Origin of the sequence: Mycobacterium sp. 4D054 (genome assembly GCF_052245755.1) — a bacterium.
GTDB lineage: Bacteria > Actinomycetota > Actinomycetes > Mycobacteriales > Mycobacteriaceae > Mycobacterium.
In genome coordinates this window covers 1-54,909 of record NZ_JBQQCF010000004.1, presented here as the reverse complement: position 1 = coordinate 54,909, position 54,909 = coordinate 1, and the positions used below count along the sequence as shown (strand labels likewise).

The window sequence follows — 54,909 nt, the reverse complement described above, 5'->3', positions numbered from 1 at the left end:
GGTCCCGCCGTCCAACAGCGCGCGGTCGCGGTCTTCGCGCTGACGCACGCCGTCGATCTCGGTGTCGAACTTGGCGATCTGTGCGTCCAGGTCGGCCAGCGCGATCTGCAACGCGGCGAGGCGGTCGTTGGCCGCACGGTGCGCGGCCTGCGCCTCCTCCACCGCCTTCTGCTCGGGCAGGTTCTTGGCGCGGTGCCCGAGCCGGCCCAGCTCGGCGTCGAGCTCGGCCAGCTCGGCGAGCAACTGCTGTTGTGCCACTGAGGCTTTCACGTCAACATCCCTCGACATTCCATGGATCGGTACGCACGTCGGACACCGTGACAGGCAGCGACGAGCCGAAGTGGGTGCGCAGCAGGGCCGCGGCTTGATGGCACCACGGGAACTCGGTGGCCCAGTGGGCGGCGTCGATCAGCGCGACGTCCGAGGCGCGGCGGTGTTCGTCGGCCGGGTGGTGGCGCAGATCGGCGGTGACGTAGGCCTGCACCCCCGCGGCCGCCACCTCGGCCAGCAGCGAGTCTCCCGCCCCGCCGCAGACCGCGACGCGGGACACGACCGCGTCGGGATCACCGGAGGCGCGCACCCCCCAGGATGTGCTCGGCAGCGCGGCGCGGACCCGGGACACGAACGCCGACAAGGGTTCCGGTTCCGCAAGGATCCCGATACGCCCTAACCCGACGTCGCCGGGCGGGTTCTGCAACGCCACGATGTCGTACGCCGGTTCCTCGTAGGGATGTGCGGCGCGCAACCCGGCGAGCACCGCGCCCCGTCGGGCGGCCGGGGCCACCATCTCGACGCGGTCCTCGGCGACGTGCTCGACGGTGCCGACCGTCCCGATCGCCGGTACGGCGCCGTCGCCCGGCAGGAACTGGCCCGTGCCCGCCACACTCCAGCTGCACTGCGAGTAGTCGCCGATCTGCCCGGCGCCTGCGGCGAACATCGCCGAACGCACCGCCTCGGCGTTCTCGACCGGCACGAACACCACCCACTTATCGAGCGCAGGCCCGGACGGCACCGGCGACAGGACGTCGCAAACCTCGAGACCCAAGGTGTCGGCCAGGGCGTCCGACACCCCGGGCGACGCGCTGTCGGCGTTGGTGTGCGCGGTGAACAGCGAGCGGCGGGTGCGGATCAGCGAGTGGACCAGCGCGCCCTTCGTCGTGTCCACCGCCACCGAATCCACTCCCCGCAGCAGCAGCGGATGGTGGGCCAGCAGCAGGCCGCCCTCGGGCACCTGCGCCACCACCGCGGCGGTGGCGTCCACGGCCACGGTGACCGATTCCACCGGCTCGGCCGGGTCTCCGCAAACAAGCCCGACGGAATCCCAGCTCTGCGCCAGACGGGCAGGATAGGCCGCTTCGAGCACGTCGATGACGTCGACCAACCGGACACTTGCCACATCACGACACTAGTGCGCGCGAAGCCACTCCGAACCGAGCGGCACCCCCGGCGCGGGCTCAGGGACAATGGACGCGTGACTGACATGCTGGACAGCACCCGCCGCGTCGCCCCCGTCGGGCGCGGCGACCTGGTGATCTTCGACCTCGACGGCACCCTGACCGATTCCGCCGAGGGCATCGTCGCCAGCTTCCGTCACGCCCTGCACTCCGTCGGCGCCACCGTCCCCGACGGTGACCTGGTCAGCCGGATCGTGGGGCCGCCCATGCACGTCACACTGAGTCAGATGGGCCTCGGTGAGCGCGCCGACGCCGCGATCGCCGCGTATCGCGCTGACTACGTCAGCCGCGGCTGGTCGATGAATCGGCCGTTCGAGGGCATCCCGGCGTTGCTGTCGGATCTGGGTACCGCAGGCGTGCGGATGGCGGTGGCGACGTCGAAGGCCGAACCGACGGCTCAGCGGATCCTCGCCCACTTCGGCCTCGACGTCTGCTTCGAGGTCATCGCCGGCGCCAGCCCCGACGGCACCCGGGCCGTCAAGTCCGACGTCGTCGCGCGCGCCCTGGAGCAACTGGCGCCGGTCCCGGACCGGGTGGTGATGATCGGCGACCGCTTCCACGACGTCGAGGGCGCCGCGGTCCACGGCATCGGCACCATCGTGGTCGGCTGGGGCTACGGCCACCGTGACTTCACCGACGGCGACGGTGGCGCGCTGGCGCACGTCACCGATGTGGACGACCTGCGTGAGGTGCTCGGTGTCTGAGGTGCTGCACGTGACGTTCATCTGCTCGGGCAACATCTGCCGCAGCCCGATGGCCGAGAAGATGTTCGCCCGCCAGCTCGATCAACGCGGGCTGGCCGGTGTCGTCCGGGTCAGCAGCGCGGGCACCGGCCACTGGCACGAGGGGGAGCCGGCCGACCGTCGCGCCGGGCATGTGCTCCGCGCGCACGGCTACCCGTCGGCGCACCGCGCCGCCCAGGTCACCGACGACCACCTCTCGGCCGACCTCATCGTGGCGCTCGGCCGCAATCATCTGCGGATGCTGCAGCACATGGGGGTGCCGGCCGAACGGCTGCGCCTGCTGCGCTCCTTCGACTCGAGGTCGGGGGCGCATGTCCTCGACGTCGAGGATCCGTACTACGGCACCCAGGACGACTTCGAGGACGTCTTGACGGTGATCGACGCGGCGCTGCCGGGCCTGCACCGCTGGGTGGACGAGCAGCTGGCCGGACGGGAACGGGTGGGCTGACGATGCGACGGTGGGCCTTTCTGCTCCGACCACAATGGCTGGCGCTGTTCGTGGTCGTCCTGGCGTTCGCCTACCTGTGCTTCACCGTGCTTGCGCCGTGGCAGCTGGGCAAGAACACCAAGACCTCCCGGGAGAACGACCAGATCTCCCGCTCCCTGACCGCCGAGCCGGTTCCGGTGACCAGCGCGCTGCCGCAGCAGGATTCGGCGGCCCCGGACGAACAGTGGCAGCAGGTCACCGCGACGGGCCGGTACCTGCCCGAATCCGAGGTGCTGGCGCGGCTGCGGCTGATCGACGGCGACCCCGCGTTCGAGGTGCTGGTGCCGTTCGCCGTGGACGGCGGGCCGACCGTGCTGGTCGACCGCGGATACGTGCGCCCGATCGAGGGATCGAAGGTGCCGGAGTTCGATGCGCCGCCGACGGGGACGGTGACGATCACCGCGCGGCTGCGTGACTCCGAGGGCGTGGCCAGGGACAAGACGCCGTTCGAGGCCGACGGCGTGAGGCAGGTGTACTCGATCAACATCGAGCAGATCTCGGCTCTGACCGGTGTGCCGCTGGCCGGTTCGTATCTGCAGCTGGTGGACAACCAGCCCGGCGGGCTCGGGGTGATCCCGCTGCCGCACCTCGACGCGGGACCGTTCCTGTCCTACGGCATCCAGTGGATCGCGTTCGGCATCATCGCCCCGATCGGCGTCGGGTATTTCGTGTACTCGGAGATCCAGGTGCGCCGCCGCGAGAAGGCGCAGGCCGACGCCGAATCCGAGCTCACGGATGACGAGGCCGCACCGGTCACCACCGAGCAGAAACTCGCCGACCGCTACGGCAAGCGACGCTGACCGCCGCTGCCGCGGCGACCAGCTGAACCGCGCGGGACAACCGGACCGCCCGCGACAGATCGTCGACGGCCGGGACGCGCCCGTCCCCCAGCGTGGGCCGGATCTCCAGCTCGTGCGCGTACTGCGTCGGCCCACCGAGCCGTACCCCGAGCGCGCCGGCGAACGCCGCCTCGGCCACCCCGGCGTTCGGACTCGGATGTCGGCCTGCGTCGCGTCGCCAAGCCCGCCACGCCCCGACCGGTGAACCTCCGACCGCGGGCGCGCACAACACCACCAGCAGCCCCGTCACCCGCGCCGGGACCAGGTTCACCAGGTCGTCGAATCGTGCTGCAGCCCAACCGAACCGGGCATACCGCGACGATCTGCTGCCGATCATCGCGTCGAGCGTGTTGGTGGCGCGGTACACCAGCACCCCGGGGGTCCCGCCCAGCGCCGCCCACACCAGCGGGCCGATCTGCGCGTCGGAGGTGTTCTCCGCGATCGACTCCAGCGCGGCCCGGGTGAGCCCCGCCGCGTCGAGCACCAAAGGGTCGCGCCCGCACAGCGACGGCAACAACCGCCGCGCGCCGTCGATGTCGCCGGCGCCGAGCAACTCCGCCATGCGCTCACCGGTGCGGCTCAGCGTGGTCCCGCCCGCGGCGGTGAACGTCGCCGCCGCCACGCACACGGCCTCGGTCCACCGGCTGCGCCGCCGGGCGGCCCGCTCCAGCACGAGCCCCGCGGCGCCGACCGCCCCGAGCAGCGCCGCGGTGTGCGCCACCCCGGCGCGGCGGTCGTCGGCATAGGTGCGCCGCTCCAAAGCCGCTGCCCCGCTGCCGAACAACGCCACCGGATGCCCGCGGCGCGGATCACCGAAGCACAGGTCCGACACCACACCGACAGCCATGCCCAAGCCACGCGCGAACATCCGCGCAGCGTCTCACAGCCGGAAACAGGCAGTCCCCCCGAGGTCGGGGTGACACACTGTGCCGATGGCTGATGTGATCTTGACCGCAAAGACCATCATCACGATGGACGACGCCGTTGCGCGGGCGGAGGCGGTCGCGGTGTCCGGCGACAGGATCGTGGCGGTGGGCAGCATCGAGGACTGCCGCGCCGCGCTGCCGGGCGCCGAGGTGGTCGACACCGGGGCCGCCGCGTTGGCCCCGGGATTTGTTGAGCCGCATGGCCATCCATTGATCAGCGGGGTCGCCACCCAGGCGCCGGCCAGGTCGATCGCCCCGTGGGACTGCCCGACCTGGGCCGACGTCCAGGCGGTGTTCGCCGACGCGCTTGCCACCAGCGAGCCCGGCACCCCGCTGTGGTTCGCCGGCTACGACGCGCTGCTGCACGGCCACCCGGCACCCAAAGCCGACGAACTCGACCGGATCTTCGGGGACCGCGTCACCGTCGTCACCGACAACTCCGGGCACGGCGCGTACTTCAACTCGGCGCTGATCCGCAACAACGGCTGGGACGCCAAGCCGCCCGCCGACCCGGTCGCCTCCCACTTCGGACGCAACCCGGACGGATCGCTGAACGGCCAGGGCTTCGAGTTGCCGGTGGTCACCGCCGTCACCATGCCGCTGATGGCACAGATGGGCGACCCGCTGGTCTCGGCCGCGCACTATTACGCGCTGATGGCGCGGGGCGGCTACACCTCGACCTCGGACATGACCTACGACCCGAAGTTCGCCGCCGGCTACGAGGCGCTGGCCGCCGCACCGTCGTGTCCGCTGCGGGTCAGCATGTGGGAGATGTCGGTCACCGACACCTATTCCGAGCCAACCACTTTCGCGGCGGGTGAGGAATGGCTCACCAAGGCAGGTGTCAAACTGTGGACCGACGGCTCGCCGTGGGTGGGCAACATCGCAATCTCGTTCCCGTACCTCGACACCGAGGCAACCCGCACCGCAGGCATCGATCCGGCCACCGCGGGCGGCGCGGATTCGATGAACTACAGCCGCCAACAGCTCGACGCGATCCTGGACCGCGCCGCGCCCGCGGGTTGGCAGATGGCCTTCCACGCCAACGGCGATCTGGCCCTGGACTTGGCGCTGGACGCCTATGAGGACGCGCTGACCCGACACCGCCTGGTCGGCACCGACCACCGCTGGCGACTAGAGCACTGCGGTGCGGGAACCCGGACACATTTCAACCGGGCCGCCCGGCTCGGGGTACACGTGTCGCTGGCGCCGTTCCAGTACTACTACTGGGGCGAACTGCTCGACGGGGCGATGTTCGCCCCGGAGCATGGGGCGCGTTGGGCGGCGTTCGGCGACGCCGTCGCCTCCGGCGCCTGTGTGTCGCTGCACAACGACGGTTCGGTGTCGCCGCCCGAGCCACTGACCAACATCGCCACCGCGGTGACCCGCCGTACCCGCAAGGGCACCGTGCACCGCCCCGATCAGGCGATCACGCTGGACCAGGCCTGGCGTGCGCAGACCGTCGACGCCGCCCGTACTCTGCACCGCGACCAGCTGGTGGGATCGATCACGGCGGGCAAGCTGGCCGACTTCGTCGAACTGACCGCCGACCCGTGGACGGTCGCACCCGACGCGCTGATCGACACCGTGCGGGTGGCCGGAACCTGGCTGAGCGGCCGCCGGATCGATCTGGACGAGTTCCTTGCCGCGGTGGCCGGCGCCGACAACACCGAACATGCGCACCTGGCCGTGCGCGACACCAAAGCGTGCTGCTGAAAGAAATTCGTCAGATTGCCGCAGCCGTCCGCACGGGTAACGTTCTGCCATGTTCGAGAAGATCACCTCCACCGCAGTCCAGGTTGCCGAAGGCCTCGGGGCCCTCGTCGGCGTCCGCGCCGGCACCGAGGAGCCGATGTACGTGCAGGAGGCGACCGTAGCGAGCATCGAGGTACGCCGGTACGGGCCCCGCATCGCGGCGCAGACCACCGTCACCGGTGACGAGGAGATGGCCCGCAACGCCGGGTTCCGCCGGCTGGCCGGCTACATTTTCGGTGGCAACCACCGCAAGACCTCGATCGCGATGACCGCGCCGGTCGCCCAGCAGAACGAGAAGATCGCGATGACGGCGCCGGTCGCGCAGTCCCGTGACGCCGGCGGCCAGTCGGTGATCCGGTTCTTCATGCCGTCGAAGTGGTCGATGGAGCTTCTCCCGGAACCCGACGACGAACGGGTGGAACTGGTCGAGGTGCCGAGCGAGACGTACGCGGTCCTGCGCTTCGCCGGCGACCGCAGCCCGCAGGCCGTCGCGGCCAAAAGCGAAGAACTTCTCAAAGGCCTGCAGGGCAGCGGGTTCACGCCCCAGGGCGAGCCGATGGCCTGGTTCTACGACCCGCCGTGGACTCTGCCGTTGCGCCGCCGCAACGAGGTGGTGGTCTCCGTCAGCGGCGCCGGCTATCCGGGCCGGTGATCGGCACACAGATCGTGTGGTGGGCGCGGACGGTATCGAACCGCCGACCGCTGGTGTGTAAATGCCCGAACACGTGTTCTATGCGTATCGTCCTGTATGCCGCTGTGGAGGTATGTGCAGTTCAGAGGGTGCGAAATGTCCAACCTGTACATCTGCATACACGACCATTCATCCGCGTCTTGGCGAGCTCTTGGCGAGACGGGGGTTAGATCGAACATGTTTGCCCAGACACGCCGACCAGCTCGACACGCAGAGTGACCAAGTCGACCTAGCATCGACAGTTGTCGCTGTAATCGCGGCACGGGGATAGGACGGCGCGCTCAGTGTGCGGCGCAGGTAAAGGGGCTGGGACACAGTGGCTGCTTGGGGAGACAGGCGCATCGCCCTGTACACGTTGCGGGTGGAGCTCGACAAGCGCGTCTTCCGCACCGACGACAGCGCCCGCGAACCGTTCGTCGCGAACTTCAACGGGGCCGGGGCTGACCTGCTCACCACCATCAGCTCGTTCGTCGAAGCACTACCGAAGGACGACCACGTCGAACGCGACATGCGACACTTCGGCCAACCGCGGGACGTCCGCCGCAGTGGGCGCACAATCAGTTGGGAGATGGACGGCGGCGAGTCAGGACGCACATCGTGGATCAAGATCCGCAAGGACGCCGATCAGCAGCAGCGGGAACGGTCCGGCATCGAGTGGGCCGAGTTCTGGGTTTACGCAGTCGTGCCGAAAGACTCCAATCAGGGATGGCTGCTCGTCGAAAAGGACGGCAGGCACACACTGCCTACAGCTTGGCGCGATGAGCTGATCAGGAAATTCGCTGAGACACACCACGGTTACCGACTGCGAATCGGCACCGTCCGCGAAGCGTCCTTGTGGAGCCAGGTGGAGAACGCCCTCGACGACAACCGCCTGATCGGGTTCGAAGTCGCAATGCGTTCCGGTGATACGACACCGGCAGGTGCCGCCGGGTTCGAACGCGGCATGGAGAAGTACTCGCGGCAGATCTGGAGAACTGCCGGTGATCCGCTGCCCGGCCGGCGGTTGCGGATCTTCCGCCGCCAGTTCACTCGCAACGTGACCAGTGACGGGCTGCGCGAGGTCGAGGCGCCGATCGAGACCGACGATCTCGCCGACGACCGCTTCCGCATTCGCCTCCGCGACGACGTCGCCGAGATCAAGGCGACCGTACTCAATCACGATGGCAAGCCCAAGACCGTCGTGTTCGAGGGGCTGGACCCCCAGCAGACAGTCGTGATGGAGGGCACCTCGGACGGACATCCTGATCAGGGCCGATTCGTCTCGGAATGTCGGAGCACGGTGGCAGACTTGGCCCAATCAGGGGGTGTAGCCCTCCCGCCGGGGTGGGATACTGGATCATGGGAACATCCAGCGGATGCACCCCAGATGGAGGTCAGAGCTGATGAATCTCCACAGGGTGGTGAACAGGCTGAACAGTCGAGCTGACCGCGTTCTCGCGGATGCCCGATACAGTGTCGGCCGTCCGGTAGACGGACAGCTGACGTGGTTCCGCGTGGTCGTGGCCTACGTGGTTCCTACGGGCGTGTTCATCATCGTCCTGTTGGCGCACCCGACCATCGTCATCGGAACCTTTCTGTCAGGCGCCGCGGTGTTCTCCGGCGTCCTACTGGCACTGTGCACGCTGAGCTTCAACAGAGTGAAGGACGTTGCCGGCGACAAGAGCGACGGTGTTTGGCAAGGCGCCGACCCGATGCGCGCTGCTTACCGCTTCGCACGCAACACCCTCTCGGCTGCCTACGTTTCAGTGTGCGTGACGGGCTTGCTGGTCGCGCAGATCTTCATCACAACCGGGTGGCCCGCCCGCGTAATGCTTGCTCTCGCGATCGCTCTCGCCGCCCACCTCGGCGTACGAGTGTGGTTCCTACTCGGTGGAATACGCAATCAGGTCGAGTCTCTTGCCGGTCAACGGTCGGCCGAACGTCCGCGCCTTCGCAACGCTTCGTAATCAATCCCTCGACTACACCGCCGCGCTGGCCTTGGCGGGGCGCAGTGTGCCGCCGGCCCGGATCGCGGCGAGCTGGGAGCTGCCCGGCCCTCCACCATCGGTGACGCCCAGCGCGGCGAGCACGTCGTTGTGGTCGATCTCGTGGCCGCGCATCATCTTCGCGGCCAGGGCGCCGATGGGGCGCCAGCAGCGGCGCACGACCGGCAGCACCGCCGCGAGCTGTTCGTCGGAGGTCGTGTAGCTGTGCAGAGATGCTAAGCGCAGTTCTTCGCGGTCGCCTGCGCCGAGGTGACGTTCGATCTGGCGCACCGTCACGCGGTCGGTGTGGTGAAAAGTTGCCGCTGCGGCCGGCCCCGCGGCGGCGACCAGCGCGCGGTGGTACCGGGTGCGGTCGTGGGCAAAGCTGTCCGCGGTAAAGGTGCATTCGCCGTCCTGCCCGTCGTCGGTGAGCGTCGCTCGTTCGACGGTGGCGCCGTTGAGGACGCCGACGACGGCGTGGGCGGCCTCGTGGACGCACAGCCCCAGACGTTCCCGGTCGGCGGGCGCCAGGCGGCCCAGCTTGTCGGTCATGCTCATCGCCTACTCCTGGTGCTCGTCGTGGGTGTGAGCGCACAGCGCCCCGGTCGACGTGGTGGCGGTGCGGTCCACGGCCTGTCCACCGCCACCACGACGCCGGTTCCCGCCGTGATGTGGGAGAGGCTGCGACGGCCTCGTTCGTGTCGCAGCCCCTCCCGCACGACGGCGGTCACGGGGTGATCACCGCCGCGCCGATGACGGCCTCGTAGCCGACCACGACCGAGCGTTCGGCGACGGCCAGGAACTGGTCCCTCCACGGATCGAGCGCTTCCCGTACCGCGATCTCGTCGCGCCACCCGTAGGTCGGGCCAGTGCCGATGAGCCGCTCGCCCAACGGTGTCGCGTACCCGGCGCCGAACACCCATCGGTGACCGGCCGGGGTGCGCAGGACGCCCGTGGTGTCGCGGACGACCAGGCGCAGACGCTCGGCCAGACTCAGGAATCCGACGCGGGCGTGCACGAGCCCGACCGTGCCGCTGGTCGCGAACGCCTGCTCGAGGTGCCCCACCGCCGCGACGAGATCGGCGGTTGACGTCGGACTCGGGGCGTCGGCGAGCAGCCGCGCGGTGAACTCGGTCTCGACGGCCAGCGGTTCCTTGAGCGCGAACGTCTGCTGGGCGCGCTCGACGGCCTGAGCGCGGTCGAACGCCGAGAGGTTGCCGCATTCCTGCAGCCGGTCGGACGCCCAGACCGTCATGGCGGTGAACGGGTCCGGGTCGTCGTCGGTGACCGCCGGGCCTGTCTTGACGTCGTCGGCGTCCAGGTCGTCAGGATCGACACACCACGGCGCGCCCCAGACCCCGAACGCGGACGTGGGGCCGTGGGTCTGGCGCCGGAACTGGACACCGGCGGGCAACCACCGCCGCGCCTGCTCGGGTGCCGCTGTCTCGATCCATGTCGTGGCGGCGTCCAGACCCAGCGGGTGCGTCGGCGCGACAACCGGCGGGGTGAACTCGATGGGGCGCAGTGCGGTGGTCATCGTTGTCTAGACCTCGATTCCGAGCTTGCGGAGTTCGGCGCGTTTGGCCTGCTCCGGGGTCAGTGACGCCGGTCCGCGACGCTGTGCGGCCCGTTCGGCTTTGTCGATGCGGATCTCCAGTTGCCGTGCGGCAGTGTCGACGTGGCGCAAGAGGTCACACAGCCTCTCGCTCCGCGACGCCGACGCGCGCAGGTTGGGGTCTCCGGGTGGCCGCGACCGTGCCAGCAGGTCGGCCAGCGGGCCGGTGTGGGGCTGGGCCAGCTCGATCAGCGCGGTGGCCCAGCTTCCCGACGCGAGCTCGTCGGTGCCGACCTTCGGGGCCAGCGGTCGGGGTGCGAGGTCGGTCAGGTGTCGCACCGCCTGCTTGCGTCCTGCCGAGTCCAGGTGGGCGCCTTCTCGCTGGACCCGCTCTGTCGCGGAGATCTCGGCCAGCCAGCCCACGATCGTGGAGATCAACTCACCGTGCACGGCATCGACCAGATCACGCACGAGAGGCGCAAACATGTGCGGCGGGTTGCTCTGGCATGCGGCCCGCGCGGCCAAGGGCTGGCAGATGTCGCTGATCTCCGCGGCGAGGTCGAACTTGCCGGTGTAGACGACCGACAGTCCCGTCCGGCGCCGGGTGCGCAGCTCAGCCTGAGTGAGAGCCTGCGGTCGCATCATCGTGCGCGTGCTCATCGACTCACCGCCTCGCGCAGTTGGGCCACGAGCCGATCCACGCCGCCGGGGGCGATGTTGCCCGCCTCCCGTTCGATCACCCGGCGGCAGCGCCAGAAGCTCAGCGCTTCCCTGCAGGCGATCACGTCGGGGTCGTCGTTGGTGCGCCCGCGGCTCAGGAACGCCGCCAATCGGGCTGACCACTGGCTCGGCGTGAGCGCGGCCGGATCGCTGAGAACAGTTGCTGTGTCGTGCATGTGCTCCAGTAGACCAGAGCCTGGTGCACCGTGGCTGCCACGCTCGACAGCACGGCGAGTCTTGACTACCGTCCCCGAAGGCGTTGTCAGGCAATCGAATTGACCGTTCCGGACGGTGCGGTCAAGGATTCCAGAGTCCCATTCTGCAGAAATTTTGGGCACGGTCTCCCCCCTGTACCTGGTAGCTGCGGCACCTGGGAGTAGGACGGTATTTTCAGGGCTATGCGTAAAGCAATCGGTCGAATCCTATTCGCCAGCATCATGATTGGCGCTTCTCTCGTCGCGTCATCCGCGCCGCACACTGACGCCGGCACCGTTTGCGGTAGCGCATGCGCGGCCGTGTGGGCACCCGGCACCGGCCCGGCCGCTGACGCCGCGGATGACGCGCTCTATCTGTCCGGCATCGAGTACCAGTAACCACCCAACCGGCCACCGCCCCCGCCACGAGAGGACTACCCACCATGACCGCCACCGTGTATCACGTCTGCGATACCTGCGCCCAAGCCATCGTCAACGATGACTACTCCGCATTCGAGCTGCACCAAGATCCCGATGCCGATTACGTGCGCGTGACCGCGTTCGTCGAGCTGGTCGGCTACCTCTGCGAGGCCGGCCGCGTCAGCAAGGCCGGTTACTGGGAGTGCGAGGCCTGCGGCCAGGTGTGCATCGGCTCCGCCTACGCGCTGGAGACCGTGGCATGACCGGCTCGCGTCGCCGCACCGCACCGGCCGGAACCGTGGTCGCCTACATCCGCGTGAGCACCGACGAGCAAGCCACCAGCGGCGCCGGGCTCGATGCCCAGCGCGCCGCCATCACTGCCGAGGCCGACCGCCGCGGGTGGACCATCGTGGCCTGGCACGCCGATGAGGGGATCTCTGGCGGCAAGGGCATCGAGCACCGCCCCGGTCTGGCCGGCGCCGTCGCCGCCGTCGAGCTGGGCGACGCCGCGGGCCTGCTCGCCGCCAAGCTGGACCGGATCTCCCGCTCGGTGCTCGACACCGCGAAGCTCATGGAGCGCGCCCGCCGGGGCGGGTGGGAGCTGGTCACCTGCGATTTGGCCATCGACACCAGCACCCCGGCCGGTGAGGCCACCGCCTCGATGATGGCCGTGTTCTCCCAGCTGGAGCGGCGCCTGATCTCTCAGCGCACCCGGGAGGCTCTGGCCGTCAAGCGCGCCCAGGGCGTGCGGCTCGGCCGCCCGTCGAAGCTGCCCACCGAGATTGTCGAGCGCATCCTCGCCGACCGCCGTGCTGGGCTCTCGCTGGCCAAGATCGCGGCCGCGCTCAACAGTGACGCCGTACCCACTGCCCAGGGCGGCAAGTGCTGGTACCCGGCCACCGTCAAGGCCGTGATCGCCGGCCAGGACGCCGCGCGCATTCGCGCCGGGGCGTCGGCCTGACGCCTGATCTGGCTCCAGTCCTGCACCTTGAACTCTGAATAGTGGACCACCTACCGCAAGATCAGCACCGGGCTTGCGCACAGGCAGGTTTCACCTGCGACGGGAGCCGACCGCGCGCACCATCTTGCGCAACGCCGGTCCCGTCACGACGTCGTGGTCAGAGCCCGCGCCGGGTGGTCCGTTGGTACCCCATCGGGTCGTATCCGCCGCCGCTGATGCGCCGGGTCAACCGGGCGTTGATCGGCGTCACCGTGCCCAGACCCGGCCGGATGCCGAGTCGCTGTTCGATGGGCGACCTCGTGTCCTGCCGCATCCGGCGGTCCATCGCAGCCGGGTTGGTGAACGTCACTCGGTCGGCCAGCGAGTGCACGAGCACGTCATGGGCGACCACCAGCGCGCTCACCTCGTCCGGGCAGTGCTGGCCCTGTTGCCACTGCACCGCGTGCTCCTCGAAGTCGGGCCAGTGGCCGACGACGCGACAGGTGCCCGTCTCCAACGCCTGCAACAGTCCGCTGGCCCGCGCGATAGCGTCGCCGCCTCCGCGCCCAGACCCCTTCGGCGGCCAGGACGAGACCTTTATCTGCCGAGTAGTCCTGGCACGTTTCAGTGCCTCGTTGACCACGCGCACGTAGGTCTCCCTGGCGCTGAATCCCTCGATAGCTATCTCGCTGGCGCCGGTCGCGATGGCGAGCTTGATTGCGGCGCTGGCCCATTGCTCGCTGGTCATCGGAGACGACTGGTCAGCCAGTAGTGCCACGGTGCCGTCCGAGGTGATCGACGCGGCGACCAGGCCGCAGCTATCGCCAGCCCCGGAGTCCGACGGGTCGACGCCGACGACCACCCGCACGGGGTGCTGCGGAGCGGTGGACAGACGCCAATCGTCGAGCCACGCGGCCTTGATCAGGCCGCCCGCTGGGGTCGTCGGACTGCCTTGGTATAGGGCATACCAGTTTCGTTCACCGGAGGTACGCCGCGCGGCGGCGAAGTGGTCAGCGGTGTAGCCCAACGCGCTCGTCATCACCGCCCCTGGCTCCCGGTCCAGCGCATCCACAATGCCCACCTCGGCCACGGCCGGGACGTTCGTGTACGTCCAGACGTCGGGCTCGGTCTCCCGCAGCTTGCCCGCGAGGTCTTCGACGTGCCAGCGGGTCTGCACCAGGCAGACACTGCCGCCGGGATGCACGCGCGGTGCGAGGGTCGCGCCGTACTCGTGCCAGATCCGGCGTCGATGTGCGGCGCTGTCGGCCTCGCTTGCGTTCTTCACCGGATCGTCAATCAGCATGAGGTCACAGCCCTGCCCGGTCAGACCTGAGCCGATGCCGGCCGCGATCACCTGCCCGGCGTGGCCGTCGATGCGGAACCGCGCCGTCGATGACTTGTCGGCGCTGATGCGGATACCAAGAAAATCGCTGTGCGCGTTGATGATCTGGCGCACCTCGCGGTTGAACGTCGTCGCCAGCTCGTCGGAATAGCTGACCAACATGATCTGCACGTCGGGGTCACGCATCAGCGCCCAGACCACCGTCCAGATTGACAGCAACCGGGACTTGCCCGAACGCGGTGCCACGGTCGCGATGTCGCGCTGATCGGGCGCTGTCACCGATCGCACGGCGATGTCCGATAACAGGCAGATCACCGGGACGATCACGAATTTCGGATCCAAACGCTTGGCCAGCTCGGCCGGCGACGACGGCCGACGTCGAGCACGTTGCGCCCCCAGCGCACGAGCGGCGACCAGCGCGCGCAGCTTCGGCGGTACCTGCGGCCCCTTCGACCGTCTGGTGCTCACGCCGCTGTCCGTCCTCGTCGGGGCGCGGGAAGCTCGACGGGCAGACACAGGTAGTCGCGCCCACCGATCCTGGTCGTGTGCACCTGGCCGGACTCCACGAGACGGACCAGCGAAAAGATCCGGGGCCAGAACCGGTCGTCGGGGAGCTGTGCGCGAATGTCGGCCCACCACCCGCAGCCGTCCGGTGTCGCTCGGAGCGCGTCGAGTATCGCCGCATCGAGCTCGGTTTCGGTCATCGTCGTGGTCATCTCAGAGCCTCCGGCATGGTCTCGCTGAGCCGCCCGGGCCACGGGCGTAACCGACTCGTGGGTACGATTTCGCTGCTCACACTCCCTAGCGTGTCAAAGGCCTAGGCAGCGACCGGGTGACATGTAACGCTGGGTTGCTGTCGGGCGATGTCCGTGGGGATGCCATTGGAGGGGGAACTCATGAAGGTCACACTTGCCGCCGTCGCGGCGGCAATGGCCGCGTCCGCAATCTGCGCAGCAGCGCCGGCAAACGCCTGGCCGACACCGCCGCCTCCGGGATGCGAACAGCGAACGATGATCTCTTACTGCGACGGCCCGATCCAGGCGGACGGGTCATGGCAGCGGTGCTTTGAGAACCAGCCGATGTGGACCAATGGTGTCGGGTTCGTCGGCGGGTCGAACTGCTACCAGACCGGCCCCGGTCCCGATCGCTACCCGTGGGCACCGCAGTACCACATCGGCGGATAGGCCAGGATCGCCGCTCGCTGACGATCCGGGGTCGGCCTAGGCCTCGGTGCCTTCGGGCGTCTCCGAGGCGTCCACGGCCCCCACAGCTTCTCGGCGTCGGATCACCGCCGCCCACTCGGACAGCTCGTCGGCCGACAGCGCACCGGCCGCTAATGCCTGCCTCGTGATGTCGACGTGCAACGGCCAGAGTGGATCGGCCGGCCCCGCCACGACACCGAACAGCGCGCGGCACTCGTCGGCCAGTTCCGACTCCAGCGTCGTCGGTTCGACGGTGCCGGCGGCGATGTCTTCGGCGATGCTCATCGCGGCGGTGATGCCGTCGCTCTTCGTCGTGCTGCTCATCCTGCGATCTCCTTGCGGGTGGGTATCTCGATGACTTCGGCGTCCACCACCGAGAGCAGACGATCGCGAGCCTCGGCGATGATGGCGCTCGCGTCCTGGCGCACGTTGACGTCGAGCTGAGAGCGGACCGGCGCATACGCACCGTGCAACTTGGCGTCCTCGCTGATGTTCTGCCGGATCTCTTTGGCGTAGGCGACGAGGCTGTCGCTATCGCCGCGCTGTTTCGCCGAGGCGAATTCCTCGAACAACACAGCGCGCACGATGCGCAGGCCCTCAGAGGCGGTGCGCCGTTGAGACTCCGCGGACGCGAGCGGGTTGCGCTTGCGCAGCCGTTCCACGGCCTGCTGAGCACCCTGGCGAGAGCGGTACCCCACCGCCGTCGCGATCTCGTCCCAGGTGCGACCCGACGCGCGTAGGCGACTGGCCTCCTCGACGCGGGCTCGGCTGTCCTGTCGGCTGGGCATGGTCAACATCGTGTCAACTGCATAGGCAGAGCTCGGAGCGGAGCGCGCCTTCTCGTGCACCACCAGAGGGCGCACAGCTCGCCCACTACCGGCCTGGAAGGTTTGCTGGCCGGGGGTAGGGACGTCCAGGGTAGGGACATGTCCCTACCCCCTCTCTGACGCAGACCGAGGAGTGCACCGTCTGCGACGGTAAGAACTCGATATGCCTCTGAACAGTAAGAATAAGAATAAAAATGGATCGTACGTATAGACGGTTGCGCAGCAGAGGGGGTAGGGACAATTGAATGTCCCTACGTCCCTACCCCGTTAGCCTTAGCCGGTGGACCCTGCGTCGTCGGTGACTTCGGCCAGGGCATAGATCCCTCCGTCGAGCACCACCCGTTCGTCGTCCACCAGCGCGTCACGCACCTGTTCCCATTCGTCACGGTCGTCACCGTGGCGCTTGGCGCGCTGCCAGATCCCGTCCTTGCCGGTCCACCGCGTCGGCCCGTGAGCGGTGAGGAATCGTACGATCCGGCCAGCGATGCGCTCCTCACGGCCGACGCGTGCCGCTCGCCGAGCATCATCGACAGCCACCTCTTGATCTGCCGCAGCTCTCATGCGCGCCTGTTTATTGCTTCTGTTCTCGGCCTTGGTCAGCGACTCGGCGTGCGCCTTGATGCGTGCTGAACGCTCGTACTCGATTTCGGCGAGGTCGTAGAACGCCCGCGGGATCGTGAACGGGTCGTCGACCGGCTCACCGAGACCGGAGCCAACACACAGCACCCACAGCCTCGCGGCCCGGCGACAGATGGACAGCTCGCGATGCCGGTCTGCGTCCGCCGCGACCATTCCGCGTGTGATGGCAACCGCTTTCGCGTCGAGTTCGGCTAACAGCTCGTCGCAGAGGGTGACGGGTCGGTCGAACCGGCTGAGATCTACCGTCAACCGTCCGGGATGACGCGGGCGCACGTCGGGCGCTCCAGGGTCGGGCATCCAATAGCAGTCCAGCCTCGGCACCGTGCCGAACCTGTGCTGGCGGTCGTTGAGGAGGTCACGCAACGTCGGCGTCTGCATACCGATGGACGCGCCGATCACGTACTGGCCTTCTGGCACGCGCCGTCGCGTCTCGGCATGAGCGTTGCCCTCTCCTAGGTCAGCCCCAGACCACGCCTTTCGGAAGTTCTCGCCGAATTTCGACCCGGATTTATCGACCAGCTCGGCTTTGACGCTCTCGCCCTCGTCCACGGTGAACAGCACATTGCTGCGCACCTGGACGTTGCGCTTCCGACTCGGCTTGAGTGGGTCGACGGGCAGGTACTCCACGTACTGGGCGGCGATGCCCTCCCCCGATCCAAACCCGCCTGCGCGGTAGACAGTGCGGTCTACCGGATATTCGCTGGTGGGATCATCGTCGAGGTTCGGGTCGGCGTACTCGGCACGCACAGTAAGCAGGCTTTGGGCCTCCCGCTGCGCCGAGGTCTTGCCGCCGCCCTGGTCGTCACACAGCACCACATAGGCGTTCAACTGGGAGTCCTTCCGCACCCCGGTGCTGACCCGGCAGCGCGGGTGAAGCGCAGCACTGATCTCTGCGTGGATGGACCCCAGGAGTCCGTCTGGACTGTTGCGGGTGGCCCGCGCCGCCTGGCGAATGTGTGCCAGCACCGGGTGGGCCTGCCAGTAGTCATCGGGAAGGGTTAGGTGTTCGTGCAGTGCACGCCCGGTGAGCCCGGTCTCGTCTCTGGCCGTGCCGGCGTCCTGGTCGCCACCGTCACCGAGCATCCCGGCGTCGAGCGTCTGCGGCTCGTCGTCGTCGTGCAGGTCCAGCGCAGTCATAGCGGCTCCGAGGTTGTTCTCGTAGTGGATGGCAGCGACCGCGTCCAGACGGGTGACCGTGCGCCTGTCAGCGCCGCGGAGGCAGTCGGCAAATGGCTCGACGTCGTGGTCGGTCCAGATGTGCAGCGGCGGGTCTGGCGAGTCTGTGAACGAGCAGCCGGGCTCGTGGGCGGTGGCCGACTTCGGGGAGCTGTGGGGCCCCGGCGCGGTCCAGTCGTCACACCCGCAACTGTTCGGCTTGCCGGTATTCGTCCAGCCAGTCGGTGCAAGGATCTCGTCCCATCTGATCGACGCGCCCCACGCGCTCACCCGGTCACCCTGTGCAGCTGCTCCACGGCTGCGAGCGGCCCGCTCGGCGCACAGGCGGCCGTGCTCGATGATCTGCTCGTGCAGCCAGCCCGGCAGCTCCGTGACCGCCCCCACGGCCTTGTAGGCGCCCTCTTGGCGGGTCGACGGCGGGATGAGCACCTGGCACCGGTCCCACAGCACGGTGTAGCCATCGTCGGCGCTCGACGTCAGCGACCCCGCGGCCTTGGGCAGCTCGACGCCCTTCGGCACGGTGAAGTACCAGTGCCCGCCGTCGTGGTGCACCATCTCGCCGGCCTCGTCGCGCGCGCCCGGCGTGCTCACCGTCTGCTCCGGGCATGCCCCGCCGCACGCGGCCTCGAATGCCGAGACCTGATCCGGTGTGTCGGCGTCCACGACGACCAGGCCGCTGGCGCCGAGTTCAACGCCGATGTTCACCGCGGCCGGCTCGACCATCACCGCCGTCCCGATCTCGACGTCTTCGAGCGTGACCGAAGTCAGCTCGTTGCCCTCGGCGTCGTGCCACGTCGAGAACACCCTCATGTACTCCTCGAGATAACGCTCGAGCGTGGCGACGTCGGTAGTCGCCAGTGCGAAACCTGACGGGCTCGTGGCCTTCCTCCAGTCGGGGCGCCCGGCCGCCTTCGCCGCCTTCTGCGCTGCCTTGTCGTCAGCGGCGCGCTCCTGGCGGGTCCGCAGATCGGCAGGCCTCTTGGCGCTCGGGTAGACGAACAGCACCGCGAGACCGAGATCGCACAGCCGATGCAGGTAGGCCCGCACGGCCTCGTGGTCACGGTTGTCGGGCGCCTCGTGCAACGCCGCGGTGATCTTCGCCGCGCGGGTGCCTCTGCTATCGGTAGAATCCATGACGTTCCTGTTCTTGGTGGGATGGGAAATTGCGGTGACAGCACCCGCTCGGCAGAGGCCCCGAGCGGGTGTGTCATTTTCTGGGGTGTATTCAGTCCTGGTCCGCGGTCGTCACCCGCAGCCCGTCGAGCCAGGCGTCGAGATCGGAAACCCGGTAGCGCACACGGTTACTCGCAACCCGGATGAACGCGGGGCCGGTGTTTGTTCTGCGCCACACCTTGAGCGTCTCGGGGCTCATACGGACGTACTTGGCCGCAGCGGGGGTGTCGAGCAGGTGAATGACAGTCACGGTGTCGGCCACTTTTGGGCTCCTTTGGTGGGGGAATGACAAGGGCGAACATACGCCGAGCATGTGCAACGGGTACGTCTATGCAGAGCCAGAAGGCGTTGTCTACGAACCAGTTTCGTTCTCGCGGTCGGTAGGCAGAGTTCCGCCCGGCGCGTGATAGCGAGCCTCGAACTCGGCGTAGATCTCAGGGAACGCCATCCGCAGCCGCGCCGCGTTCTGGCTGTCGGCCTTGCGGATCGCCGCCATGATCAGCGCATAGAACGGCGGATCGCTGACACCGATGTGCTGGGACGCGCGGTAGTCGAAGAGGCTCACTCGCCCTCCAGCATCGCCAGCAGCGCAGCGCTCTTGACCTTCACCCGGCGCGAGCCCAGCTTGACCACCGGCAGCCGGCCCTCTTTGGCCATCGTGTAGCCGAAAGCGCGGCTCACTCCGACATACTCGGCGGCGCGTCCGATGCTGATCAACGGCGGTTCCCGCCGCAAATCATCGAGAGTCGGAGCCGTTGGCGGATGTTCAGGTTGTACTGTCATACCTGTCAGCGTGCCCACTTGTGTGGCGGATGTCTAGCCTTTACAGTTGCCATCTCACGCATTGCGAGGCGAAATAAGCGAGGAGACCGCAACGGTGACCAAGAGACCATCACCACTGCAACGCGGCGACGTCGAGTCCGTCGACTACGCCGACCCGCCCGCGAAGGGCACGAAGCCGCAATACCGAACGCCCAAAACCGATGAGCGCGTGGCGATTCGACTGCACGGCCACCCGCATACCTACATCGTGCGGGTCACCGCCACCAAGGGCGCGGCGCCTGCGCTCGCGGAGCTGACCATCAAGGCCGACGACGCGGGCTCTGATCCGGTCGACTACGACGCACTGCGCTCCGTTCCGGCGCGTCGCCTGGCCTACTCAGCGCGGCAGTGGATCTCCCGAGGCGGTGGAGCGTTCGCCATGCCCGATGACCAGCACGACACCTTCACCCAACCCGACAACGCCGACGACCGCCTGGTGAAGCTGCCAGACCTCATCGAGAACGCGATCATGGACGGCCTGCCGGTGCGGCCCACGGTGGCCGCCCAGCTCGGCGTCGGTAAGCGCACGCTCGACCGGATGATCAGCAAGGCCCGCGCCGAGGGACTGCTCGACGGCATCGAGATTCCGCGCCGCCCTTCGCCCAAGCAGAGAGATGAACTCACCGCCCGCCACGAGCTGGAGAGCCACCGATGACCGGCGCTGAGGCTGCACCGGCCAAGCGCACCCGGCGGGCCGAGCCGATCACGAAGCACACCGCCAAGAACGGGACAACGAGCTATTGGTTCGTGGTCGACACCGGCACCCGGCCGGACGGCAGCCGAGATCGACAGCGGTTCACCTACCGCACCAAGGCCGAGGCTCAACGCGAATATCGGCGCATCACCACCGAGGTTGCGTCTGGGACATACGTACGTCGACACAAGGTCACCGTGGCCGAGTTCCTGACTGACTGGCTCGACAGCCGTCGAAAGATCCGGCCGGTGACACTGACCGGGTACCGCCACGCACTCAAGCCAGTGATCGAACACCTCGGCGGCGTTGGGCTGCAACACCTCGAAACGCGCCATATCGACGACCTGGTCACGCTGCGCCTGAGCGGTGCGCCAGTTGCCCAGCGGGATAAGCGCGGTAAGCGTTCGGCCGAGGTGCTGACCTGGCTGCGGGCGCGTCCTGACGGTGCCGGCTATGGCGAGATGCACGCAGAGTTCGGTAACGCTGGTGAGAAGGCGCTGGCCCGGCTGGTTGCCTCCGGTGAGGTCCTGCGCCCGCGGCGCGGGCTCTATATGGCCGCGCGGCCAGCCGACCCACCCCGGCCTAAAGTGGCCGGCGGTGTCAGTGCCCGAACGGTCGTCACGATGCTGGTCGTCCTGTCATCGGCACTCGACGACGCCGCCAAGCGCGGCCTGGTCGTACGTAACGTCGCACGCCTGGTCGATCGGCCCAAGATCGAGCACCGAGAGATGTCGACGTGGACACCCGCGGAGGCAGCCACGTTCCGCGAGCACGTCCGCACTGATCGTCTATTCGCCTGCTGGCTGTTAACGCTGGCAGGTCTGCGACGTTCTGAGGTGCTGGGGCTGCGATGGACCGATGTCGACCTCGACGCTGGCACAGTGACCGTCGCTCAGAGCCGAGTCGTCGTCCAGGGCGAAGGCACGATGACCGGCGATCCGAAGTCACACCGCTCGCGGCGCGTCCTACCGATGCCGGCCGACGTCGTGACGGCGCTCCGCGCGCTCAAGGTCGCACAGGCCGCTGACCGCCTCGCCCTCGGCAGCGGGTGGCCCGACAGCGGCCTGGTCGCCGTCAACGCCGATGGTTCACCGATCCGGCCCGAGACATACTCGGGCGAGTTCTCCCGGCTAGCGAAAGCCGCTGGCGTGCCAGTGATCCGACTACACGACGTTCGGCACACCGCCGCGACCGTCATGCTCGGCAGCGGGACCGACGTCGCCACTGCGGCTAAGTGGCTCGGCCACGATCCGGCGATGACGCTGCGGGTCTACGCGCATCCGCACGATAGTTCGCTGGCTTCTGCCGGATCGGTTCTCTTTGCCGATGCGCCGAAATCGCTTGGCTAGTTCTTGGCACGTCGGCGGTTTCGCCAACGACGGCACTTGCGCACCTCAATGCCTCTGACCTGCAATAACTTCGGTGGGCGCGGACGGTATCGAACCGCCGACCGCTGGTGTGTAAAACCAGAGCTCTACCACTGAGCTACGCGCCCGATCCCGGGCAGGCTACACGGCGCAGCCGCCCAACCGGAAATTCCGTCAGTTCGTGTTTAACGCCTCCAGCGCCTGGGTCCACACCGCCTGATCCCTGACCTCGCCGGGCTCCTTGCACTCGGCGAAGCGGATGATCCCGGCACGGTCAATGACGAAGGTGCCGCGGTTGGCGAACCCGGACGCGTCGTTGAACACCCCGTAAGCCTGGCTGACCTCGCCGTGCGGCCAGAAGTCCGACAGGACCGGAAACCGGTAGCCGCGGTCGGTGGCCCACATTTTGTGTGTCGGCGACGGGCCCACCGAGACGGTCAGCGTCGCGGTCTCGTCGTTGACGAAATCACCGATGTGGTCCCGGATTTCGTCGAGCTCACGCTGACAGACCCCGGTGAACGCCAACGGGAAGAAGACCAGCACGACGTTCTTCGTGCCGCGGAAAGCGCCCAGCGTCACCGGCTGGTTGTTCTGGTCCTTGAGCGTGAACTCCGGTGCGGTTTGGCCGACGGAGAGCATCACTAGCCGCGCTTGCCGGCGGCCTTGGATTTCGGCTGTACCAACCGGCTGGCGATCCAGTCGCCGAGGTTGGCCGACGAGGTCTGCATCAGGCCCGCAGTCGGAGCGGACTCGGCGATCTCGGCGGGCTGCACGTGTCCGGGCTTGCCCGTCTTCGGGGTGACCACCCAGATGACACCGTCGTCGGCGAGCGGGGTGATGGCATCCATCAGGGTGTCGACAAGGTCGCCGTCACCGTCCCGCCACCACAGCAGCACCACGTCGACGACTTCGTCGGCATCTTCGTCGAGTAGGTCGTTGCCGCTCTCGTCCTCGATGTCGGCCCGGATGTCGTCGTCGGTGTCTTCGTCCCAGCCCACCTCCTGCACAACCTGATCTTTGTGGATGCCCAGCATTCGGGCGTAGTTCGGGGGATCACCCGCCGACACCGTCGGTCCTCCTTCAGCCGCGTTGGCGCACCGTGCGCTCGGTCACGTTCGAAGTCCTATCGTCGCATGCCCAGCGCTCACAGCAAGCCATGTAGCGGCAGGTTCATCGGTATGCCGCGTCGCATCGGTCCAACGCGGTGGTCTTGGAGGCGTTCAACCGCTCGATCGCGGCGTTGAATTCGTCGGTTCCGTAGTTGCCCGCGATCGACGTCGCCACGCCCCTGGCTGCATCGACCCAGCTGTTCAGCGCGTCGCGCAGCTCCGGGGTCAGCGGGTCCGAGAGGCTGCCGGCGACCAGGTCGGCGCTGTGGTTGAGCGCGTCGACGGCCGGACCGGCGGTGCGGCCGATGTCGGCGGGATTGTTGTTGAACGCGTCGACGTAGGTGTTGACCGCACCGATGGCCTCGGCGCTGCTGGAGCTCATCGCCTCGCACGAGGTGCGGACGGCCTCGACGGTCAGCGACGCCTGCCGCTGGGACTCGCGGGCGCTGGAACTGGCCGCGGACTCCTCGATCGACGCCGACACCGACGCCCGGTACAGCGGCGCATCCCCCTCGGCGACCGCGGCGTCGCCGTCGGTGACGCTGGTGCACCCCACAACGATCATCGCCAGCGCGGCCAACGCGCCGGTCACCGATGCGGCGAGCCGCACGGTGCGGACGCCCCACCGACCGATCAGCACGGTCTGCAGACGTTACCGGGTCGGCTGCCGGTTCACCCGGCACTTCGGACCCGCTAGTGCGCATCGGGCAGGATTAGACAAGGATGGAAAGCCGCGTACGCGGGAAGCAAGGTAACCCACCGAGCCGAAGCGGACGTGTTTAAACCGCCTAACAAGGAGCGGATGTTGACCACCGAGTTCGTGCGCCAGGACCTGGCCCAAAACTCCGGCAGCGCAGCAGAACCCGACCGGGTTCGCGTGATCAGAGAAGGCGTCGCGTCGTATCTGCCGGACATCGACCCCGAAGAGACCGGCGAGTGGCTGGAGTCCTTCGACGACCTGCTGGACCGGTCCGGTCCGGCCCGTGCCCGCTATCTGCTGCTCCGCATGCTCGAGCGTGCCGGTGAGCAGCGCGTCGCGATCCCGGCACTGACCTCCACCGACTACGTCAACACGATCCCGACCGAGCTGGAACCCTGGTTCCCCGGCGACGAGGACGTCGAGCGCCGCTACCGCGCCTGGATCCGGTGGAACGCCGCGATCATGGTGCACCGCGCACAGCGCCCGGGAGTCGGTGTGGGTGGCCATATTTCGACGTACGCGTCGTCGGCGGCGCTCTACGAAGTCGGCTTCAACCACTTCTTCCGCGGCAAGAGCCATCCCGGCGGCGGCGACCAGATCTTCATCCAGGGCCACGCCTCCCCCGGTATCTACGCGCGGGCCTACCTCGAGGGCCGGCTCACCGAGGACAAACTCGACGGCTTCCGCCAGGAGCACAGCCATCCCGGCGGCGGGCTGCCGTCCTATCCGCACCCGCGGCTGATGCCGGACTTCTGGGAGTTCCCGACCGTGTCGATGGGCCTGGGCCCGATGAACGCGATCTATCAGGCGCGGTTCAACCACTACCTGCACGACCGGGGCATCAAGGACACCTCCAATCAGCACGTGTGGGCGTTCCTGGGCGACGGCGAGATGGACGAGCCCGAGAGCCGCGGCCTGGCGCACGTCGCCGCGCTGGAGGGCCTCGACAACCTGACCTTCGTGGTGAACTGCAACCTGCAGCGCCTCGACGGCCCGGTGCGCGGCAACGGCAAGATCATCCAGGAGCTGGAGTCGTTCTTCCGCGGCGCGGGCTGGAACGTCATCAAGGTGGTGTGGGGCCGCGAGTGGGACGCGCTTCTGCACGCCGACCGCGACGGCGCGCTCGTGAACCTGATGAACACCACCCCCGACGGGGACTATCAGACCTACAAGGCCAACGACGGGGCCTACGTCCGCGACCACTTCTTCGGCCGGGACCCGCGCACCAAGGCGCTCGTCCAGAACATGACCGACCAGGAGATCTGGAACCTCAAGCGCGGCGGTCACGACTACCGCAAGGTCTACGCCGCCTACCACGCGGCAATGGAGCACAAGGGTCAGCCCACGGTGATCCTGGCCAAGACCATCAAGGGCTACACGCTGGGCAAGCACTTCGAAGGCCGCAACGCCACGCACCAAATGAAAAAGCTTGCGCTGCAGGACCTCAAGGACTTTCGCGACGCCCAGCGCATCCCGATCTCCGACGAGCAACTCGAGAACGACCCCTACCTGCCGCCGTACTACCACCCGGGCCCGGAGGCGCCGGAGATCCGCTACATGCTCGACCGCCGGCGCGCCCTAGGCGGCTTCCTGCCGGAACGGCGGACCAAGAGCAAGGCGCTGACGTTGCCCGGCCACGACACCTACAAGGCCCTGAAGAAGGGGTCGGGCAAGCAGGAGGTCGCCACCACCATGGCGACCGTACGTACGTTCAAAGAACTGTTGCGCGACAAGAACATCGGGCCGCGAATCGTTCCCATCATCCCCGACGAGGCCCGCACCTTCGGGATGGACTCCTGGTTCCCGAGCCTGAAGATCTACAACCGCAACGGGCAGCTGTACACGGCCGTGGACGCCGAGCTGATGCTGGCCTACAAGGAGAGCGAAGTCGGCCAGATCCTGCACGAAGGCATCAACGAGGCCGGGTCGACCGCGTCGTTCACCGCGGTGGGCACGTCGTATGCCACCCACAACGAACCGATGATCCCGGTCTACATCTTCTATTCGATGTTCGGGTTCCAGCGCACCGGTGACGGCCTGTGGGCGGCGGCCGATCAGATGGCCCGCGGGTTCCTGCTGGGCGCGACGGCCGGCCGCACGACGCTGGTCGGCGAGGGCCTGCAGCACGCTGACGGCCACTCGCTGCTGCTGGCGGCGACCAACCCGGCCGTGGTGGCCTACGACCCGGCGTTCGCCTACGAGATCGCCTACATCATCGAGAGCGGCCTGGCCCGCATGTACGGCGAGAACCCGGAGAACGTCTACTTCTACATGACGATCTACAACGAGCCCTACGTACAGCCGGCCGAGCCTGAGGGCATCGACGTCGACGGTCTGTTGCGCGGCATGTACCGGTACCAGGCCGCGCCGGAGAAGCGCACCAACACCGCGCAGATTCTGGTCTCCGGTGTGGCGATGCCGTCGGCGCTGAAGGCCGCCGAGATGCTGGCCGAGGAATGGGACGTCGCCGCCGACATCTGGTCGGTGACCAGCTGGGGTGAGCTCAACCGCGACGGCGTGGCCATCGAGAAGGAGAAGCTGCGCCATCCCGACCGGCCCGCGCAGACGCCGTATGTCACCAAGGCGCTGGCCGAGGCCACCGGACCCGTCGTCGCGGTGTCGGACTGGATGCGGGCGGTGCCCGAGCAGATCCGGCCCTGGGTGCCGGGCACCTTCATCACCCTGGGCACGGACGGCTTCGGCTTCTCCGACACCCGGCCCGCGGCCCGGCGCTATTTCAACACCGACGCCGAGTCGATCGTCGTCGGCGTGCTCGAAGGTCTGGCTCGCGACGGCAACATCGACATCTCGGTGGCGGTCGAGGCGGCGCGGAAGTACGAGATCGACAATGTGCTGGCGGCGCCGGAGCAGACGTCGGACCCCGGAGTCGCGTAGCGACGACATCGGACCCCGGAGTCGCGTAGCGACGACATCGGACCCCGGAGTCGCGTAGCGACGACATCGGACCCCGGAGTCGCGTAGCGACGACATCGGACCCCGGAGTCGCGTAGCGACGACATCGGACCCGGAGTCGCGTAGCGACGACATCGGACCCGGAGTCGCGTAGTTGGTTAGAGGTTTCCGCCAAAACCAGGCGTAGATTTTAGGGATGGTTGACAACAACCGGTTCATCCCGCCGCGCTCGACCGTCGACGTGCTGGAAAGCGTGCCGGAGTCGGCGCTGCGCCGGCTCAAGCAGTATTCGGGCCGTTTGGCGACCGAGGCCGTGCACGTGATGGAGGAGCGGCTGCCGTTCTTCGCCGCGCTCGAAGCCAACCAGCGCGCCAGCGTCCAGTTGGTGGTGCAGACCGCGGTGGTGAACTTCGTCGAGTGGATGCGCGACCCGCGCAGCGACGTCAGCTACACCGCCCAGGCCTTTGAGGTGGTGCCACAGGATCTGCGCAGGCGGATCGCGCTGCGCCAGTCGGTGGAGATGGTTCGCGTGACCATGGAGTTCTTCGAAGAAGTGGTGCCGCTGCTGGCCCGTTCCGAGGAGCAGCTCACCGCCTTGACGGCCGGCATCCTGCGGTACAGCCGTGACCTGGCGTTCGCGGCCGCCACCGCCTACGCCGACCAGGCCGAGGCGCGCGGCGCGTGGGACACCCGGATGGAGGCCAATCTCGTCGACGCGGTGGTCCGCGGCGGTACCGGAACCGAACTGCAGTCGCAGGCAGCCGCGCTCAACTGGGACGCGACCGCGCCGGCCACGGTCATCGTGGGCATGCCACGCCCGGACCGGATGGAATTCGCCGGTGACGACGTGCGTGACGTGGCGGCCCGCAACGGGCGCGCGGCGTTGTCCGATGTGCACGGCACGTGGCTGGTCGCGGTCGTGTCGGGCGGTCTGTCGCCGACGGACCGGTTCCTGTCGGATCTGATGAAGGTCTTCGCCGAGGGCCCGGTCGTGATCGGCCCGACCGCCCCCACACTCGGCGCCGCCCACCGCAGTGCCACCGAGGCCATCGCCGGGATGAACGCCGTCGCCGGCTGGGCCGGCGCCCCGCGTCCGGTGGCCGCGCGGGAGCTGCTGCCCGAACGCGCGCTGCTCGGCGATGCGAACGCGGCCGCCGCGCTGGAAGCCGACGTGATGCGGCCGCTGTCGGACGCCGGCCCTGCGCTGGTGGAGACGCTCGACGCCTACCTTGACTCCGGCGGCGCCATAGAAGCTTGCGCACGCAAATTGTTCGTTCATCCAAATACCGTGCGGTACCGGTTGAAGCGGATCGCCGACTTCACCGGCCGCGACCCGACGATTCCGCGCGACGCCTATGTGCTGCGGGTGGCTTCCTCGGTGGGTCGGTTGAACCGTCATGCGCAGTCGACAGCCGTCTCCGCGGTGGGATCCGAGCAGGTCACCGGTGTTGGCTCCGTCACACCTGGAGGCATCTCTTAGGGATAACAGGTTGCGGCGAGGTCTCGATGGAGTCGCATCACATGCGGATTTGTGGACTACCTACAAAAACATAAGACGAGGTTCATAATCTCTTACACCGTTCAAATCCGTCTTCACAATGTTCTCTTAGAGACGTGCCTCAGACGACTGTGCTCGCATTCCTCGCGCCCGGACAGGGTTCGCAGACCCCCGGCATGCTCGCCGAGTGGCTGGAGCTGCCCGGCGCCGCTGAGCGTATCGAGGCATGGTCGCAGATCAGCGGACTCGATCTGGCGACACTCGGCACCACCGCGACGGCCGAGCAGATCACCGATACCGCGGTCACCCAGCCTCTGGTCGTCGCCGCCACGCTGCTGGCCTACGAAGAACTGAGCAAGCGCGGCGAGAACTACGGGCTCGAAGGCCCGGTCGAGGTCATCGCCGCCGGCCACTCGGTCGGTGAGATCGCCGCCTACGCCATCGCCGGCGTGATCACCGCCGACGAAGCCGTTTCGCTCGCCGCCACCCGTGGCAAGGAGATGGCCAAGGCCTGCGCGCTGGAGCCCACCGGCATGTCGGCGCTTCTGGGCGGTGACGAGGCCGAGGTGCTCGCGCGGCTGGAAGCTCTGGACCTCGTCCCGGCCAACCGCAACGCCGCCGGCCAGATCGTCGCCGCGGGCGCGCTCGCCGCCCTGGAGAAGCTCGCCGAGGATCCGCCGGCCCGCGCCCGGGTGCGTCCGCTGGCCACCGCCGGTGCGTTCCACACCCGCTACATGGCGCCGGCGCTCGCCGAGTACACCGCGGTCGCCGACCGGATCAATCCCCGCGAGCCGCGCGTCACGCTACTGTCCAACGCCGACGGCCGCCCGGTCTCCTCGGGTGCCGATGCGATGGCCAAGCTCGTCGCCCAGATGACCCGGCCCGTGCGCTGGGACCTGTGCACCGGCTCCATGAAGGAGCAGGGTGTCACGGCGATCGTCGAGTTCCCGCCCGCAGGGACCCTGACCGGCATCGCCAAACGCGAACTTCGGGGGACGCCGACGCACGCCGTCAAGTCCCCCGCTGATCTGGACGGGCTCGCTGGCGCTTTCTGAGCACCCGCGCGTCGTCCAGTTACACAAGTACAGACAGTTTCATCGTCCGTTTCAGTCGTTCGAAGTAACACCCGATAAATAGAAGGAGCCACTGTGCCCGCCACTCAGGAAGAAATCATCGCCGGTCTCGCCGAGATCATCGAAGAGGTCACCGGTATCGAGCCCTCCGAGGTGACTCCGGAGAAGTCGTTCGTCGACGACCTGGACATCGACTCGCTGTCGATGGTGGAGATCGCCGTGCAGACCGAGGACAAGTACGGCGTGAAGATCCCCGACGAGGACCTCGCCGGCCTGCGCACCGTCGGCGACGTCGTCGCCTACATCCAGAAGCTCGAGGAAGAGAACCCCGAGGCCGCCGCGGCCATTCGGGCCCAGATCACGGGTGACAAGTGACCCGTCCTTCCACTGCTAACGGCGGTTTCCCCAGCGTTGTGGTGACCGCCGTCGAGGCCACCACAGCGCTTGCCGCAGATATCGAGAGCACGTGGAAGGGCCTGCTGGCAGGCGAGAGCGGCATCCGGATTCTGGAGGACGACTTCGTCGACAAGTGGGACCTGCCGGTGCGCATCGGCGGCCACCTCGTCGACAACGTCGACAGCCACATGACGCGCATCGACATGCGCCGCATGTCCTACGTGCAGCGCATGTCGAAGTTGCTGGCCGGCCGGCTCTGGGAGACCGCGGGCAAGCCCGAGGTCGACCCGGACCGGTTCGCCGTGATCATCGGCACCGGTCTGGGCGGCGGCGAGAAGATCGTCGAGACCTACGACGCGATGAACGAGGGCGGGCCCCGCAAGGTCTCCCCGCTCGCGGTGCAGATGATCATGCCCAACGGCGCGGCGGCGGTCGCCGGCCTGGAGCTGGGCGCCCGCGCCGGGGTCATCACCCCGGTGTCGGCGTGTTCGTCCGGGTCGGAGGCCATCGCCCACGGTTGGCGTCAGATCGTTATGGGTGATGCGGACTTCGCCGTGGTCGGCGGCGTGGAAGGCGGCATCGAGGCACTGCCCATCGCGGCGTTCTCGATGATGCGCGCCATGTCCACGCGCAACGACGATCCCGCCGGGGCTTCGCGGCCGTTCGACAAGAACCGCGACGGGTTCGTGTTCGGCGAGGCCGGCGCGATGATGATCATCGAGACCGAGGAGCATGCCCTGGCCCGTGGCGCCAAGCCGCTGGCCCGCCTGATGGGCGCGGGCATCACCTCGGACGCGTTCCACATGGTGGCCCCGGCCGCGGACGGCCAGCGTGCCGGCGCGGCGATGAAGCGGGCGGTGGAGACCGCCGGGCTGTCCCCCAAGGACATCTCGCACGTCAACGCGCACGCCACGGCTACCCCGATCGGTGACACCGCGGAGGCCAATGCCATCCGCGTCGCCGGTGTGGAGCACGCCGCGGTGTATGCGCCGAAGTCGGCTCTGGGTCACTCGATCGGCGCCGTGGGTGCTCTCGAGTCCCTGTTGACGGTGCTCGCGCTGCGCGACGGGGTCATCCCGCCGACACTGAACTACGAGACACCGGACCCCGAGATCGATCTCGATGTCGTCGCGGGCGAGCCACGGTATGGCGACTACCAGTACGCCATCAACAACTCGTTCGGTTTCGGCGGCCACAATGTGGCTCTGGCCTTCGGTCGTTACTGATCCGATCGAGAGAGGACTCGCGAATCAGCATGGTTTCGCCGACAACAGGTAACGGGCTGCCCGACGTCGTCGTCACCGGTATCGCGATGTCCACCAGCGTGGCCACTGACGCTGAAGGGACCTGGAAGGCGCTCCTCGACGGTCAGAGCGGAATCCGCAGGCTCGAGGATCCGTTCGTCGAGGAGTTCGACCTTCCGGTCCGCATCGGCGGTCACCTGCTGGAGGACTTCGAGTCCGAATTGGACACGGTCGAACTGCGGCGCATGTCCTATCCGCAGCGGATGGCGACCGTGCTCGGCAGGCGGGTGTGGGAGAACGCCGGCTCCCCCGAGGTGGACACCGAGCGGTTGATGGTGTCGATCGGAACCGGCCTCGGCGGCGCCGAAGCTCTGGTGTTCGCTTATGACGGCATGCGGGAGCAGGGCGTGCGCGCCGTGTCCCCGCTGGCCGTGCAGATGTACATGCCGAACGGCCCGTCGGCCGTGATCGGCTTGGAACGCGGCGCCAAAGCCGGTGTGGTGACTCCGGTGTCGGCGTGCGCGTCCGGCTCCGAGGGCATCGCCCAGGCGTGGCGCAACATCGTGCTCGGCGAGGCGGACATCGCGATCTGTGGAGGCGTCGAGCAGCGCATCGAGGCGGTGCCGATCGCCGGTTTCGCACAGATGCGGATCGTGATGTCGACCAACAACGACGACCCCGCCGGCGCGTGCCGCCCCTTCGACAAGGACCGCGACGGGTTCGTGTTCGGGGAGGCCGGCGCGGTGCTGGTCATCGAGACCGAGGAGCACGCCAAAGCTCGGGGCGCGAAAATCCTGGCCCGGTTGATGGGTGCGAGCATCACCTCCGACGGCTACCACATGGTGGCGCCCGATCCGAACGGTGAACGAGCCGGTTACGCGATGACGCGTGCCATCCAGCTCGCGGGCCTCGAACCCACCGACATCGACCACGTCAACGCGCACGCCACCGGCACCAGCGTCGGCGATGTGGCCGAGGGTAAGGCCATCAACAATGCGATGGGCGGTCACCGCCCGGCGGTCTACGCCCCCAAATCCGCGCTCGGCCATTCGGTCGGGGCGGTCGGCGCGGTCGAGTCGATCCTGACCGTGCAGGCGTTGCGGGACGGGATCATCCCGCCGACGCTGAACTTGAAGAATCTTGATCCCGAGATCGACCTCGACGTGGTCGCAGGTTCACCGCGGCCGGGCAATTACGAGTACGCGATCAACAACTCATTCGGATTCGGCGGGCACAATGTCGCACTCGCCTTCGGGAAGTACTGACAAGCAGGAGAACACATGACGACCCTGGAGAACGGGCTGGCCCCCGAAGCAGTCAACGAATCGCTCGACCCGCGCGACCCGCTGTTGCGCCTGTCCACTTTCTTCGACGACGGCAGCGTCGAGCCACTGCACCAGCGGGACAAGTCCGGTGTGCTGGCCGCCGCGGGCACCGTCAACGGTGTGCGCACCATCGCGTTCTGCACCGACGGCACCGTGATGGGCGGCGCCATGGGCGTCGACGGCTGCAAGCACATCGTCGACGCCTACGACGTCGCGATCGAGGAGCAGAGCCCGATCGTCGGCATCTGGCACTCCGGCGGCGCGCGGCTGGCCGAGGGCGTCAAGGCGCTGCACGCGGTCGGCCTGGTGTTCGAGGCGATGATCCGGGCCTCCGGCTACATCCCGCAGATCTCGGTGGTGGTCGGTTTCGCCGCCGGCGGTGCCGCGTACGGCCCTGCGCTCACCGACGTGATCGTGATGGCCCCCGACAGCAAGGTGTTCGTCACCGGCCCGGACGTGGTGCGCAGCGTGACCGGTGAGGACGTCGACATGGTGTCCCTGGGCGGCCCGGAGGCCCATCACAAGAAGTCCGGCGTGTGCCACATCGTGGCCGACGATGAGCTCGACGCCTACCAGCGCGGCCGTCGTCTGGTCGGGTTGTTCTGCCAGCAGGGTCATTTCGACCGCAGCAAGGCCGAAGCAGGCGACACCGACCTCAAGGCGCTGCTGCCCGAGTCGGCGCGGCGCGCCTACGATGTGCATCCGCTCGTGGAGGCTCTGCTCGACGAGGGTGTCCCGTTCGAGGAGTTCCAGTCCCGCTGGGCGCCGTCGATCGTCGTGGGCCTGGGCCGGCTGGCCGGCCGCACCGTTGGTGTGATCGCCAACAACCCCCTGCGCCTGGGCGGCTGCCTGAACTCCGAAAGCGCGGAGAAGTCAGCCCGTTTCGTGCGGCTGTGCGATGCGTTCGGCATCCCACTGGTGGTCATCGTCGACGTGCCCGGCTACCTGCCCGGTGTGGACCAGGAGTGGGGCGGGGTGGTCCGTCGCGGCGCCAAGCTGCTGCACGCGTTCGGTGAGTCGTCGGTGCCGCGCGTCACGCTGGTCACCCGCAAGATTTACGGCGGCGCCTACATCGCGATGAACTCGCGGTCGCTGAACGCCACCAAGGTGTTCGCGTGGCCCGAGGCCGAGGTCGCCGTGATGGGCGCCAAGGCCGCGGTCGGCATCCTGCACAAGAAGAAGCTGGCCGCCGCCGCCCCCGAGGAGCGCGAGTCGCTGCACGAGGCGCTGGCCATCGAGCACGAGAAGATCGCCGGCGGTGTCGATTCCGCGATCGAGATCGGCGTGGTTGACGAGAAGATCGACCCCGCGCACACCCGCTCGAAGCTGACGCAGGCGCTGGCCGAGGCGCCGCTGCGCCGCGGCCGCCACAAGAACATCCCGCTGTAACCGGGCGAGTTTCAGCGGGCCGGCGACAGCATCTCCTCGGCGGCGGCCATGGCACGCTCGCGATCTGGGGCCACCAACCCGATCCTGGTGCGGCGGTCCAGAATGTCGTCGACGGTGAGCGCCCCTTCGTGGGTGACCGCATACTCGAATTCGGCCCTGATCACGTCGATGCCGTCGGCGACCGGATCGGTGGGCCGCTCGCAGGTGGCCCGGGCGATCACGTTCGGTGCTTCGGCGCCGTACCGCGCCACCAGCGAACCGGGCAGCTCGGTCGAAGATCGCAGCGTGGCAACGGGATTGGCGGGTGCGCCGACGAGCGGCAGGTTGCGGGTGCGGCACACGCCCGCGGCAAGCCCGCGCAGCTGCACCGCACGGTCGACGACATCCTCGGCCATGTACCGGTATTCGGTGAGCTTGCCGCCGATGACGGTGAGCACGCCCGACGGCGACTCGGTGACCGCGTGCTCGCGGGAGATGTCGGACGTCCTGCCGGCTCCCGTGTCGATGAGCGGACGAAGGCCTGCGTAGGCGCCGATCACGTCCGCCTCTGTCAGCGCCGCATCCAGCGCCGTGTTGACCGTGTCCAGCAGAAACCTGACCTCCCCAGGGGTGGGCTCCGGCACGTCCGGAATCGGGCCGGGGGCATCCTCGTCGGTCAGCCCCAGGTACACCCTGCCCAGTTGTTCGGGCATCGCGAACACGAACCGGTTGATCTCGCCCGGAATCGGAACTGTCAGCGCGGCAACCGGATTGCCGAATTTCGCGGCGTCGAACACCAGGTGCGTGCCGCGGCTCGGGCGCAGTTTGATCGAGTCGTCGACCTCCCCCGCCCAGACACCCGTCGCGTTGACGACAGCGCGGGCCGACACCCGCAGGGATTCCCCCGTCGTGCTGTCGGTGAGCGTCACCGCGTCGCGGAACGCGTCCGACGCCGCGACCCGGGTGAGTACCCGGGCGCCGTGCTGGGCGGCGGTACGCGCCACGGCGGTGACCAGCCGGGCGTCGTCGATCAGCTGTCCGTCGTAGGCGAGCAGCGCTCCGTCGAGCCCTTTCCGCGCGACGGTCGGAGCCAAACCGACGGCGCGGTGCGCGTCGATCCGACGCGACCTGGGCAGCGTGTCCGCCGGGGTGCCTGCCAGCCTGCGCAGACCGTCGCCGGCGGCGAAGCCGAACCGGACCAACGCGCGGGACGCCGTGTTCATCGACGGAAGCAGCGGAACCAGCTGCGGCATCGCATGTACGAGGTGGGGCGCGTTGCGGGTCATCAGGATTCCGCGTTCCACGGCGCTGCGCCGGGCGATGCCCACGTTGCCGCTGGCCAGGTACCGCAGCCCGCCGTGCACGAGTTTGGAGCTCCAGCGGCTGGTGCCGAACGCGAGGTCGTGTCGCTCCGCCAGCACCACCGACAGCCCGCGTGTCGCCGCGTCGAGCGCGATACCCGCGCCGGTGATGCCGCCGCCGATCACGACGAGGTCGACGGGCGCGCCTTCCCCGAGCTGCGCGAGTTCGGCGGCCCGGCGTGCGGCGTTCAAAGCAGTTGCGCCACTCATGGTTTCAGATATCCGTTCAGAGAGAGTGCCAGCTCGCGGTTGAGTGCGTCGTTGTCCAGCAACTCGGCGACCATCTGCGCCGACTGGATCGTCGACTGGGTGATCAGCAGGCACATCGCGGCCATCCCGCGCGGATCCCCGGCTCGGATACTGCCGTCGTCCTGACCGGCTTTGATCGCCTCGGCCAGTGCGTCGATGAGAATCTGCTGGCTGGTGCCGAGTCGGTCGGCGATGTAGGTCATCGCCAGGCCCGGCGCGTTGCGGATCACCGACTGCACGATCACGTCGGCGCGCAAATGGTCTGCCACGGCCACGACGCGTCCCACCGTCGCCTCCCGGTCGGCTCCGCGGTCCGGGATCGCCTCCAGAACGCCGGCGATGCGCACGGTGAGCAGTTCGGCGATCACCCAGCGGATGTCGGGCCACCGCCGGTAGATCGTCGGCCGGCTCACCCGGGCCCTGCGCGCGATCTCGGTCATAGTCGTCCGTTCCACCCCGAAAGCCAGGATGCACTCGGCAGCGGCGTCGAGGATTCGCTGCTCGACGCTCGCATCAGAGTTACGGATTGACATCATCTGTAATACTGTAACTCATGATGCAGTGGAATGCGTGGGGCGACCCCGCGGCGGCCAAACCCCTGTCCCCCGGTATCCGGTCCCTGCTCAGCCAGGCGCTCGGCATCGACGGCGATCCTGTCGACGAACCCACCCTCGAACAGGTTCGGTTGCGTCCGTCGGCGCTCTCCCGGGCCGACCGGGACGGTCTCGCCGCGATCGTCGGCGAAGAAAACCTGATTCTCGACGACCGCGAACGCCTTCTGCGCGCCGGCGGCAAGTCGACCTTGGATCTGTTGCGGCGCAGAGATTTCGGAGTGCAGGACGCCCCGGACGCGGTGCTGGCGCCCGGCGGCGACGACAATATCGCCGAACTCCTGCGGTTCTGCTCGGACCGCAGTATCGCGGTCGTCCCCTTCGGCGGCGGCACGAGCGTCGTCGGCGGCCTCGACCCCGCCCGGGGCGACTTCAAAGCCGTGGTGTCGGTGGATCTGCATCGACTCGCCGAGCTGCACTCCCTGGACGAGGTCTCCTGGGAAGCCGAACTCGGGGCGGGCCTGACCGGGCCCGACGCCGAGCGGTTGCTCGGCGAGCGCGGCTTCTCGCTGGGACATTTCCCGCAGAGCTTCTGCTTCGCGACCATCGGCGGATTCGCCGCGACCCGCTCGTCAGGGCAGGATTCCGCCGGCTACGGACGTTTCGACGACATGGTGCGCGGGTTGCGTGCCGTCACGCCGGCCGGCGTCCTCGACCTCGGGCGGGCGCCGGCTTCGGCAGCAGGCCCGGACCTGCGTCAGCTGCTGCTCGGGTCGGAGGGCAGCTTCGGGATCATCACCCGCGTCCGCGTGCGGGTGCATCCGGTGCCGGAGGCCACCCGGTTCGAGGCGTGGTCGTTCCCCGATTTCACCACCGGCGCCGACGCGCTGCGCGCCGTCGCCCAGACCGGTACCGGACCGACCGTGATCCGGCTCTCCGACGAGGCCGAGACGGGGGTCAACCTCGCCACCACCGAGAGCATCGGCGAGCAGACAAGCACCGGCGGCTGCCTGGCGATCACGGTGTTCGAGGGCACCGAGGCCCACGTCGCGAGCAGACATGCCGAGACCCGGGACCTGTTGGCCGCCAGGGGCGGTACGTCGCTGGGCGAAGGCCCGGCACGCGCCTGGGAACACGGCCGGTTCAACGCGCCGTACCTGCGCGACGCGCTGCTGTCGGCCGGGGCGCTGTGCGAGACACTGGAGACCGCGACCAACTGGTCCAACGTGCCGGCGGTCAAGGCGGCCGTCACCGAGGCGCTGACGAGCTCGCTGGCCCAATCCGGTACGCCCGCGCTGGTGATGTGCCACATTTCGCATGTGTATCCGACGGGCGCGTCGCTGTACTTCACCGTGGTCGCCGCGCAGCGCGGAAATCCGATCGAGCAGTGGCGCACGGCCAAGGCCGCCGCGTCCGACGCGATGGTGCGCGCCGGGGCGACCATCACCCATCACCACGCCGTCGGCACCGATCACCGGCCGTGGATGCGCGCCGAGGTCGGCGATCTCGGTGTGACGGTGCTGCGGGCTGTCAAGGCCGCCCTCGACCCGGCTGGAATCCTCAACCCGGGCAAGCTGATTCCGTGACCCGCTCCCGGGTCACGGTGCTGACCAACCCGGCCTCGGGGCACGGCAGCGCCCCGCACGCCGCCGAACGCGCGATCACCAGACTCCACCACCGCGGTGTCGACGTCGTCGCGATCGCCGGCCGCGACTCCGCCCACGCCCGGCAGCTGGTCGAAGGAGCGCTCGAGCGCGGCATGGACGCGCTGGTGGTCGTCGGCGGGGACGGCATCATCTCACTGGCACTGCAGGTGCTCGCGCAGTCCGGCATCCCCCTCGGCATCGTCCCGGCCGGCACCGGCAACGACCATGCCCGCGAGTTCGGCATTCCGACCAGAGACCCGGAGGCGGCGGCCGACGTCGTCGTCGACGGCATCGTCGACACCGTGGACCTCGGCCGTATCCGCGGCGCCGACGGCACCGACCGCTGGTTCGGCACCGTGATGGCCGCCGGCTTCGACTCGCTGGTCACCGACCGCACCAACCGAATGCGCTGGCCGCACGGCCGGATGCGCTACAACCTCGCGATGGTCGCCGAGATCTCGAAGCTGCGACTGCTCCCGTTCCGGCTGAGCTTCGACGGCCGAGAGGTGGACGCCGATCTGACGCTGGCGGCGTTCGGCAACACCCGAAGTTACGGCGGCGGGATGAAGATCTGTCCGGACGCCGACCCGCGCGATGGCCTGCTGGACGTGACCATGGTGGCGTCCGCGTCGCGGACCAGGCTGATCCGGCTTTTTCCCACCGTATTCAAAGGCACCCACGTACACCTCGACGAGGTGAGCACGGCCCGGGCCCGGACCGTCACGGTGGCCTGTCCCGGTATCAATGCCTACGCCGACGGTGAGTACGTCTGCCCGCTGCCCGTGGAGGTGTCGGCGGTGCCGGGCGCGCTGCAGATCCTGCGACCCGGCTAACCCACGCCCCTGCTGAGCCAGCTGACCTCGGCGCCCTCGCCGCCGTCGCGGTACGCCTCCAGCGCATCGTCCCACGCGGTGCCCAGCACCGAGTCCAGCTCGGCGGCGAGCACGTCGGCGCCCGACGCCATCAGCGCGCGCAATCTCATCTCGCCGACCATCACGTCGCCGTTGGCGCTCATCGCGCCGCTCCACAGCCCGAGCTGCGGCGTGTGGCACCAGCGGTGCCCGTCGACACCGTGGCTGGGATCCTCGGTCACCTCGAAGCGCAGCACCGACCACGACCGCAGCGCGTTCGCCAGCGCGGCGCCGGTGCCGACCGGACCGACCCAGTTGGTGACGGCGCGCAGTTGACCGGGCATGGCCGGCTGCGGGGTCCACTTCAGATTCGCCCTCGCATTGAGGGTCGACGACAACGCCCACTCGACATGCGGGCACACCGCCGCGGGCGACGCGTGGATGTACACCACGCCCGTCGTCGCGTCGGCGAATTGGTTCGCTGCACGCATCTGTTGCTCCTTCGGTTCCACGAGGGACGTCTTCCCCAACGACCTGGTGGTTTCCGAACGGCACAGAGCGAGTGCGGATGAAGTTGTGACTTGCGAGTCTATTGTGCCTCGTGAGACGCCTGTTGCGCTAGTCCGGCCCGTACTCTCTTAGGACTTCATCAGACAGTGCGGGCATCACCGGGTGCGCCCACTCCCCGAAGCGGCGGTCGGTGAGCACGACCAGCGCCAATGCGGCGTCCGGATCGACCCACAGGAACGTGCCGGTCTGACCGAAATGACCGTAGGTACGGGGCGAGTTGCCGGCCCCGGTCCAGTGCGGCGATTTGCCGCCGCGGATCTCGAAACCCAGTCCCCAGTCGTTGGGACGCTGCACGCCGAAGCCCGGCAACACACCGTCGCGACCCGGGAACTGCACGCTGGTCGCCTCACGGTGCATCTGACCGGACACGAGCGCGGGCGTGAGCAGCTCGCCGGCGAACGCCACCAGATCGTCGACGGTGGAGGTGACCCCGTAACCGGCGGCCTCGGTCCCGCCGTCGAGGGTGGTGTCGCCCATTCGCAACGGCGCGAAGACGGACTCGGCCAGGTAGGCGGGGAATGGGATCGACGACTGCGCGGCGAGGGTCTGGGCGAGCACGGTGAAACCGTGATTGGAGTAGACCCGTCGCGTGCCGGGCCGCGCGATCACCTTCGACGAGTTCATCTCGTAGCCGGCGGTGTGGGCCAGCAGGTGTCGCACCGTCGCGCCCGGCGGGCCGGCGTCGCCGTCGAGTTCGATCGCCCCTTCCTCGACGGCGACCTGCGCGGCACGGGCCACCAGCAGTTTGGTCACCGAGGCCAGCGCGAACCGGTGGCCGGTGTCGCCGTGGCGGGCCAATACGCCGGACGGCCCCACCACCGCGGCAGCGGCAGTGGGGACCGGCCAGTCGCTCAGGACCTCGAGTGCGCTCATCGCTCCCGAGCGTAGCGAGGGCTATTTCGTGGCGATGTAGTAGAAGTTGATCGGATCCGACTCGATCTCGCGGACCTGCACATCGCCGAACCCGGCGTCGGTCAGCATCGACGTCGCCAGCTCCCGACCCCAGCAGGTGCCGAGCCCGTCACCGCCGAGCCCGAGCGACACGCTCATGCAGTGCATGGTCGACACGGTGTACAGGTACGCCGCGAACGGCACCCCGACGTTGTCCTCGACCCGGCTCGACGACTTGATGTCGACCATCAGGAACGTCCCGCCCGGCCGCAGCGCGCGGTGGATGTTGGCCAGCACCCGGCCCGGGTGGGCCTGATCGTGGATCGCGTCGAACGCGGTGATGACATCGAACGCCTCGGTCGCGTCGTAGTCGGCGACGTCGGTGGGCGTGAACGTGGCGTTCGTGAGCCCCAGCCGGTGCGCCTCGGCGGCGCCGGCGGCCAGTCCCTCGGCGGAGAAGTCGAGACCGACGAAGCGGCTGGCCGGGAACGCCGCCGCCATCACGTTGACGGCATGACCGCTGCCGCAACCGAAGTCGGCCGCGTCGGCACCGTCGCGCAGGCGCTGCGGAACTCCCTCGGCCATCGGCAGGATCACGTCGATCAGCGCGGCGTCGAAAACCTCTCCGCTCTCCTCGGCCATCAGGGTGTGGAAGCGCGGATATTCGGCGTAGGACAGCCCGCCGCCGTGACGGAAGCAGTCGATGACCTTCTGCTCGACCTCGCCGAGCAGCGGGATGAACTGTGCGACGCGCGCGAGGTTGTCCGGGCCGGCGGTGCGGGTGAGCACCGCCGCGCGGTGCGGCGGCAGCGAATAGGTCTGCGCGGCCGCGTCATAGTCGACGATCCGGCCGGCCGTCACACCGCCGAGCCACTCCCGGACGTAGCGTTCGTCGAGTCCGGCCGCGTCGGCGATCTGGGTGCTGGTGGCCGGCGGCAGGTCAGACATCGTGTCGAACAGCCGGGTCTGGTGGCCGATCGACAGCAGGATCGCGATGCTGGCGGCGTCGATGGAGCCGACGACGCGTTCGGCGAATCCCTCAGTGGTCTCGGCGGCGATCGCCGGATTCTCATTCAGTGTGGTCATGGGAGAAAACGGTAGGCCGCCAACGGCGCGGCCGGTATCGGTCGAACCATGCGTTTCGGGGGTCCGGCGATGGTGCAGATGATGTAGATCAGCGGTCATCGGTCGCCACGCCGTGCTGGAACGCCCAGCTCGCCGCCGCGGTGCGGGTGTTCACCCCGAGCTTGGCGTAGATGTTGGCCAGGTGTCGGCCCACCGTCTTGTCGGACAGCTGCAGCTGCTGGGCGACCTGCCGGTTGGTGGCGCCGTGGGCGATCCTGGTCAGCACGTCGAGTTCCCGGCGGGTCAGTCCACCCGGGGCCGGCGCTCCGCAGATGCCGGCGGATCCGACGCCGAGCTGGGCGTAGATGGCGTCAGCGGTCGCCGCATCGGCCGCGGCCCCGTCGTGGTCACCGAGCCCCCGCCGCGCCAGCGCCATCCACTCGTACACTTCGGCCGTCTCGTACCGGGACTGCGCAAGGCGGTACTCGCGCAACGCGATCTGCAGATGTCCCAGCGCCTGGCCGAACGCTCCGCGACGCACCGCCACGGCACCGCGGGCGTGGGCGGACCAGGCCAGGAAGCCCGGCGTGCCGAATGCGACCGCATCGGTTTCCAGTTCCCGGCAATAGCTTTCGGCCTCGTCGAGCGCGTCCCGGCCCAACGCGATCTCGACCGCGGCGCGCAACAGCGGCACCCGGGACAACCGGTCACTGCCCGCCAGCGCGATGCGGATCGAGGTCCACGCCCCTGCGTGGTCACCGCGCCGGCACGCCAGCAACGCCTCACCGGGTTGCGGGTCCAGGCCGAGCGCCCGCGCCTGCGCGAAAGCCCTTGCCGCACCGTCTAACTCACCTTTGAGACGACGCACTTCGCCGAGCTGGTAGTAGCCCTCGGCGGCGGCCCACGAGTTGACGTCCGCAAGCGCACGGCTCGCCGTACCCAGCCGCTCCTCGAGCTCCCGGTAGTCGCCCGCGGCCGCCTGCACCTGGAGCCGGTGCACATCGCACACGCCGCCGTAGGGCACCGATCCCGACACCCCGCAACACCGCTCCATCGACTGGGTCCACGAGCGCATCCTGGGCAGATCTGCGAGTTTGTGGCAGTGGTGGAGCACGATGCAGTAGATGTCTCCGGCCCACTCGATCGGCACCTGGTCGGCCAGCAGCGGCAGCATCGCCTCGTCGATCAGCGCGTATCCGTCGGTGGTGCGCGCGTGCACAATCGCTTCGATACCGGCGGCGATCAGCCCGAGCGCGGTCACCGCGGGTGCGTCGAGGCGCTCGCTCATCGCCCGCAGCGCCCGCACGTGCTCCGCCAGCGCGTCCAGGTCGTAGGTCATCGCCGCGACGACGGCGTCCAGATAGGCCAGGTAGCCGTGGGCCACACTCTCCTCGGCGGCGGCCAGCAGCCTGCGCGCCCGGCTCATCCAGCCCTGCCCGATGTTGAGGTCGCCGCGCACGAGCCACGCCAGTGCCAGGTCGTTGGCCTTCATCGCGGCGGCATTCGGGTCGGTGCGGGTCAGCTCGGTGAACACCCGCTCCGCGGCACGGCTGGACTCCTTGATGTGCCCCAGCCGCCAGGCCGCGAACGCGAACGCGTCGAGGTCGTCGGTGGGCAGCGGCGCGTGCCGCCCGGCCCGTTCGAACGCCTCGTAGCTCGCGGCCCAGTCCCGCCGCCGGTGCGCTTCGCGGGCGGCAGACAGCAGGTCGAGTCGGCTGTCGGTGAGCATCTCAGCATTCACCGTAGCCCTGATCAGCCCAGTTCGACCGACCGTTTCGCCAGACCCATCCAGTAGCCGTCGATCACCTGTTTCGGCGCCGCGCCGGGATCGTCGGACGCACCGAGCGCGACGAACAGCGGAGCGAAGTGTTCGATCGTCGGATGCGCGTACGGCATGCCCGGCGCCTGGTGGCGGAAGTCGACGAGCGCGTCCACATCGCCGGCCGCCAGCCGCTCACGGGCCCACGCGTCGAACTCGACCGACCAGCCCGGCGGCACCGCGTTCGGCCTCGGGTCGTCGAGGAACGGCAGACCGTGGGTGGTGAAGCCGGACCCGAGGATCAGCACACCGTCGTCGCGCAACGGTCGCAGCCGGTTCCCGAGATGCAGCAGCCGCTCCGGATCCAGGGTGGGCAGCGAGATCTGCAGCACCGGCACGTCGGCCGCCGGGTACATGACCGTCAGCGGGACGTACGCGCCGTGATCGAGCCGGCGGTCGGGGTCATGGTGCACAGGCTCGGTGGAAGGCATCAACTTCGCGACGGCGGCCGCGACGTCCTGCGCCCCGGGCGCGTCGTAGGTGACGTCGTAGTAGCGCTCGGGGAAGCCCCAGAAGTCGTAGGTCAGCGGCGTGCGGGGATCGGTCGAACCGATGGTCAGCGGCGCGGCCTCCCAGTGCGCGGAGACGACGAGGATCGCCGACGGGGCGGGCAGGCGGGCGGCCCAGTCCGCCAGTTGCGACACCCACAGCGCGTCGTCCACCAGCGGCGGGGCGCCGTGGGAGAGGAATGCGACGGGCATGCGGTCGGACATGTCCCCACTCTGCCTGACCCATTAGGGTCGAGACCATGACTCAGACTGTGCGCGGTGTGATCGCTCGGGCCAAGGCTCAACCGGTCGAGGTGGTGGACATCGTCATTCCCGATCCCGGCCCGGGTGAAGTGGTCGTCGACATCCAGGCGTGCGGGGTCTGCCACACCGACCTGCACTACCGGGAGGGCGGGATCAACGACGAGTTCCCGTTCCTGCTCGGCCACGAGGCGGCAGGTCTGGTGGAATCCGTCGGCGAGGGCGTCACCCACGTGGAGCCCGGCGACTTCGTGGTGTTGAACTGGCGCGCGGTGTGCGGACAGTGCCGGGCATGCAAGCGCGGTCGCCCGCATCTGTGCTTCGACACCCACAACGCGGCGCAGAAGATGACCCTGACCGACGGCACGGAGTTGACCCCGGCGCTGGGTATCGGCGCGTTCGCCGACAAGACGCTGGTGCACCAAGGCCAGTGCACCAAGGTCGATCCGGCAGCCGACCCGGCCGCGGCCGGTCTGCTGGGCTGCGGGGTGATGGCGGGTGTGGGCGCGGCGATCAACACCGGCGCGGTCACCCGCGACGACACCGTCGCGGTGATCGGGTGCGGCGGCGTCGGTGACGCGGCGATCGCCGGCGCCAGGCTGGTCGGTGCGAAGAAGATCATCGCGGTCGACATGGACAACCGGAAGCTCGACTGGGCCCGGGAGTTCGGTGCGACGCACACGATCAACGCCGGCGAGCTGGATGTGGTCGAGACGATCCAGGACCTGACCGACGGCTTCGGCGCCGATGTGGTGATCGACGCGGTGGGCCGTCCCGAGACCTGGAAGCAGGCGTTCTACGCCCGCGATCTGGCCGGCACGGTGGTGCTGGTCGGGGTGCCGACCCCGGACATGACACTGGAGATGCCGCTGATCGACTTCTTCTCCCGCGGTGGGGCGTTGAAGTCCTCCTGGTACGGCGACTGCCTGCCCGAGCGTGACTTCCCGACCCTGATCTCGTTGTATCTGCAGGGCCGTTTCCCGCTGGACAAGTTCGTCACCGAACGCATCGGCCTCGACCAGATCGAAGACGCGTTCCACAAGATGCACGCCGGCAGCGACGATGTAGTGCTGCGCTCGGTGGTGGTGCTGTGAACGGCGGACCGATTCAGCGACTGGTCACCAGCGGAACATTCGAACTCGACGGCGGCAGCTGGGACGTCGACAACAACATCTGGATCGTCGGCGACGACAAGGAAGTCGTGGTGTTCGACGCGGCCCACACCGCCGAACCGATCATCGAGGCCGTCGGCGGCCGGCACGTGGTGGCGGTGGTCTGCACGCACGGCCACAACGACCACGTGACCGTCGCCCCGCAGCTCGGGCAGGCGCTCGACGCCCCCGTGCTGCTGCACCCCGCCGACGAGGTGCTGTGGCGAATGACCCACCCGGACAGCGATTTCCGCTCCGTCTCCGACGGAGACACGCTGCGGGTCGCAGGCACCGAACTGCGTGCTCTGCACACCCCCGGGCACTCCCCCGGTTCGGTGTGCTGGCACGCCCCGGAACTGAACGCGGTGTTCAGCGGTGACACGCTGTTCCAAGGCGGGCCGGGCGCGACGGGACGCTCGTTCTCCGACTTCCCGACCATCCTGGAATCGATCTCGGGCCGGCTCGGGAAGCTGCCCGGGGACACCGTCGTCTACACCGGTCACGGCGACTCCACGACCGTCGGCGACGAGATCGTGCACTACGACGAATGGGTGGCCAGGGGGCACTGAGCCGCAGGAGCCGTCAACCCTCCAGGATGCGGCGCTTTTCGGCTTCGAACTCCTGCTCGGTGAGCACACCGGAGTCCCGCAGCGCCGCCAGTGTTTTCAGCTGCTCGAGGCGGATCCGCTGATCGCTGGGCTGGTAGGAGGACACCGGCGGCGGCAGCGGCCCGGGCCAGCTCGGCTCGTCGAGGTTGACCGGACCCGGCAGCGGTCGCGGTGTGCGCCCGGCCCGTGAGGACCACACCACCGCGAGCGCGAGCCCGACCACGCCGGCGACGAACACCGCGCCGAACGTCCCCGGCAACCAGCCCGCCGAGGTGTCGCGACCGAAGGCCATCCGCGGGTCGATGTAACCTCTGACCTCGCCGTCGGTCTGGATCTCGTAGACACCGTCGGCGGGAATCCGGGCGATCCAGATACGGACGCGGACGTCGTTGTTGACCGAGGTGGTCGAGCTCATCGTCTCGGTCACCACGGGTTCGGGGCCGCCGTCGGCGGACGTGATGGCCAGCCGCAACGGGGGCACAGGGAAACCGCCGTCGGTCCCGCCGGGCGCGCGGGTGTGGAAACTGACGGTCACCTCCCCCGCCGGCAGCGTCAACTGTCCGGTTCCCGGGATCGGGATCTGCCCATAGGCATCGAACTCGTCGTAGACGAACGCGTTGAGCATCAGGGTCACGAGGAAGCCGACCGCCCCGCAAACCGTCGCGAGGATGGTCACGGTGAGCGCGACACGCGGCCCGACCCGACCTGTCATGCGCAGAGTTTCGCACAGCTACGCGGGGGCCCGCCTTCTGCGGCGCGACGGCATGCCGAGGACTACCGTTCCGGTCATGGCGGAATCCAGCATCGTGGTGCGCCCTGAGCCGAAGGACAGCGACTCCTACAGTGCCTCGTCGCGCCTGCAGGGCGCCGGACTGAAGCCGGCCATCGCCGTCTTCGAGCGTGCGGCGGCCGCGGTGCCGCTACCGAGGCCAGGCCAGCCGATCGTGATCGCCGACTACGGCGCGGCCAACGGCCTGAACTCGCTGCTGCCGATCGGTGCGGCGATCGCGGTGTTGCGCAAGCGAACCCGTCCGGAGCATTCGGTGCTGGTGGCCCACACCGACCGGCCGGACAACGACTTCACCGAGCTGTTTCACACCCTGGAGAACGACCCGGACACCTACCTGAACAAGGACAAGGCCACCTTCGTCTCGGCGATAGGCCGGTCGTTCTACTCCCAGATTCTGCCGTCGGACAGCGTGCACCTGGGCTGGAGTTCATGGGCGATCGACTGGTTGACCCGCGTCCCGTGCGGCATCGACGGTCACATCCACGCGAATTTCTGTTCTGACGACTTGGTGCGCGCGGCGTATGCACGGCAGGGTGCTCATGACTGGCACGAGTTCGTCGCGTTCCGCGGCCGGGAGCTGAGCCCGGGTGGCCGGCTCGTGGTGATGACGACGGCGATGGGCGACGACGGCGATCACGGTTTCCGGCTGCTGATGTCGGCCCTGCTCGACGCCCTCGACGAGCTGGCCGGCAGCGGCCTGCTGACCGCCGACGAGGTGGCGCGGATGTGCATCCCGACCGTGGTCCGCCGCGCGGCCGACTTCGCGGCGCCGTTCGCCCCGTCGGGCCGTTTCGAACGGCTGGAGATCGAGCACCTGGAGATCTTCGACGCCACCGACCGGTTCTGGGAGAAATACCGGATCGACGGCGATGCAAGAGCTTTCGGAGCACGCTGGGCCGCCTTTGCGCGGGCGGCGTTGTTCGCCTCGCTCGCGCATGCACTGGAGAACCGGGCCGCCGAGCGCGTCGGCGAATTCTTCGACCGGCTGGAGAAGGGCGCCGCCGAGCGGATCGCGGCGGCGCCGGAGCAGACCCGGATACCGCTGGCCCACGTGGTCCTTTTCAAGCGGCCCAAGGCCTAACGGATCGTTCCGACTCCGGGGATCAGCGGCAGGTCCAGTGCGGTGACCCAGCCGGGTGAGCGGTCGTTGACCGCCGGCACCGCGTTCAGCGCGCGCAGGCCCGTTGCCAGGCATCCGGCCGCTGCGGCGTCTCGCCCCGAACCGTCGGTGAACCGGAACGCGGTCTCCTGGAAGATGCTGGGCGTGCCCTCGATGTCGACGCGGTACACGTCGTTCTCGTTGCCCGCCGGCCAGTCCGGTGCGGCATCGTTGCCGATCCGGTTCACGTGCTCGAGCTGGATGCGGGTCTCACCCCGGTACACCCCGTTGACGGTGAAGCGGACGGCGGCGACGTTGCCCGGCGCGATGACCCCTTTGGCGGTCTTGCGCTCCTCGGGCGTCACCCACTTCTCCCACGTCGTGGTCATGTCGTCGAGCATGATCCCGGCAGCGTGGGCGATCATCGGAACCGTGGCGCCCCAGGCGAATACCAGGATGTCCGGATTCTCCAGCATCGCCCGGTACTCGGGCGGTCTGCCGATGCCCATCTCGCGGTCGTAGTCGCCTTCGTAGTTGGTGTAGTCAAGCAGTTCGGAGGCGCGCACGCGACGGACCTCCGAGCACAGGCCCATCAGCGTCATCGGGAACAGGTCGTTGGCGAATCCGGGGTCGATGCCGGTGGTGAAGCACGACGACTCTCCGAGCTCACACGCCACGGTGATCGGCTCGATCCAGTTGGGCGGGTTCAGGTGCATGGTCGGCCAGATCCACGGCGTCATCGCGGTCGAGCACACATCGATGCCGGCCCGCAGGAAGCGGGTGATCAGCTCGATGTTGGCCTCGGCGTGCGCGGCGGTCGGACCGTAGTGCACCAGCGCGTCGGGTGACAGGTCGATCAGCGCGTCGACGTCGTCGGTGGCGATCACCCCGATGTCGCGGCCCAGCCCGCAGAGCTCGCCGACGTCACGGCCCACCTTGTCTGGATTGCTCACACCGACGCCGACAAGCTCGAACTGCGGATGCTTGACGACCTCGGCGATCACCATCCGGCCGACGAACCCGGTCCCCCAGATCACCACTCGCTTCATCGCGCCGCTCCTCTAGAAGCAGCGCCGCAGGCCGCCGGGCTCACAGATCAACGGATACCGGTCGACCGGGATCGGCAGCGGTTCCTTGTAGGAGAGCGTGAACGGGGTCTCGATGATCCCCGGCGCCATCCCGCAGTTGCCGGTGTGGGTGATCTTGCGCGTGCCCGACATCGTGACATCGTCGAACCGGATGACCTCCACCGTCGGCGCCCAGCTGCCGTCCGGGCACTGCATGCCCTCCTTCTTCGGGGTGGTGAACCCCCACACACCGCCGACCAGCACCGCGTCACCTCCGGTCAGGCCCGACGACGGGGTGACGTGCAGCCGGCAGCCGACCGGCAGGTAGAGCGGTTCCCGCAGGTCACCGACCACCGGCACACACGACGGAAAGATGGTCCACGTACCGGACTGCCCTTCGGAGGTGTAGTTGTAGACACCCTCCATCACGTTGGCCGCCTGGGCCGGGCCGGAGAATCCCACGGCGGCACCGGCGAGAACGACGACCGCGGCCACACCGCGCAGCAGCTTCATGCCCCGCAGTATTTCAGCCGTCGGTGGACAAAGTCACGGATTTGTCGGGTGCCGGGTTTTGCCCGCGGGGCGCCCGGGTAGAAGACCGGCACTGCAGACTCGGGTTCCCGGGTGGTTGCATATGGCGAGGACGGCGGTGCGCACCGCTGTTCTCGCCATATGTGCGCTGCTGGTCGCCGTCACCGGTTGCTCGACCGGACAGCGCGTCGACCTCGGCCAGGGCACCGGCGCCCTGGTGGCGGCGATCGCCGGCGAACCCGATCAACTCGATCCCCACAAGACCACGGCGTACTTCTCGTTCGAGGTGCTGGAGAACGTGTTCGACACGCTCGTCGAACCTGACGAGAACCTCCGGATGCGGCCCGCGCTGGCCGAGTCGTGGGAGGTCAGTCCGGACCAGCTGACATGGACGTTCCGGATGCGTCCCGGCGTGACGTTCCACGACGGCACTGTGCTGACCGCCGACGACGTGTTGTTCTCCTACCGGCGCATCATCGACGAGCAGCTGGCCAACTCGGACAAGTTCAACTCGGTGCGCGCCGTCGAGGCCCCCGACCCGGCCACCGTGGTGATCCGCGTGGACCGCCCCAGGCCGAACATGCTGACCAACCTCGGTGGCTTCAAAGGCATGGCGATCGTGTCGCGCGCCAACGTCGAGAGCGGGCGGATCGCCACCCACCCGGTCGGGACCGGGCCGTTCCGATTCCTCGGCCAGAAGAGCGGCGACTCGATCTCGCTGGGCGCCAACCCCGACTACTGGGATGGACCGCCAGGCGTCTCCGGCGTCACGTTCCGGTTCATCTCCGAACCGTCGACGGCGTTGTCGGCGCTGCAGGCCGGTGAGGTGGACTGGACCGACTCAGTGCCGCCGCAGCGGGTGGCCCAGCTGCGCGACGACGAGTCCGTCGAACTGGCGGTCACCCCGAGCAACGACTACTGGTATCTGGCGCTCAACGAGGCGCGCGAGCCGTGGAACGACGTGCGGGTGCGGCAGGCGATCGCCTACGCCGTCGACCGCGACGCGATCGTGCAGGCCACCAGCTACGGAACCGCGGCGGTGAACCAGCTCGCGATCCCCGAGGGCAATCCGTGGTTCACCGCGTATGACAGGTATCGCGAGGACGGCGAGGCAGGTCTCGACACCGCCCGCAGCCTGCTCGACACGGCGGGCGCGCGGCCCACCAGCCTCGACATGCTCGTCACCACCGAATACCCGGAGACCGTGACGGCAGCGCAGATCATCGCCGACAACCTTGCGCCGCTTGGCATCACGGTGAACATCCGCACCGTCGACTTCGCCACCTGGCTCGACGAGCAGAACTCGGGCAACTTCGACATGCTGATGATGGGATGGCTGGGCAACATCGATCCGGACGACTTCTACTACGCCCAGCACCACACCGACGGCACCAGCAACGCGCAGAAATTCTCCGACCCCGAGGTCGACCGGCTGCTCGACGCCGGCCGCGTCGAGACCGACGAAGCCGCGCGCAAAGACGCGTACGCCAAGGCCGCGACGCTGATCGCCGACCAGGTCAGCTACATCTACCTCTACAACCCCTCGGTCATCCAGGCGTGGAACCCGCAACTGTCGGGATACGAGGCGCGCCGTGACGGTGCGGTCCGGTTCCGCACGGCAACATTCGACACGAGCGGGGGTGCGTGACCGTGATGATCGTGAGGTTCGTCGCGCGCCGGCTGCTGTACTCGGCGATCGTGTTGTTCGGCGTGCTGATCGTCGTTTTCGCGCTCGTACACCTGGTGCCCGGTGATCCGGTGCGCATCGCACTCGGCACCCGCTACACCCCCGAGGCCTACGAAGCACTGCGCGCTGCAAGCGGTCTCGACCGTCCGCTGGTGTCGCAGTTCTTCGGCTACCTCGGCTCGGCGCTGACCGGCGACCTCGGGGTCAGCTTCCGCAACGGCGACCCTGTCACCACGACCCTGGTGGAGCGGCTGCCGGCCACGCTGTCGCTCGGACTCGTCGGCATCGTCATCGCGCTGGCGATCGCGCTGCCCGCCGGCATCTACGCCGCGCTGCGGGAAGGCAGGCTCAGCGATGCGCTGGTCCGCATCGGCAGCCAGTTCGGGGTGTCGATCCCGGACTTCTGGATGGGCATCCTGTTGATCGCGTTGTTCTCGACGGTGCTGGGGTGGCTGCCGACGTCGGGCTACCGGCCGCTGTTCGAGGACCCCGCGGGGTGGCTGCGTCACGTGATCCTGCCCGGCCTGACGGTGGGGGTGGTGGCGGCGGCGATCATGACCCGCTATGTGCGCTCGGCGGTGTTGGAGGTCGCCGCAATGGGCTACGTCCGTACAGCCCGCTCCAAAGGACTTTCCCCGCGGGTCGTGACCTTCCGGCACACGGTGCGCAACGCGCTGGTGCCGATCCTGACCATCACCGGTATCCAGTTGGCCACCCTGCTGGGCGGCGTGATCGTCGTCGAGGTGGTGTTCGCGTGGCCCGGCCTGGGACGGCTGGTGTTCAACGCGGTGGCGGCCCGCGACTACCCGCTGATCCAGGGCGCGGTGCTGCTGATCGCGGCACTGTTCCTGGCGATCAACCTGCTCGTCGACGTGCTATACGCCGTTGTGGACCCGAGGATCCGATTGGGATGACGAGCACCGGACCGGACAGCACCCGCACCTCGTCGTGGCGGCTGCTCGCACGTAACCCGGTCACGCTGATCAGTGCGCTCGTGCTGATCGTCGTGGCGATCGTCGCGGTGGCGGCGAACTGGATCGCCCCTTACGGCGTCAACGACGTCGACGTGCCGAATGCCCTTGCCCCGCCCAGTGGTTCGCACTGGTTCGGCACTGACGAGTTGGGTCGCGACGTGTTGTCGCGGGTGCTGGTGGCGATTCAGGCGTCGATGCGGATCGCGGTCATCAGCGTGGTGCTCGCCATGGTCGTCGGTGTCGCGGTCGGGCTGATCGCCGGCTACCGGGGCGGCTGGCTGGACACAGTGCTGATGCGGGTGGTGGACGTGATGTTCGCGTTCCCGGTGCTTCTGCTCGCGCTCGCGGTGGTCGCGATCCTCGGCCCGGGCGTGACGACGACGATCCTGGCGATCGCGATCGTGTACACGCCGATCTTCGCGCGGGTTTCGCGTGCCAGCACGCTCGGGGTGCGTACCGAACCGTACGTGTCGGCGTCGAAGGCCCTCGGCACCGGCGACGTGTACATCCTGCGGCGGCACATTCTGCCGAACATCGCGGGCCCACTGATCGTGCAGACGTCGCTGTCGCTGGCGTTCGCGATTCTGTCCGAGGCCGCGTTGTCGTTCCTGGGCCTCGGGATTCAGCCTCCGCAGCCGTCGCTGGGCAGGATGATCTTCGATTCGCAGGGGTTCGTGACGATGGCGTGGTGGATGGCGGTGTTCCCCGGGGCGGCGATCTTCGTGATCGTGTTGGCGTTCAACCTGTTCGGCGACGGGCTGCGCGATGTGCTGGATCCCAGACAGCGCACCACCGTCGAGGCCCGCAGGAGGGAGCCATGACGGTGCTGAGCGTGCAGGACCTTCGGGTGCGCATCGGCGCCCGCACCATCGTCGACGGGGTGTCCTTCGACGTCGCCCGCGAGCAGACCGTCGGCATCGTCGGCGAGTCGGGCTCGGGCAAGACGATGACCGTGCTCGCCGCCACCGGCCTGCTGGACGCGCCGGGCGCCCGCGTCTCCGGCTCAAGCACCTTGACCGGCGGGGCCGAGCCCGTGCAGTTGGTCGGCGCGGTGCCGCGGGTGCTGCGTGGTGTGCACGGGGCGCGGATCGGGTTCGTCTTCCAGGATCCGGGGACGTCGTTGAACCCGCTGCTGACGCTGGAACGTCAGATCACCGAATCGCTGGAGACACACCGCAATCTGACCCGGCGGGCGGCCAAGGACCGCGCGCTGGAACTACTGGAGGCCGTTGGGCTGCCCGACCCGCAGATGCGTCTGCACGCCTATCCGCACCAGCTCTCCGGCGGGCAGCGCCAGCGGGTGATGATCGCGATCGCGCTGGCGTGTGACCCCGAGCTCCTGATCGCCGACGAGCCGACCACCGCGCTCGACGTCACCACCCAGGCGCAGATCATCGAGCTGGTGCGCACCCTGCAGTGCGACTTCGGCACCGCGGTGGTGTGGATCAGCCACGATCTCGGGGTGATCGGCCAGGTCGCCGATGAGGTGACGGTGATGCGCAACGGGGTGACCGTCGAGCAGGCGCCGATCCTGGACGTGTTCGACCGGCCCCGCGACGAGTACACCCGCGATCTGCTCGCGGCGCGGCCCGTACTCGACCGGGCAGGCCCGCCGGCGGTCCCTGATGCGGAGCCTCTGCTCGCAGTCGACGGCCTCGACGTCCGGTTCACGGTGAGCACCCCGGTCGGGCGGTCAACGGTGCATGCGGTCAAGGACGTGTCGTTCCGCGTGCGGCGCGGCACCACGTTGGGCCTGGTGGGCGAATCCGGTTCGGGCAAGTCCACGGTCGCGGCCTGCCTGACCGGCCTGGTGAAACCGGATGCGGGCACCGCGACGTTGGCCGGCGACGATGTGCTGACGGTCAAAGGTGCTGCGGCCAAACAGATCAGGCGCCGGGTCGGGATCGTGTTCCAGGATCCGTTCTCGTCGCTGAATCCTCGTGGCCGTATCGGTGATTCGATCGCCGAGCCGCTCGTGGTGCACAAGCTCGCCGATGGACGACAGGCCAGACGGCGACGGGTCGCGGAGCTGCTCGATCTGGTCGGGCTGCCCACCGAGTTCGCGCAGCGGTATCCGCACGAGCTCTCCGGTGGCCAACGGCAGCGGGTGAGTATCGCCCGCGCGCTGGCCGCCGAACCGGATCTGCTGATTCTCGATGAGGCAACGGCGTCGCTGGACGTGTCGGTGCAGGCACGCGTGTTGGACCTGTTGTCACGGCTGCAACGCGAACTCGGGCTGACGTATCTGCTGATCGGGCATGACCTCGCGGTGATCCGGCAGGTCAGCCACGAAGTGCTGGTGATGCGCGACGGTGCGGTGGTCGAGAACCGCCCCGCCGACGACCTGTTCGCCTCACCGGAGCAGGAGTACACGAGGGCGCTGCTGGCCGCGGTCCCACCGGTGAAACCCCGCTCCGCCGTGTGAGGTTCGGCGGGCCCGTGAGAAAGTCGGGGGCATGAGTCAACTGAGCGGCAAGGTCGCATTGGTCACGGGGGCGTCGGCGGGTCTGGGGGCGGCGACGGCGACGTTGTTCGCCGAACGCGGCGCGACGGTGTTCGGCATCGCGCGCGACGCGTCGCGCATGGCCGAGGTGTTCGCCGACATTCCCGGCGCCGCCTTCTCGTCTGTGGACATCACCTCGGCGGCCGCGTGCGCGCAGGCGGTGCAGGACTGTGTCGGCCGGTTCGGCCGGCTCGACGTGCTCGCCAACATCGCCGGCTTCCACAAGATGCGGCACACGGTGTCGATGACCGACGACGACTGGGCGACCGACTTGTCGGTGAACCTCCACGGCCCGTTCTTCCTGTGCCGCGCGGCGCTGCCGCACCTGCTGGAGTCGGGCGGCAACATCGTCAACGTCGCATCGATCGCGGGTGTGGAGGGTGAGGTGTACTCGGCCGGCTACTGCGCGGCCAAACACGGGCTGATCGGGTTGACGCGTGCGCTGGCCGTCGAATTCACCAAGGAGCGGCTGCGGGTCAACGCGATCTGTCCGGGTGGCATGCCGACCGCCCAGACCACCGAATTCGAGGCGCCCGACAACGCCGACTGGGATCTGATCATGCGGATCGCGTCCCCGCGCGGCTTCATGGCGACCGAGGACGTGGCGAAGACGATCGCGTTCCTGGCCAGTGAGGATGCGGCGGCCATTCACGGCGCGGTGTACCGCGTCGACAACGGCAAGGGCGCGGGCTGACCCGGTGAACGGTGCCACTCAGAACGGCGGCGGTTCGTAGGTGGCGGCCAGCCACGCCTGGTGTTGGCGTTCACGTTCGGCGTTGATCTCGATACGCCGGCGGCGTTCACGGGCGATGCGGGCCTGCCGTTCCTGCTCGCGGGTTCTGGCCCGTCGCGGCATCATCGCCGCCTTGTCCGGCGCCTCCGCGGGCACGTCGAGATCGGGCAGGGCCGCCGACGGTGTCGCCAAGGTCGGAAACAACAGTCCGCCAAGCGGTTCGGTGACATAGACATGCCCGGTCGGTGCGGTCAGCACGACCGGGCCGTCGCGGCGCTGCTCGTCACGCCAGCCGTACACCCCGGTGAGGAACGTCTTGATCACATGATGGGTACGGCAGTAATGCTTGAGCCCTGAAGCATGCGTGACCCCGAACGGCCACCGCGTCGTATGGTCGACATCGCAGCGCTCCACCGGGGCGTCGCAACCCGGGAACCGGCAGGTCAAATCCCGCCACT

58 protein-coding genes and 1 tRNA gene (1 of these 59 only partly in view) are annotated in these 54,909 nt (G+C 68.5%); 29 read left to right on the top strand and 30 right to left on the bottom strand.

Going from position 1 to position 54,909, the window contains the following annotated elements; translation table 11 throughout:
- On the bottom strand, positions 1-270 hold the 5' end (the start) of the coding sequence (locus ACTWP6_RS04915) for a zinc ribbon domain-containing protein (RefSeq protein WP_443186988.1). The gene continues 468 nt to the left of window position 1, outside the view; the window shows 270 of its 738 coding nt (coding positions 1-270); it begins with the start codon at positions 268-270; its stop codon lies off the left edge, out of view.
- Position 271: 1 nt separating this feature from the next.
- Complete coding sequence (locus ACTWP6_RS04910; RefSeq protein WP_443186987.1) at positions 272-1,396, bottom strand: Nif3-like dinuclear metal center hexameric protein; 1,125 nt, start codon at positions 1,394-1,396, stop codon at positions 272-274.
- 84 nt (positions 1,397-1,480) lie between these two features.
- Between ACTWP6_RS04910 and ACTWP6_RS04905 the strand changes: the two genes are divergently transcribed.
- From ACTWP6_RS04905 to ACTWP6_RS04895, 3 genes are read left to right on the top strand one after another with little or no spacing between them, the layout of a single operon-like run.
- The gene (locus ACTWP6_RS04905; protein ID WP_260758157.1) at positions 1,481-2,158 is read left to right on the top strand and encodes an HAD hydrolase-like protein; all 678 of its coding nucleotides are present in this window, start codon (positions 1,481-1,483) and stop codon (positions 2,156-2,158) included.
- Complete coding sequence (locus ACTWP6_RS04900; protein WP_443186986.1) at positions 2,151-2,645, top strand: low molecular weight protein-tyrosine-phosphatase; 495 nt, start codon at positions 2,151-2,153, stop codon at positions 2,643-2,645. The genes ACTWP6_RS04905 and ACTWP6_RS04900 overlap by 8 nt, the downstream gene beginning before the upstream one ends.
- A gap of 2 nt (positions 2,646-2,647) precedes the next feature.
- Positions 2,648-3,484: an SURF1 family cytochrome oxidase biogenesis protein gene (locus ACTWP6_RS04895; RefSeq protein ID WP_443186985.1), complete on the top strand. Its 837-nt coding sequence runs from the start codon at positions 2,648-2,650 to the stop codon at positions 3,482-3,484.
- Here the strand turns inward: ACTWP6_RS04895 and ACTWP6_RS04890 are convergent.
- Positions 3,438-4,391 (bottom strand): cobalamin biosynthesis protein, encoded by a 954-nt coding sequence (locus tag ACTWP6_RS04890; RefSeq protein WP_443186984.1) that lies wholly within the window; start codon positions 4,389-4,391, stop codon positions 3,438-3,440. The genes ACTWP6_RS04895 and ACTWP6_RS04890 overlap by 47 nt on opposite strands.
- Positions 4,392-4,455: 64 nt before the next feature.
- Here ACTWP6_RS04890 and ACTWP6_RS04885 point away from each other — a divergent pair, with 64 nt between their 5' ends.
- From ACTWP6_RS04885 to ACTWP6_RS04870, 4 genes are all read left to right on the top strand, one after another.
- On the top strand, positions 4,456-6,165 hold the full coding sequence (locus ACTWP6_RS04885) for an amidohydrolase (RefSeq protein WP_443186983.1): 1,710 nt from the start codon (positions 4,456-4,458) through the stop codon (positions 6,163-6,165).
- Positions 6,166-6,214: 49 nt separating this feature from the next.
- Positions 6,215-6,856, top strand: a complete 642-nt coding sequence (locus ACTWP6_RS04880; protein ID WP_443186982.1) for an SOUL family heme-binding protein — start codon at positions 6,215-6,217, stop codon at positions 6,854-6,856.
- 355 nt (positions 6,857-7,211) lie between these two features.
- Complete coding sequence (locus ACTWP6_RS04875) at positions 7,212-8,321, top strand: hypothetical protein (RefSeq protein ID WP_443186981.1); 1,110 nt, start codon at positions 7,212-7,214, stop codon at positions 8,319-8,321.
- Positions 8,322-8,388: 67 nt separating this feature from the next.
- Positions 8,389-8,841 (top strand): hypothetical protein, encoded by a 453-nt coding sequence (locus ACTWP6_RS04870; RefSeq protein ID WP_443186980.1) that lies wholly within the window; start codon positions 8,389-8,391, stop codon positions 8,839-8,841.
- 12 nt (positions 8,842-8,853) lie between these two features.
- On the opposite strand, the gene ACTWP6_RS04865 is transcribed toward ACTWP6_RS04870, so the two are convergent.
- The 4 genes from ACTWP6_RS04865 to ACTWP6_RS04850 form a co-directional block, all read right to left on the bottom strand.
- On the bottom strand, positions 8,854-9,417 hold the full coding sequence (locus tag ACTWP6_RS04865; RefSeq protein WP_443186979.1) for a hypothetical protein: 564 nt from the start codon (positions 9,415-9,417) through the stop codon (positions 8,854-8,856).
- 169 nt (positions 9,418-9,586) lie between these two features.
- Positions 9,587-10,396, bottom strand: a complete 810-nt coding sequence (locus ACTWP6_RS04860) for a hypothetical protein (protein ID WP_443186978.1) — start codon at positions 10,394-10,396, stop codon at positions 9,587-9,589.
- A gap of 6 nt (positions 10,397-10,402) precedes the next feature.
- The gene (locus ACTWP6_RS04855) at positions 10,403-11,074 is read right to left on the bottom strand and encodes a hypothetical protein (RefSeq protein WP_443186977.1); all 672 of its coding nucleotides are present in this window, start codon (positions 11,072-11,074) and stop codon (positions 10,403-10,405) included.
- Complete coding sequence (locus ACTWP6_RS04850) at positions 11,071-11,310, bottom strand: hypothetical protein (protein ID WP_443186976.1); 240 nt, start codon at positions 11,308-11,310, stop codon at positions 11,071-11,073. Before ACTWP6_RS04850 ends, ACTWP6_RS04855 begins: the two co-directional genes overlap by 4 nt.
- 461 nt (positions 11,311-11,771) lie before the next feature.
- Between ACTWP6_RS04850 and ACTWP6_RS04845 the strand changes: the two genes are divergently transcribed.
- Both ACTWP6_RS04845 and ACTWP6_RS04840 read left to right on the top strand, forming a co-directional pair.
- Entirely contained in the window at positions 11,772-12,011 is a 240-nt protein-coding gene (locus ACTWP6_RS04845) for a hypothetical protein (protein ID WP_443186975.1), read from the top strand.
- Positions 12,008-12,709 (top strand): recombinase family protein, encoded by a 702-nt coding sequence (locus tag ACTWP6_RS04840; protein ID WP_443186974.1) that lies wholly within the window; start codon positions 12,008-12,010, stop codon positions 12,707-12,709. The genes ACTWP6_RS04845 and ACTWP6_RS04840 overlap by 4 nt, the downstream gene beginning before the upstream one ends.
- A gap of 157 nt (positions 12,710-12,866) precedes the next feature.
- On the opposite strand, the gene ACTWP6_RS04835 is transcribed toward ACTWP6_RS04840, so the two are convergent.
- Both ACTWP6_RS04835 and ACTWP6_RS04830 read right to left on the bottom strand, forming a co-directional pair.
- Positions 12,867-14,498, bottom strand: a complete 1,632-nt coding sequence (locus ACTWP6_RS04835; RefSeq protein ID WP_443186973.1) for a terminase large subunit domain-containing protein — start codon at positions 14,496-14,498, stop codon at positions 12,867-12,869.
- A complete protein-coding gene (locus ACTWP6_RS04830) occupies positions 14,495-14,734 on the bottom strand; it encodes a hypothetical protein (RefSeq protein ID WP_443186972.1) in 240 nt (79 codons plus the stop codon). The genes ACTWP6_RS04835 and ACTWP6_RS04830 overlap by 4 nt, the downstream gene beginning before the upstream one ends.
- A 192-nt stretch (positions 14,735-14,926) precedes the next feature.
- On the opposite strand from ACTWP6_RS04830, the gene ACTWP6_RS04825 reads away from it, so the two are divergent.
- Entirely contained in the window at positions 14,927-15,214 is a 288-nt protein-coding gene (locus ACTWP6_RS04825) for a CDGP domain-containing protein (RefSeq protein WP_443186971.1), read from the top strand.
- A gap of 36 nt (positions 15,215-15,250) precedes the next feature.
- On the opposite strand, the gene ACTWP6_RS04820 is transcribed toward ACTWP6_RS04825, so the two are convergent.
- The 6 genes from ACTWP6_RS04820 to ACTWP6_RS04795 all read right to left on the bottom strand — a co-directional run bounded on the left by ACTWP6_RS04820 (position 15,251) and on the right by ACTWP6_RS04795 (position 19,830).
- The gene (locus ACTWP6_RS04820) at positions 15,251-15,556 is read right to left on the bottom strand and encodes a flagellar hook-length control protein (protein ID WP_443186970.1); all 306 of its coding nucleotides are present in this window, start codon (positions 15,554-15,556) and stop codon (positions 15,251-15,253) included.
- Positions 15,553-16,020 carry a hypothetical protein gene (locus ACTWP6_RS04815; protein WP_443186969.1) on the bottom strand — a complete coding sequence of 156 codons (468 nt, stop codon included), beginning with the start codon at positions 16,018-16,020 and terminating at the stop codon, positions 15,553-15,555. Before ACTWP6_RS04815 ends, ACTWP6_RS04820 begins: the two co-directional genes overlap by 4 nt.
- A 312-nt stretch (positions 16,021-16,332) precedes the next feature.
- Entirely contained in the window at positions 16,333-19,008 is a 2,676-nt protein-coding gene (locus ACTWP6_RS04810) for a bifunctional DNA primase/polymerase (protein WP_443186968.1), read from the bottom strand.
- Between the two features lie 91 nt (positions 19,009-19,099).
- Positions 19,100-19,309 carry a helix-turn-helix transcriptional regulator gene (locus ACTWP6_RS04805; RefSeq protein WP_443186967.1) on the bottom strand — a complete coding sequence of 70 codons (210 nt, stop codon included), beginning with the start codon at positions 19,307-19,309 and terminating at the stop codon, positions 19,100-19,102.
- Positions 19,310-19,399: 90 nt separating this feature from the next.
- Positions 19,400-19,612, bottom strand: coding sequence for a hypothetical protein (locus ACTWP6_RS04800; protein ID WP_443186966.1), 213 nt, complete (start codon positions 19,610-19,612; stop codon positions 19,400-19,402).
- Complete coding sequence (locus tag ACTWP6_RS04795; RefSeq protein WP_443186965.1) at positions 19,609-19,830, bottom strand: helix-turn-helix transcriptional regulator; 222 nt, start codon at positions 19,828-19,830, stop codon at positions 19,609-19,611. The genes ACTWP6_RS04800 and ACTWP6_RS04795 overlap by 4 nt, the downstream gene beginning before the upstream one ends.
- A gap of 94 nt (positions 19,831-19,924) precedes the next feature.
- Here ACTWP6_RS04795 and ACTWP6_RS04790 point away from each other — a divergent pair, with 94 nt between their 5' ends.
- Both ACTWP6_RS04790 and ACTWP6_RS04785 read left to right on the top strand, forming a co-directional pair.
- Positions 19,925-20,524: a hypothetical protein gene (locus ACTWP6_RS04790; protein WP_443186964.1), complete on the top strand. Its 600-nt coding sequence runs from the start codon at positions 19,925-19,927 to the stop codon at positions 20,522-20,524.
- The gene (locus tag ACTWP6_RS04785; RefSeq protein ID WP_443186963.1) at positions 20,521-21,912 is read left to right on the top strand and encodes a tyrosine-type recombinase/integrase; all 1,392 of its coding nucleotides are present in this window, start codon (positions 20,521-20,523) and stop codon (positions 21,910-21,912) included. Before ACTWP6_RS04790 ends, ACTWP6_RS04785 begins: the two co-directional genes overlap by 4 nt.
- Before the next feature lie 74 nt (positions 21,913-21,986).
- On the opposite strand, the gene ACTWP6_RS04780 is transcribed toward ACTWP6_RS04785, so the two are convergent.
- The 4 genes from ACTWP6_RS04780 to ACTWP6_RS04765 all read right to left on the bottom strand — a co-directional run bounded on the left by ACTWP6_RS04780 (position 21,987) and on the right by ACTWP6_RS04765 (position 23,604).
- Positions 21,987-22,058: transfer RNA gene (locus ACTWP6_RS04780), tRNA-Val, on the bottom strand.
- Positions 22,059-22,104: 46 nt separating this feature from the next.
- Positions 22,105-22,569 carry a peroxiredoxin gene (locus ACTWP6_RS04775; protein WP_443187108.1) on the bottom strand — a complete coding sequence of 155 codons (465 nt, stop codon included), beginning with the start codon at positions 22,567-22,569 and terminating at the stop codon, positions 22,105-22,107.
- Positions 22,570-22,571: 2 nt separating this feature from the next.
- Positions 22,572-22,964, bottom strand: coding sequence for a DUF3052 domain-containing protein (locus tag ACTWP6_RS04770; RefSeq protein ID WP_443187107.1), 393 nt, complete (start codon positions 22,962-22,964; stop codon positions 22,572-22,574).
- A gap of 136 nt (positions 22,965-23,100) precedes the next feature.
- Positions 23,101-23,604 carry a hypothetical protein gene (locus ACTWP6_RS04765; protein ID WP_443187106.1) on the bottom strand — a complete coding sequence of 168 codons (504 nt, stop codon included), beginning with the start codon at positions 23,602-23,604 and terminating at the stop codon, positions 23,101-23,103.
- Between the two features lie 240 nt (positions 23,605-23,844).
- On the opposite strand from ACTWP6_RS04765, the gene aceE reads away from it, so the two are divergent.
- From aceE to ACTWP6_RS04730, 7 genes are all read left to right on the top strand, one after another.
- The gene (gene aceE / locus ACTWP6_RS04760; RefSeq protein WP_443187105.1) at positions 23,845-26,634 is read left to right on the top strand and encodes a pyruvate dehydrogenase (acetyl-transferring), homodimeric type; all 2,790 of its coding nucleotides are present in this window, start codon (positions 23,845-23,847) and stop codon (positions 26,632-26,634) included.
- 214 nt (positions 26,635-26,848) lie between these two features.
- A complete protein-coding gene (locus ACTWP6_RS04755) occupies positions 26,849-28,132 on the top strand; it encodes a PucR family transcriptional regulator (protein WP_260753943.1) in 1,284 nt (427 codons plus the stop codon).
- Positions 28,133-28,281: 149 nt separating this feature from the next.
- Positions 28,282-29,205, top strand: coding sequence for an ACP S-malonyltransferase (locus ACTWP6_RS04750; protein ID WP_443187104.1), 924 nt, complete (start codon positions 28,282-28,284; stop codon positions 29,203-29,205).
- Positions 29,206-29,298: 93 nt separating this feature from the next.
- Positions 29,299-29,598: a meromycolate extension acyl carrier protein AcpM gene (acpM, locus tag ACTWP6_RS04745; RefSeq protein WP_067956530.1), complete on the top strand. Its 300-nt coding sequence runs from the start codon at positions 29,299-29,301 to the stop codon at positions 29,596-29,598.
- Positions 29,595-30,845, top strand: coding sequence for a 3-oxoacyl-ACP synthase KasA (kasA, locus tag ACTWP6_RS04740; protein WP_443186962.1), 1,251 nt, complete (start codon positions 29,595-29,597; stop codon positions 30,843-30,845). The genes acpM and kasA overlap by 4 nt, the downstream gene beginning before the upstream one ends.
- A 29-nt stretch (positions 30,846-30,874) precedes the next feature.
- Complete coding sequence (gene kasB / locus ACTWP6_RS04735) at positions 30,875-32,128, top strand: 3-oxoacyl-ACP synthase KasB (RefSeq protein WP_443186961.1); 1,254 nt, start codon at positions 30,875-30,877, stop codon at positions 32,126-32,128.
- Positions 32,129-32,143: 15 nt separating this feature from the next.
- Positions 32,144-33,577, top strand: coding sequence for an acyl-CoA carboxylase subunit beta (locus tag ACTWP6_RS04730; RefSeq protein WP_443186960.1), 1,434 nt, complete (start codon positions 32,144-32,146; stop codon positions 33,575-33,577).
- A gap of 11 nt (positions 33,578-33,588) precedes the next feature.
- Here ACTWP6_RS04730 and ACTWP6_RS04725 read toward each other — a convergent pair whose 3' ends face one another.
- On the bottom strand, positions 33,589-35,127 hold the full coding sequence (locus ACTWP6_RS04725; RefSeq protein ID WP_443186959.1) for a glycerol-3-phosphate dehydrogenase/oxidase: 1,539 nt from the start codon (positions 35,125-35,127) through the stop codon (positions 33,589-33,591).
- Complete coding sequence (locus ACTWP6_RS04720; protein ID WP_260753967.1) at positions 35,124-35,702, bottom strand: TetR/AcrR family transcriptional regulator; 579 nt, start codon at positions 35,700-35,702, stop codon at positions 35,124-35,126. Before ACTWP6_RS04720 ends, ACTWP6_RS04725 begins: the two co-directional genes overlap by 4 nt.
- Positions 35,703-35,722: 20 nt before the next feature.
- Between ACTWP6_RS04720 and ACTWP6_RS04715 the strand changes: the two genes are divergently transcribed.
- Positions 35,723-37,303, top strand: a complete 1,581-nt coding sequence (locus ACTWP6_RS04715) for an FAD-binding oxidoreductase (RefSeq protein ID WP_443187103.1) — start codon at positions 35,723-35,725, stop codon at positions 37,301-37,303.
- On the top strand, positions 37,300-38,196 hold the full coding sequence (locus ACTWP6_RS04710; protein WP_443186958.1) for a diacylglycerol kinase: 897 nt from the start codon (positions 37,300-37,302) through the stop codon (positions 38,194-38,196). The genes ACTWP6_RS04715 and ACTWP6_RS04710 overlap by 4 nt, the downstream gene beginning before the upstream one ends.
- On the opposite strand, the gene ACTWP6_RS04705 is transcribed toward ACTWP6_RS04710, so the two are convergent.
- From ACTWP6_RS04705 to ACTWP6_RS04685, 5 genes are all read right to left on the bottom strand, one after another.
- Complete coding sequence (locus ACTWP6_RS04705) at positions 38,193-38,705, bottom strand: DUF3145 domain-containing protein (RefSeq protein ID WP_260753972.1); 513 nt, start codon at positions 38,703-38,705, stop codon at positions 38,193-38,195. The two genes, ACTWP6_RS04710 and ACTWP6_RS04705, sit on opposite strands and share 4 nt — an antisense overlap.
- Positions 38,706-38,832: 127 nt before the next feature.
- Positions 38,833-39,657: a serine hydrolase domain-containing protein gene (locus ACTWP6_RS04700; RefSeq protein WP_443186957.1), complete on the bottom strand. Its 825-nt coding sequence runs from the start codon at positions 39,655-39,657 to the stop codon at positions 38,833-38,835.
- A 21-nt stretch (positions 39,658-39,678) separates the two neighbouring features.
- Entirely contained in the window at positions 39,679-40,761 is a 1,083-nt protein-coding gene (locus ACTWP6_RS04695; protein WP_443186956.1) for a class I SAM-dependent methyltransferase, read from the bottom strand.
- Positions 40,762-40,849: 88 nt separating this feature from the next.
- Complete coding sequence (locus tag ACTWP6_RS04690; RefSeq protein ID WP_443186955.1) at positions 40,850-42,469, bottom strand: LuxR C-terminal-related transcriptional regulator; 1,620 nt, start codon at positions 42,467-42,469, stop codon at positions 40,850-40,852.
- A gap of 23 nt (positions 42,470-42,492) precedes the next feature.
- Positions 42,493-43,272 carry a dioxygenase family protein gene (locus tag ACTWP6_RS04685; RefSeq protein ID WP_443186954.1) on the bottom strand — a complete coding sequence of 260 codons (780 nt, stop codon included), beginning with the start codon at positions 43,270-43,272 and terminating at the stop codon, positions 42,493-42,495.
- A 35-nt stretch (positions 43,273-43,307) separates the two neighbouring features.
- Between ACTWP6_RS04685 and ACTWP6_RS04680 the strand changes: the two genes are divergently transcribed.
- Together ACTWP6_RS04680 and ACTWP6_RS04675 are read left to right on the top strand one after the other, a co-directional pair.
- On the top strand, positions 43,308-44,402 hold the full coding sequence (locus ACTWP6_RS04680; protein ID WP_260753982.1) for an S-(hydroxymethyl)mycothiol dehydrogenase: 1,095 nt from the start codon (positions 43,308-43,310) through the stop codon (positions 44,400-44,402).
- Positions 44,399-45,028 (top strand): MBL fold metallo-hydrolase, encoded by a 630-nt coding sequence (locus ACTWP6_RS04675; protein WP_260753983.1) that lies wholly within the window; start codon positions 44,399-44,401, stop codon positions 45,026-45,028. The genes ACTWP6_RS04680 and ACTWP6_RS04675 overlap by 4 nt, the downstream gene beginning before the upstream one ends.
- Positions 45,029-45,041: 13 nt before the next feature.
- Here ACTWP6_RS04675 and ACTWP6_RS04670 read toward each other — a convergent pair whose 3' ends face one another.
- Positions 45,042-45,779, bottom strand: coding sequence for an SHOCT domain-containing protein (locus ACTWP6_RS04670; protein ID WP_260753986.1), 738 nt, complete (start codon positions 45,777-45,779; stop codon positions 45,042-45,044).
- Between the two features lie 76 nt (positions 45,780-45,855).
- Here ACTWP6_RS04670 and ACTWP6_RS04665 point away from each other — a divergent pair, with 76 nt between their 5' ends.
- Complete coding sequence (locus ACTWP6_RS04665; protein ID WP_443186953.1) at positions 45,856-46,938, top strand: SAM-dependent methyltransferase; 1,083 nt, start codon at positions 45,856-45,858, stop codon at positions 46,936-46,938.
- On the opposite strand, the gene ACTWP6_RS04660 is transcribed toward ACTWP6_RS04665, so the two are convergent.
- Together ACTWP6_RS04660 and ACTWP6_RS04655 are read right to left on the bottom strand one after the other, a co-directional pair.
- Positions 46,935-48,005: an NAD(P)H-dependent amine dehydrogenase family protein gene (locus ACTWP6_RS04660; RefSeq protein ID WP_443186952.1), complete on the bottom strand. Its 1,071-nt coding sequence runs from the start codon at positions 48,003-48,005 to the stop codon at positions 46,935-46,937. The genes ACTWP6_RS04665 and ACTWP6_RS04660 overlap by 4 nt on opposite strands.
- Before the next feature lie 12 nt (positions 48,006-48,017).
- The gene (locus ACTWP6_RS04655) at positions 48,018-48,536 is read right to left on the bottom strand and encodes a hypothetical protein (RefSeq protein ID WP_260753994.1); all 519 of its coding nucleotides are present in this window, start codon (positions 48,534-48,536) and stop codon (positions 48,018-48,020) included.
- Between the two features lie 121 nt (positions 48,537-48,657).
- Here ACTWP6_RS04655 and ACTWP6_RS04650 point away from each other — a divergent pair, with 121 nt between their 5' ends.
- The 5 genes from ACTWP6_RS04650 to ACTWP6_RS04630 are packed head-to-tail and all read left to right on the top strand — an operon-like array spanning position 48,658 to position 54,412.
- A complete protein-coding gene (locus ACTWP6_RS04650) occupies positions 48,658-50,202 on the top strand; it encodes an ABC transporter substrate-binding protein (protein WP_443186951.1) in 1,545 nt (514 codons plus the stop codon).
- Between the two features lie 5 nt (positions 50,203-50,207).
- Positions 50,208-51,155: an ABC transporter permease gene (locus ACTWP6_RS04645; RefSeq protein ID WP_443187102.1), complete on the top strand. Its 948-nt coding sequence runs from the start codon at positions 50,208-50,210 to the stop codon at positions 51,153-51,155.
- Positions 51,152-52,036 carry an ABC transporter permease gene (locus ACTWP6_RS04640; protein WP_443186950.1) on the top strand — a complete coding sequence of 295 codons (885 nt, stop codon included), beginning with the start codon at positions 51,152-51,154 and terminating at the stop codon, positions 52,034-52,036. The genes ACTWP6_RS04645 and ACTWP6_RS04640 overlap by 4 nt, the downstream gene beginning before the upstream one ends.
- Complete coding sequence (locus ACTWP6_RS04635) at positions 52,033-53,640, top strand: ABC transporter ATP-binding protein (protein WP_443186949.1); 1,608 nt, start codon at positions 52,033-52,035, stop codon at positions 53,638-53,640. Before ACTWP6_RS04640 ends, ACTWP6_RS04635 begins: the two co-directional genes overlap by 4 nt.
- A gap of 31 nt (positions 53,641-53,671) precedes the next feature.
- Entirely contained in the window at positions 53,672-54,412 is a 741-nt protein-coding gene (locus ACTWP6_RS04630; protein WP_443186948.1) for an SDR family NAD(P)-dependent oxidoreductase, read from the top strand.
- An 18-nt stretch (positions 54,413-54,430) separates the two neighbouring features.
- Here ACTWP6_RS04630 and ACTWP6_RS04625 read toward each other — a convergent pair.
- Positions 54,431-54,909 (bottom strand): HNH endonuclease signature motif containing protein (locus ACTWP6_RS04625; RefSeq protein WP_443186947.1); only part of this gene is annotated, 479 nt, incomplete at its 5' end.

Excerpts from the sequence above, each read along its gene's own strand:
- ACTWP6_RS04905 (WP_260758157.1), top strand. The coding sequence starts at position 1,481 with ATGCTGGACAGCACCCGCCGCGTCGCCCCCGTCGGGCGCGGCGACCTG.
- ACTWP6_RS04895 (WP_443186985.1), top strand. The coding sequence starts at position 2,648 with ATGCGACGGTGGGCCTTTCTGCTCCGACCACAATGGCTGGCGCTGTTC.
- ACTWP6_RS04890 (WP_443186984.1), bottom strand. The coding sequence starts at position 4,391 with ATGTTCGCGCGTGGCTTGGGCATGGCTGTCGGTGTGGTGTCGGACCTG.
- ACTWP6_RS04885 (WP_443186983.1), top strand. The coding sequence starts at position 4,456 with ATGGCTGATGTGATCTTGACCGCAAAGACCATCATCACGATGGACGAC.
- ACTWP6_RS04880 (WP_443186982.1), top strand. The coding sequence starts at position 6,215 with ATGTTCGAGAAGATCACCTCCACCGCAGTCCAGGTTGCCGAAGGCCTC.
- ACTWP6_RS04865 (WP_443186979.1), bottom strand. The coding sequence starts at position 9,417 with ATGAGCATGACCGACAAGCTGGGCCGCCTGGCGCCCGCCGACCGGGAA.
- ACTWP6_RS04860 (WP_443186978.1), bottom strand. The coding sequence starts at position 10,396 with ATGACCACCGCACTGCGCCCCATCGAGTTCACCCCGCCGGTTGTCGCG.
- ACTWP6_RS04855 (WP_443186977.1), bottom strand. The coding sequence starts at position 11,074 with ATGAGCACGCGCACGATGATGCGACCGCAGGCTCTCACTCAGGCTGAG.
- ACTWP6_RS04850 (WP_443186976.1), bottom strand. The coding sequence starts at position 11,310 with ATGCACGACACAGCAACTGTTCTCAGCGATCCGGCCGCGCTCACGCCG.
- ACTWP6_RS04845 (WP_443186975.1), top strand. The coding sequence starts at position 11,772 with ATGACCGCCACCGTGTATCACGTCTGCGATACCTGCGCCCAAGCCATC.
- ACTWP6_RS04840 (WP_443186974.1), top strand. The coding sequence starts at position 12,008 with ATGACCGGCTCGCGTCGCCGCACCGCACCGGCCGGAACCGTGGTCGCC.
- ACTWP6_RS04830 (WP_443186972.1), bottom strand. The coding sequence starts at position 14,734 with ATGACCGAAACCGAGCTCGATGCGGCGATACTCGACGCGCTCCGAGCG.
- ACTWP6_RS04825 (WP_443186971.1), top strand. The coding sequence starts at position 14,927 with ATGAAGGTCACACTTGCCGCCGTCGCGGCGGCAATGGCCGCGTCCGCA.
- ACTWP6_RS04820 (WP_443186970.1), bottom strand. The coding sequence starts at position 15,556 with ATGAGCAGCACGACGAAGAGCGACGGCATCACCGCCGCGATGAGCATC.
- ACTWP6_RS04815 (WP_443186969.1), bottom strand. The coding sequence starts at position 16,020 with ATGCCCAGCCGACAGGACAGCCGAGCCCGCGTCGAGGAGGCCAGTCGC.
- ACTWP6_RS04810 (WP_443186968.1), bottom strand. The coding sequence starts at position 19,008 with ATGGATTCTACCGATAGCAGAGGCACCCGCGCGGCGAAGATCACCGCG.
- ACTWP6_RS04795 (WP_443186965.1), bottom strand. The coding sequence starts at position 19,830 with ATGACAGTACAACCTGAACATCCGCCAACGGCTCCGACTCTCGATGAT.
- ACTWP6_RS04785 (WP_443186963.1), top strand. The coding sequence starts at position 20,521 with ATGACCGGCGCTGAGGCTGCACCGGCCAAGCGCACCCGGCGGGCCGAG.
- ACTWP6_RS04775 (WP_443187108.1), bottom strand. The coding sequence starts at position 22,569 with ATGCTCTCCGTCGGCCAAACCGCACCGGAGTTCACGCTCAAGGACCAG.
- ACTWP6_RS04770 (WP_443187107.1), bottom strand. The coding sequence starts at position 22,964 with ATGCTGGGCATCCACAAAGATCAGGTTGTGCAGGAGGTGGGCTGGGAC.
- ACTWP6_RS04765 (WP_443187106.1), bottom strand. The coding sequence starts at position 23,604 with ATGATCGTTGTGGGGTGCACCAGCGTCACCGACGGCGACGCCGCGGTC.
- ACTWP6_RS04755 (WP_260753943.1), top strand. The coding sequence starts at position 26,849 with ATGGTTGACAACAACCGGTTCATCCCGCCGCGCTCGACCGTCGACGTG.
- kasB (WP_443186961.1), top strand. The coding sequence starts at position 30,875 with ATGGTTTCGCCGACAACAGGTAACGGGCTGCCCGACGTCGTCGTCACC.
- ACTWP6_RS04730 (WP_443186960.1), top strand. The coding sequence starts at position 32,144 with ATGACGACCCTGGAGAACGGGCTGGCCCCCGAAGCAGTCAACGAATCG.
- ACTWP6_RS04725 (WP_443186959.1), bottom strand. The coding sequence starts at position 35,127 with ATGAGTGGCGCAACTGCTTTGAACGCCGCACGCCGGGCCGCCGAACTC.
- ACTWP6_RS04720 (WP_260753967.1), bottom strand. The coding sequence starts at position 35,702 with ATGATGTCAATCCGTAACTCTGATGCGAGCGTCGAGCAGCGAATCCTC.
- ACTWP6_RS04715 (WP_443187103.1), top strand. The coding sequence starts at position 35,723 with ATGCAGTGGAATGCGTGGGGCGACCCCGCGGCGGCCAAACCCCTGTCC.
- ACTWP6_RS04705 (WP_260753972.1), bottom strand. The coding sequence starts at position 38,705 with ATGCGTGCAGCGAACCAATTCGCCGACGCGACGACGGGCGTGGTGTAC.
- ACTWP6_RS04700 (WP_443186957.1), bottom strand. The coding sequence starts at position 39,657 with ATGAGCGCACTCGAGGTCCTGAGCGACTGGCCGGTCCCCACTGCCGCT.
- ACTWP6_RS04695 (WP_443186956.1), bottom strand. The coding sequence starts at position 40,761 with ATGACCACACTGAATGAGAATCCGGCGATCGCCGCCGAGACCACTGAG.
- ACTWP6_RS04690 (WP_443186955.1), bottom strand. The coding sequence starts at position 42,469 with ATGCTCACCGACAGCCGACTCGACCTGCTGTCTGCCGCCCGCGAAGCG.
- ACTWP6_RS04685 (WP_443186954.1), bottom strand. The coding sequence starts at position 43,272 with ATGTCCGACCGCATGCCCGTCGCATTCCTCTCCCACGGCGCCCCGCCG.
- ACTWP6_RS04680 (WP_260753982.1), top strand. The coding sequence starts at position 43,308 with ATGACTCAGACTGTGCGCGGTGTGATCGCTCGGGCCAAGGCTCAACCG.
- ACTWP6_RS04670 (WP_260753986.1), bottom strand. The coding sequence starts at position 45,779 with ATGACAGGTCGGGTCGGGCCGCGTGTCGCGCTCACCGTGACCATCCTC.
- ACTWP6_RS04665 (WP_443186953.1), top strand. The coding sequence starts at position 45,856 with ATGGCGGAATCCAGCATCGTGGTGCGCCCTGAGCCGAAGGACAGCGAC.
- ACTWP6_RS04660 (WP_443186952.1), bottom strand. The coding sequence starts at position 48,005 with ATGAAGCGAGTGGTGATCTGGGGGACCGGGTTCGTCGGCCGGATGGTG.
- ACTWP6_RS04655 (WP_260753994.1), bottom strand. The coding sequence starts at position 48,536 with ATGAAGCTGCTGCGCGGTGTGGCCGCGGTCGTCGTTCTCGCCGGTGCC.
- ACTWP6_RS04650 (WP_443186951.1), top strand. The coding sequence starts at position 48,658 with ATGGCGAGGACGGCGGTGCGCACCGCTGTTCTCGCCATATGTGCGCTG.
- ACTWP6_RS04645 (WP_443187102.1), top strand. The coding sequence starts at position 50,208 with ATGATCGTGAGGTTCGTCGCGCGCCGGCTGCTGTACTCGGCGATCGTG.
- ACTWP6_RS04640 (WP_443186950.1), top strand. The coding sequence starts at position 51,152 with ATGACGAGCACCGGACCGGACAGCACCCGCACCTCGTCGTGGCGGCTG.
- ACTWP6_RS04635 (WP_443186949.1), top strand. The coding sequence starts at position 52,033 with ATGACGGTGCTGAGCGTGCAGGACCTTCGGGTGCGCATCGGCGCCCGC.
- ACTWP6_RS04630 (WP_443186948.1), top strand. The coding sequence starts at position 53,672 with ATGAGTCAACTGAGCGGCAAGGTCGCATTGGTCACGGGGGCGTCGGCG.